This window comes from Gammaproteobacteria bacterium (genome assembly GCA_013214945.1).
Classification (GTDB): Bacteria; Pseudomonadota; Gammaproteobacteria; order Enterobacterales; family Psychrobiaceae; genus Psychrobium.
Genome location: JABSRT010000004.1, coordinates 1 through 57,671, shown reverse-complemented (window position 1 = coordinate 57,671; position 57,671 = coordinate 1). Strand labels below are relative to the sequence as shown.

The 57,671-nt window shown below is 42.4% G+C and carries 39 protein-coding genes (1 of these 39 running past the window's edge); 25 read left to right on the top strand and 14 right to left on the bottom strand.

Annotated elements, in window-relative coordinates; all coding sequences use genetic code 11:
• The 3 genes in view from HRU23_03445 to HRU23_03435 are tightly spaced (at most 12 nt apart) and all read right to left on the bottom strand, a layout consistent with a single transcriptional unit that may run on beyond the window.
• On the bottom strand, positions 1 to 793 hold the 5' portion of the coding sequence (locus tag HRU23_03445; protein ID NRA53176.1) for a FemAB family PEP-CTERM system-associated protein. It extends 248 nt beyond the left edge of the window; the window shows 793 of its 1,041 coding nt (coding positions 1-793); its start codon is at positions 791 to 793; its stop codon lies off the left edge, out of view.
• Between the two features lie 7 nt (positions 794 to 800).
• Complete coding sequence (locus tag HRU23_03440) at positions 801 to 1,679, bottom strand: DUF3473 domain-containing protein (GenBank protein NRA53175.1); 879 nt, start codon at positions 1,677 to 1,679, stop codon at positions 801 to 803.
• Positions 1,680 to 1,691: 12 nt separating this feature from the next.
• Positions 1,692 to 3,101 (bottom strand): TIGR03013 family PEP-CTERM/XrtA system glycosyltransferase, encoded by a 1,410-nt coding sequence (locus tag HRU23_03435; protein ID NRA53174.1) that lies wholly within the window; start codon positions 3,099 to 3,101, stop codon positions 1,692 to 1,694.
• Between the two features lie 445 nt (positions 3,102 to 3,546).
• Between HRU23_03435 and HRU23_03430 the strand changes: the two genes are divergently transcribed.
• The 7 genes from HRU23_03430 to prsR all read left to right on the top strand — a co-directional run bounded on the left by HRU23_03430 (position 3,547) and on the right by prsR (position 12,665).
• Positions 3,547 to 4,191 carry a polysaccharide biosynthesis/export family protein gene (locus HRU23_03430; protein ID NRA53173.1) on the top strand — a complete coding sequence of 215 codons (645 nt, stop codon included), beginning with the start codon at positions 3,547 to 3,549 and terminating at the stop codon, positions 4,189 to 4,191.
• 62 nt (positions 4,192 to 4,253) lie between these two features.
• Positions 4,254 to 5,849: a chain length determinant family protein gene (locus HRU23_03425; GenBank protein ID NRA53172.1), complete on the top strand. Its 1,596-nt coding sequence runs from the start codon at positions 4,254 to 4,256 to the stop codon at positions 5,847 to 5,849.
• Positions 5,846 to 6,679 carry an AAA family ATPase gene (locus HRU23_03420; protein ID NRA53171.1) on the top strand — a complete coding sequence of 278 codons (834 nt, stop codon included), beginning with the start codon at positions 5,846 to 5,848 and terminating at the stop codon, positions 6,677 to 6,679. Before HRU23_03425 ends, HRU23_03420 begins: the two co-directional genes overlap by 4 nt.
• Complete coding sequence (locus HRU23_03415) at positions 6,669 to 8,249, top strand: TIGR03016 family PEP-CTERM system-associated outer membrane protein (protein ID NRA53170.1); 1,581 nt, start codon at positions 6,669 to 6,671, stop codon at positions 8,247 to 8,249. Before HRU23_03420 ends, HRU23_03415 begins: the two co-directional genes overlap by 11 nt.
• A gap of 4 nt (positions 8,250 to 8,253) precedes the next feature.
• Positions 8,254 to 9,237, top strand: coding sequence for an AAA family ATPase (locus HRU23_03410; GenBank protein ID NRA53169.1), 984 nt, complete (start codon positions 8,254 to 8,256; stop codon positions 9,235 to 9,237).
• A 22-nt stretch (positions 9,238 to 9,259) separates the two neighbouring features.
• Entirely contained in the window at positions 9,260 to 11,284 is a 2,025-nt protein-coding gene (gene prsK, locus HRU23_03405; protein NRA53168.1) for a PEP-CTERM system histidine kinase PrsK, read from the top strand.
• A gap of 10 nt (positions 11,285 to 11,294) precedes the next feature.
• Positions 11,295 to 12,665, top strand: coding sequence for a PEP-CTERM-box response regulator transcription factor (gene prsR / locus HRU23_03400; protein ID NRA53167.1), 1,371 nt, complete (start codon positions 11,295 to 11,297; stop codon positions 12,663 to 12,665).
• 40 nt (positions 12,666 to 12,705) lie between these two features.
• Here prsR and HRU23_03395 read toward each other — a convergent pair whose 3' ends face one another.
• The gene (locus tag HRU23_03395) at positions 12,706 to 14,076 is read right to left on the bottom strand and encodes a phenylacetate--CoA ligase family protein (GenBank protein ID NRA53166.1); all 1,371 of its coding nucleotides are present in this window, start codon (positions 14,074 to 14,076) and stop codon (positions 12,706 to 12,708) included.
• A gap of 172 nt (positions 14,077 to 14,248) precedes the next feature.
• Between HRU23_03395 and rsmE the strand changes: the two genes are divergently transcribed.
• The 5 genes from rsmE (at position 14,249) to rsmC (ending at position 17,979) form a co-directional block, all read left to right on the top strand.
• Complete coding sequence (gene rsmE, locus HRU23_03390) at positions 14,249 to 14,980, top strand: 16S rRNA (uracil(1498)-N(3))-methyltransferase (protein ID NRA53165.1); 732 nt, start codon at positions 14,249 to 14,251, stop codon at positions 14,978 to 14,980.
• Between the two features lie 27 nt (positions 14,981 to 15,007).
• The gene (gene gshB / locus HRU23_03385) at positions 15,008 to 15,973 is read left to right on the top strand and encodes a glutathione synthase (GenBank protein NRA53164.1); all 966 of its coding nucleotides are present in this window, start codon (positions 15,008 to 15,010) and stop codon (positions 15,971 to 15,973) included.
• Positions 15,970 to 16,293, top strand: a complete 324-nt coding sequence (locus HRU23_03380) for a BolA family transcriptional regulator (protein NRA53163.1) — start codon at positions 15,970 to 15,972, stop codon at positions 16,291 to 16,293. Before gshB ends, HRU23_03380 begins: the two co-directional genes overlap by 4 nt.
• A 155-nt stretch (positions 16,294 to 16,448) precedes the next feature.
• Positions 16,449 to 16,778 (top strand): hypothetical protein, encoded by a 330-nt coding sequence (locus HRU23_03375; GenBank protein NRA53162.1) that lies wholly within the window; start codon positions 16,449 to 16,451, stop codon positions 16,776 to 16,778.
• A gap of 154 nt (positions 16,779 to 16,932) precedes the next feature.
• The gene (gene rsmC, locus HRU23_03370; protein NRA53161.1) at positions 16,933 to 17,979 is read left to right on the top strand and encodes a 16S rRNA (guanine(1207)-N(2))-methyltransferase RsmC; all 1,047 of its coding nucleotides are present in this window, start codon (positions 16,933 to 16,935) and stop codon (positions 17,977 to 17,979) included.
• On the opposite strand, the gene HRU23_03365 is transcribed toward rsmC, so the two are convergent.
• Complete coding sequence (locus HRU23_03365; GenBank protein ID NRA53160.1) at positions 17,976 to 18,383, bottom strand: DUF3293 domain-containing protein; 408 nt, start codon at positions 18,381 to 18,383, stop codon at positions 17,976 to 17,978. The two genes, rsmC and HRU23_03365, sit on opposite strands and share 4 nt — an antisense overlap.
• A 360-nt stretch (positions 18,384 to 18,743) precedes the next feature.
• Between HRU23_03365 and arcA the strand changes: the two genes are divergently transcribed.
• Positions 18,744 to 19,460 (top strand): two-component system response regulator ArcA, encoded by a 717-nt coding sequence (arcA, locus tag HRU23_03360; protein NRA53159.1) that lies wholly within the window; start codon positions 18,744 to 18,746, stop codon positions 19,458 to 19,460.
• 139 nt (positions 19,461 to 19,599) lie between these two features.
• Here arcA and HRU23_03355 read toward each other — a convergent pair whose 3' ends face one another.
• On the bottom strand, positions 19,600 to 19,971 hold the full coding sequence (locus HRU23_03355) for an Hpt domain-containing protein (protein NRA53158.1): 372 nt from the start codon (positions 19,969 to 19,971) through the stop codon (positions 19,600 to 19,602).
• A gap of 113 nt (positions 19,972 to 20,084) precedes the next feature.
• Entirely contained in the window at positions 20,085 to 21,881 is a 1,797-nt protein-coding gene (locus tag HRU23_03350) for a hypothetical protein (protein ID NRA53157.1), read from the bottom strand.
• Positions 21,882 to 22,194: 313 nt separating this feature from the next.
• Here HRU23_03350 and HRU23_03345 point away from each other — a divergent pair, with 313 nt between their 5' ends.
• From HRU23_03345 to HRU23_03290, 12 genes are all read left to right on the top strand, one after another.
• Positions 22,195 to 23,118 carry a GTP cyclohydrolase I FolE2 gene (locus HRU23_03345; GenBank protein ID NRA53156.1) on the top strand — a complete coding sequence of 308 codons (924 nt, stop codon included), beginning with the start codon at positions 22,195 to 22,197 and terminating at the stop codon, positions 23,116 to 23,118.
• 352 nt (positions 23,119 to 23,470) lie between these two features.
• The gene (gltB, locus tag HRU23_03340) at positions 23,471 to 27,925 is read left to right on the top strand and encodes a glutamate synthase large subunit (protein NRA53155.1); all 4,455 of its coding nucleotides are present in this window, start codon (positions 23,471 to 23,473) and stop codon (positions 27,923 to 27,925) included.
• Positions 27,926 to 27,932: 7 nt separating this feature from the next.
• Positions 27,933 to 29,372, top strand: a complete 1,440-nt coding sequence (locus HRU23_03335; GenBank protein ID NRA53154.1) for an FAD-dependent oxidoreductase — start codon at positions 27,933 to 27,935, stop codon at positions 29,370 to 29,372.
• Positions 29,373 to 29,449: 77 nt separating this feature from the next.
• Complete coding sequence (gene mtnN, locus HRU23_03330) at positions 29,450 to 30,169, top strand: 5'-methylthioadenosine/S-adenosylhomocysteine nucleosidase (protein ID NRA53153.1); 720 nt, start codon at positions 29,450 to 29,452, stop codon at positions 30,167 to 30,169.
• Positions 30,170 to 30,202: 33 nt separating this feature from the next.
• Entirely contained in the window at positions 30,203 to 31,186 is a 984-nt protein-coding gene (locus HRU23_03325; GenBank protein NRA53152.1) for a cobalamin biosynthesis protein, read from the top strand.
• A gap of 13 nt (positions 31,187 to 31,199) precedes the next feature.
• Positions 31,200 to 31,853 carry an alpha/beta fold hydrolase gene (locus HRU23_03320; protein NRA53151.1) on the top strand — a complete coding sequence of 218 codons (654 nt, stop codon included), beginning with the start codon at positions 31,200 to 31,202 and terminating at the stop codon, positions 31,851 to 31,853.
• 419 nt (positions 31,854 to 32,272) lie between these two features.
• Positions 32,273 to 39,715, top strand: a complete 7,443-nt coding sequence (locus tag HRU23_03315) for a retention module-containing protein (protein ID NRA53150.1) — start codon at positions 32,273 to 32,275, stop codon at positions 39,713 to 39,715.
• Between the two features lie 176 nt (positions 39,716 to 39,891).
• The gene (locus HRU23_03310; protein NRA53149.1) at positions 39,892 to 42,066 is read left to right on the top strand and encodes a type I secretion system permease/ATPase; all 2,175 of its coding nucleotides are present in this window, start codon (positions 39,892 to 39,894) and stop codon (positions 42,064 to 42,066) included.
• Positions 42,063 to 43,436 carry an HlyD family type I secretion periplasmic adaptor subunit gene (locus HRU23_03305; protein NRA53148.1) on the top strand — a complete coding sequence of 458 codons (1,374 nt, stop codon included), beginning with the start codon at positions 42,063 to 42,065 and terminating at the stop codon, positions 43,434 to 43,436. Before HRU23_03310 ends, HRU23_03305 begins: the two co-directional genes overlap by 4 nt.
• A 43-nt stretch (positions 43,437 to 43,479) precedes the next feature.
• Positions 43,480 to 44,868 carry a TolC family outer membrane protein gene (locus HRU23_03300; protein NRA53147.1) on the top strand — a complete coding sequence of 463 codons (1,389 nt, stop codon included), beginning with the start codon at positions 43,480 to 43,482 and terminating at the stop codon, positions 44,866 to 44,868.
• Entirely contained in the window at positions 44,865 to 45,488 is a 624-nt protein-coding gene (locus HRU23_03295; GenBank protein ID NRA53146.1) for an OmpA family protein, read from the top strand. The genes HRU23_03300 and HRU23_03295 overlap by 4 nt, the downstream gene beginning before the upstream one ends.
• A 146-nt stretch (positions 45,489 to 45,634) precedes the next feature.
• Positions 45,635 to 47,569 (top strand): EAL domain-containing protein, encoded by a 1,935-nt coding sequence (locus HRU23_03290; GenBank protein NRA53145.1) that lies wholly within the window; start codon positions 45,635 to 45,637, stop codon positions 47,567 to 47,569.
• Between the two features lie 29 nt (positions 47,570 to 47,598).
• On the opposite strand, the gene HRU23_03285 is transcribed toward HRU23_03290, so the two are convergent.
• The 7 genes from HRU23_03285 to HRU23_03255 all read right to left on the bottom strand — a co-directional run bounded on the left by HRU23_03285 (position 47,599) and on the right by HRU23_03255 (position 57,507).
• Positions 47,599 to 49,458 carry a diguanylate cyclase gene (locus HRU23_03285; GenBank protein NRA53144.1) on the bottom strand — a complete coding sequence of 620 codons (1,860 nt, stop codon included), beginning with the start codon at positions 49,456 to 49,458 and terminating at the stop codon, positions 47,599 to 47,601.
• Between the two features lie 211 nt (positions 49,459 to 49,669).
• On the bottom strand, positions 49,670 to 50,608 hold the full coding sequence (gene metA, locus HRU23_03280) for a homoserine O-succinyltransferase (protein ID NRA53143.1): 939 nt from the start codon (positions 50,606 to 50,608) through the stop codon (positions 49,670 to 49,672).
• Positions 50,609 to 50,779: 171 nt separating this feature from the next.
• On the bottom strand, positions 50,780 to 51,334 hold the full coding sequence (locus HRU23_03275) for a PepSY domain-containing protein (GenBank protein ID NRA53142.1): 555 nt from the start codon (positions 51,332 to 51,334) through the stop codon (positions 50,780 to 50,782).
• A 77-nt stretch (positions 51,335 to 51,411) separates the two neighbouring features.
• Positions 51,412 to 53,391 carry a TonB-dependent receptor gene (locus HRU23_03270; GenBank protein ID NRA53141.1) on the bottom strand — a complete coding sequence of 660 codons (1,980 nt, stop codon included), beginning with the start codon at positions 53,389 to 53,391 and terminating at the stop codon, positions 51,412 to 51,414.
• 134 nt (positions 53,392 to 53,525) lie between these two features.
• Entirely contained in the window at positions 53,526 to 54,866 is a 1,341-nt protein-coding gene (locus HRU23_03265) for a histidine kinase sensor domain-containing protein (GenBank protein ID NRA53140.1), read from the bottom strand.
• On the bottom strand, positions 54,863 to 55,549 hold the full coding sequence (locus HRU23_03260; protein ID NRA53139.1) for a response regulator transcription factor: 687 nt from the start codon (positions 55,547 to 55,549) through the stop codon (positions 54,863 to 54,865). The genes HRU23_03265 and HRU23_03260 overlap by 4 nt, the downstream gene beginning before the upstream one ends.
• Before the next feature lie 932 nt (positions 55,550 to 56,481).
• Complete coding sequence (locus HRU23_03255; GenBank protein ID NRA53138.1) at positions 56,482 to 57,507, bottom strand: IS110 family transposase; 1,026 nt, start codon at positions 57,505 to 57,507, stop codon at positions 56,482 to 56,484.
• Positions 57,508 to 57,671 lie beyond the last annotated feature (164 nt).

The following is a 57,671-nucleotide window of genomic DNA, read 5'->3' as shown; positions in this document are numbered from 1 at the left end:
GAGCGTGACACATTAATTGATAATACATAAAGTCGTTACTTTTTAACGCTCGGGCTTTAGCTACTCCACCACCATAATGTGGCAGCACCTGGCCTTTATAATAAAAACTCATTACGCTTGAAATCGCTTGTTCACCTTCAAATACCGTTAATATTTCACACCGTGAACCAAATATTTTTTTTAACTCAACAAATGCTTTTTTAGGGAAAACTGGGGTGCCTAAATTTCGAACGCTAGTCGAGTAGATATGATAAAGATTATTAACGTCAGATTCGATTTTGGTGGTTAAGCCATTATTGAGTGATTGGCGTATCACGGCACGTTGCTTCTTTTTTATTCCTGCCAAAATAGCTTCAGGGCTATGCCCAAGCATGCAACCAATCATGACATGCCCCTGCTGTTCGGGTTGCACCATATTCGCACTAATATCACTAGCAGCGGCACCGCGCAACTCCAAGTAATCAACAGCTAACTCATCGGCCAGCAACTTAGCGTAACAAACTAACTCTTGCGCAATATCCGACGAATCTGCAACAACACCACCGAGTACACAAATAGGAGTTGAAATTAAAGAGTGACCAAAGAGCAAACTTTTTTGTTCAACTAAAGGCAGTACCCCTTTTATTTGACCATTTTCAGACCATCTTAAGAAATAACATTGATGACGATATACTGATTCAATCAGCCGCTTCCAACCAGTTAAATGATAAAAGCTGCCTGCTTGATGTTGATCTATATATTGATCCCATTGCTCATAACCGTCAACGGTGAGCAAATCCACATTCCCTGTCATATCAATCCTAATTATTACTAATAAAATGTTGCTTATAAACGTCTTGCATTGTCGACCATTGAAAATCTACCAATAAGCGTTCAAGCCGGCCCTCAAGCCGAGACAAATTTAGATAATGTCTAAACCTAGCTTTGAGCGGAATATTACTCGGGCGAGGCTGCAACAAATCAATTTCCCATGGGTGCATATAAAAAATGCTTGGTTGCTGTTCTGTCGCCAAATAATTAGCCAAAGCCCAACGGCTGAACATGTAAGGATAAAGCCTAAAATAACCACCTCCTGATATTGGCCAGTTTTTATCACGCCAATTTAACGTAGACACAGGGATTTCGATTAAAGAATCAACAGCTTGGTATGGAAACCTCGGCCAGTCTGGCGAGCCGTAATGATCGTGATTAATCGGATAAGTACTGGAGCTGTAAACAAATCCAAGTTCTTTAATTATATCAAATGCCCATAAGCTGTCTTCATTGATCGAGAAGCTCGGCGCGCGATAGCCAATCACAGGCTGACCTGAAATGTCTTCTAATACCTGCTTGGCCGCCGATAAATCTTCGCGAAACTGTGCCGGAGTTTGCTCATGAACTTTTTGGTGCCAAAAACCATGACACGCCAGCTCATGACCCGAATCAACGATATCTTTGATCAGGTTTGGACACTTCTTTGCAACCCAACCAAGGGTAAAGAATGTCGCTTTCACCTGATGACGTTCAAAAAGTTCGAGCAAACGATAGGTATTGCGCTCAACCCGTAGTTCCTGAGCATCCCAACTGCTTAATGGAAACTGCTTAGAAAACGCCGCGACCTGAAAGTAATCTTCGACATCGACAGTTAAAGCATTAACCATTGTATTTTTAATCAAAAGGTTTCTCCCACTCTGTTCCATGTGTAGCTAGATTTACCTAGCACCACGAGTATATAAAACCGTCTCGGCTGTCTGTAATATGATAAAAAGATCAAATAAATAACTGCGATTCTTTATATAATATAAATCAAAAGTTAACTTTTCTAATGAATCTTTATCACTCGCGCCATAAGGATATTGAATTTGTGCCCAACCAGTAACACCTGGCTTAACATGCTGACGTTCATTATAAAATGGTATTGATTCTGATAACTTTTCAACAAACTCAGGCCGCTCAGGCCGCGGTCCAACGAATACCATCTCACCTTTTAAAATATTGTACAATTGTGGCAATTCGTCAAAGCGGTACTTACGAATAAACTGACCAACCCTGGTAACCCGAGAGTCATTTAATGTAGCCCATTGAGCGCCATTAACTTCGGCGTTAATCGTCATGCTACGTAATTTCAGAATATTAAATAACTTACCACCATTGCCAATTCGAGTCTGCGAGTAAAAAACCGGGGCGCGAATACCATCTTCAATCTTAATTGCGATAGCAGCTAACAATATTGCAGGGATAGCAGGAACGGATATAGCCACGGCCATCACACAATTAAATAACCACTGACAGCTTAAATTAAACTTATTACTGCCCGCAAATTTTTCAGAATATATAATCCAATCAGGATTAACCAAATCAATAGCAATTTGGCCAGTTTCATTTTCAATGAAGCTCACCACATCAATGACACTCACACCGCGGGCTTTACATTTTTGCAGGTCGATAAATGGTAAGTTATCACGCCGTTCATCGGTAGCCACAACAACCTGTTCGATATTATGCTGCTGTATATACTGCTCTAATGGCATATCAAGTACTAACACTTCATCACGCTTGATCATGTTAGGTTTATCTTTAGGATATTTGAGGTAGGCATGGATTATAAACTGACGACGGTCAACTTCACGACGCGTGCGATCCTCAATCGAAAAAGCACGTGACCCTGAGCCTAGGATCAAAACACGCCTTTTAATCGTATGTGATACAGTTAAGTTAAGTAACTGGAAGCGTAAATAGCATACAATCAATAGGGTTATTATGGCTGCGAAAGTAACTGGTAAAAATGCCTGCCAGTTATAAGCTGGTGGCTCTGTTAATAGAAAACTAATAACAATAGCAACCAAAAAGCTGACCAATATTCGATGGCGGATAGCGCCAAACTTTTCTCGTAGATTCTTACGGTACAAGCCAAGTGAAAAGGACACAACCAGAGCTGAAATGACAAAAGTAAATACCGCCTGCTGGACGTTATAATCAATTGGATACTCAAAACCTAACATTTTAAAGGTGGAAACAAATGTTTCTGAGAGCATCAGCATCAAGATCAAAATAAGGACAGTTTCAAAAAGCATTAATGCCCTACCATTTTTATTTAAATAACCTGGATCAACGTTTGACAAGCACCTTCTCCTAATTCCTTTTGATTTCATTCCCTGCTGGCATCAATACTAACAACAGATAGTTCCAGTTAAATCTAGTCGACAGTCACGATAAAACAAGCCAGTTCAAAAAATTTATATAAATATGCATCCGCCCATAACAAATCCTGCTCGGCGACTAACACCGAGATACTGGACTTAGTTCAGAGGGTCCGCTACCTTTGTTATTGCTGTTTGTTTTTTATACTGCCGCTACTATCTCATGTAACTACAATGGGCATCTAAAAAATCGTTCTTCATAAATTTTAGGCTGTGACAGAATTTTAAACACAAAATATATATTAGGGACTACTATTAAGAGAGTGTAGTTTCACTCTGCCACAATTTTTATAATTTGACACAGACAAGGGACTAATTTTGCGTCAACTAGGAGGCTTAATTAGTTTAAATAAATGGAGAGATTTTTATGATTTTAAAAAGAAAGGGAATTAACACACTAAGCGTTATTTTTGGCTTAAGTTTAGTGACACTTGCAGGATGCACATCCTCTCTTCAACAGCTTAAGCACGCCACCATTCAGCCTTCATTAACGACCTCGGTCGATAATTATAAATATTTAATCGGTGCAGGTGATTCGGTACAAATATTTGTTTGGCGCAATCCCGAAGTATCAGGCAGCTTTCAAGTTAGGCCCGACGGTAAAATTACGACCTCTTTAGTTGAGGATATTAGTGTGGCTGGTAAAACGCCCAGCATGCTAGCAAGAGAAATAGAACAAACACTAAGTAAATATATCCGAGACCCCATTGTCACTGTAACCGTTAGTAAATTTGTTGGTCCCTTTAGTGAGCAAATTAGAATTGTCGGCGAAGCATCAAATCCACGCGCAATCAGTTACCGAAAAAATATGACCCTATTGGATGTCATGGTAGTAGTAGGCGGCTTAACCGAGTTTGCTGACGGTAACAACGCCCGCTTAATTCGGGTCGTTCATGATAAAGAAGTAACGTTCCGGATTGCATTAGATGATTTATTAAAGTCTGGTGATATCACGGCTAATGCAGACATGCTGCCTGGCGATATCATTATCATTCCTGAGGCATGGTTTTAAATCAGTACTTAGAAAAGATTTTACGTAGTTTACCAATTAATTTGATTGAGAGAGTGTGATCAATGCAGGAATTATACGAGCAAATATGGACTGTTGCTCGCGGTATCTGGCTAAAAAAGAGATATATAGTTGTCTTCTCTTGGTTAGTCTGTATCAGCGGATGGATAGCTATCACAACATTGCCGGATCAATATAGCGCAAGCGCCAGAGTATATGTCAATACTCAATCCTTGCTAAAGCCGTTATTACGAGGCCTCACGATTAGCGCCAATCAGCAACAACAAGTACATTTAATGGTAAAAACGCTGCTAAGTAGACCCAATGTCGAAAAAATTCTTCGAATGGTCGATATGGATATTTTAGCCAGTAACCAAAAAGAATTTGAGCAGTTGGTTGATCGTTTGGCTAAAAACATAAAAATTACAGCGACCAGTCGAGAGAATCTCTACACCATTTCATATTCTGGTAATAATCCCGAACAAGCCACCAATGTCGTTAAAGCCGTACTTAAAGTCTTTATGGAGAATACGGTTGGTCAAACTCGTTCAGATACAGTCACCGCAAGAAATTTCCTTGACGATCAAATTAACGACTATGAGCAAAGACTAACCCACAGTGAGCAGCAATTGACTGAATTTAAACAACTTAATGGCCACTTAATAATCAGTAGTGGCGATGGTTATTATAAGACTCTCAAACAATATCAAGATAATTTTGAAACATCACAACTACTATTACAGGAAAAACTAACCCAACTGAAGCTAGCAAAATCACAACTGATTGGGGAAAGTCCAGCTTTTGGCATATTAAATCCAATTATTAATCGTAATTTTCCTAGCGAATATGATGCGCGGATATCCCAACTCGAACAAAATTTAGATCAGCTAGTATTACGTTATACCCAACTGCACCCAGACGTAAAAGAAGTGCAACAGCGCATTTATCAACTTAAACGATACCGCCGTAAAGAGCTTCGTGAATTGGCAAAAATAGCCCAAAGCAATGGTGCTAATGGCTCAGGAGGACTCAACCAAAATCCGGTATTCCAAGAAATGAAACTTAATGTCATTAACCTTGAAAATGATATCGCAGCTATTAATGTTAGAGTCGAAAATTATCAACAAAAAGTGACCAATTTAAAAAGCAAAATAAACCTAATCCCTGAAATAGAGGCGAAGTTAACTGCTCTCAATCGTGGCTATCAAATTACTAAACAAAAATACGAAGAAATGCTGCGCCGACGTGAGTCAGCATTACTGGCAGAAAAAGCGGATTTATCGGTTGATGATATTCAATTTAAAGTTATTGATCCTCCGCGGGCAAAAACAAAACCTGTAGGGCCCAATCGCGTCGTACTAAATACCTTAGTGTTATTTGTCGGCTTAGGCACTGGTATCAGTTTTGCCTTCATTTTAAGTCAATTCAATGCCGTTATTTTAACCCCTTTTCAGTTATCTCAAATATCAGGCTACCCGGTACTTGGCTCTGTCTCATTAAATGGTAATGCTGGATTGACACGCAAAAACAAACTGAAAAGTCTCCTCTTTGCATGCCTGCTCGTTATCCTAATATTAATGTACGGCGGATTGATCTTACTCGAAACTACAAACACCTTAACACCTCAAATTCGTAATGTGACCCAGGGAGTTATATCGTGAACACTATAGAAAGAGCACTGCAAAAGCAGAATAAAAATCTCGGCCAAGCCGCTAAAACAGTCGAAAGAACAGTGACCACCGAACAGTGTGAGCGTTTCATTAATATCGATATCAATATGCTGGCCGAGAATAACATGATCACTAACCGGTCAGAGCGCAGTCGAATCAATGAAGAGTATCGCTTTATCAAGCGAAAACTGTTACTTAATGCTTTCGGTAAGTCATCACACTTGCTAAAAAAACCTAATATAATTTTAGTCACTAGCACGGTACCGAACGAGGGGAAAACGTTTAACTCGATCAATTTAGCGCTAAGTATTGCACTAGAGCAAGACAAAACAGTGCTATTAGTTGATGCCGATGTCGTTAACCCAAGTATCGGCAAAGAACTGCGATATGAATCAACTAGCGGTTTACTAGATTTTTTACTCGGAAACATAGATGATATCGGAGAGGTCATATATAGTACTAATATTGATAAGCTAAAATTGTTACCGGCTGGTAGTCGTCATCACCTGACTCACGAGTTATTAAGCAGTGATAGAATGGAAGTGCTGGCTAATGAGTTAGCTTCTCGCTACCCAGATCGCATTATCATTCTTGATTCGCCACCACTGTTAGGGGTTAGTGAAACTCAAGTCTTAGCGAGCCTGAGCGGCCAAGCGGTAGTGGTTGTGGAAGAAGCTAGAACAAAAACTGCCAGTATTAATGAGGCAATCAAGTTACTGGATCCTGAACTAGCGATTGGATTTATTTTAAACAAGTCCAACGAACGCAAACGTCAGGGAAATGGATATAGTTACGGATATGGAAATTACTATGGGCTATAAAAAGGCATTGGTTATATTACCAGTTGTTTTAGTTAGTTGCTCGGTTACTGCAGGGAAGTGGAGCCTGACACCAAGTGTCAATATAACAGAGTCTTTCACAGATAATTTATTCCATACGCAGCAAGGCACCACGTCAACATTTATTACCGAACTTAACCCTAGCTTACAGCTAAAGACAACAGGTAAGCAGCTTGACGCCAGTTTATTATACAAACTGGCGAATGTGAGCTATCACTCCGACAGTGATTCGAATGATACAACTGATTATTTTTCAGGTAAATTGAATTTTAAGCTATTAGATGAGCAATGGCTTATTAATTTGTCCGCGGATAAAACACGTACCTTAAACAGCCTGTCTGATGGTATTAATAGTCAAGGGAACTTAGTTACTCCCTCACAAAGTTCGACGACCAATTACACTATTAGTACATCTTTAAATTCAGCTATTCCCGATATATTACTCTATAACATTGACTTAAAAGCCAATAAAATTAGCGGTCAAAGTCAGGACCAATTTAATAATAAAAAAGCTATTTCTAGCTCCATTGCATTAAATAACACCAGCGGGCACACCAAAAGTTATTGGAATGTATCGGCCAATAGAAATCAATTAGTTTCTGACGGCGACACCAATTTTGAACGGCAAATTTTTCACCAATATGCTGCGAGCATGGGCTGGAGTTTTCTTGAGGATTATTGGGTTTTTCTTCAGTATTCAGAGCAAGACAACGATCTGGGTAGTAGCTCAACCGCCAATATTGAATCATCAAGTTATGGGGCAGGACTGCGCTGGTTCCCAAGTAAGAACATTGACATAAAACTTTCTTATAACAAAAGTTTAGATGACATCAATAGTGACTTTTCTAGTATCGAATTGACGATAAAACCAAGTAAAAGAACCCAATTATACCTAACGACTGGCAAACGTTTTTACGGTGACTACTATGATGTGCAATTTAGTTACCGCCTCAAACGGTTTTCCGCGGTAATCAGTTACCACGAAGAAATACATAGTTACAATATCTCACAATTCCAGTCGAACTCGATAGGAAACTTAATCTGTCCCGCCCAAAGCGATTTCAATATTAACGACTGCTATTTCTCATCCTCATTAAGCCCGATCCTAGGGCCGGATCAACAGCTCTTTGAGATCGATATTGTTGGCGCCCAAGAGAGCCAACGCACCACTCTAGACAAGCGTTTAACCAGTACATTTACTTATACTAAGCGGCGAGTCAATTTGGTGACCACTTTTGTTCGCAGTATTAGATATGACTTAGACGCTCAAGGCGAAAGCCATGATAACTCAATCGTGATAAATGCCGGGTATCGTTTGAACAAGCGCTCGAACATTAGCCTAACGTTATCTTATCTAGATAGCACCACAGATAAGAACCAAGCTTCTCAAGCTAAAGCTATCGATAAAACGTTAGCGATTAACTACTCACGAAAACTAGCCAAAGATGCCATAGGGCTGGTTTCGATTTCTCGCTATCAAAGGCAAGCAACAGGAACACTGCAATCCTATGATGAAAATCGATTTTTAATCTCTTTTACTCAGGAATTTTAATACTATGTATGAAGCGTTTTATGGATTAAAACACAAACCCTTCCAGCTTAGCCCTGACCCTGCATTTTTTTATTCGAGTGATCATCATAAAAAAGCCATTAGTTATCTCAAGTATGGCTTATCGCAACGTGAAGGTTTTATTGTAATAACCGGCGCTATTGGCACAGGAAAAACAACGATAGCTCGCTCACTGCTAGAACAAGTGGACCGAGACAATATAGTGGCCGCTCAGTTAGTCACAACCATTTTAAACCCGACTGAGTTGCTCGAGATGATCGTATTATCCTTTGGCATAAGCTCAGACGCCAAAAATAAAACATCACTGTTACATGATTTAGAACAGTTTTTACTTTCCTTGCATCAACAAGGTAAACGCGCTGTTTTATTGGTTGATGAAGCACAAAACTTGCCCGCAGAATCGGTTGAAGAACTTAGAATGCTGTCAAATTTTCAAGTAGGCAAGCACCCGTTATTTCAAAGCTTTTTACTAGGCCAAGATGAATTAAGAATGATCATTCAATCGCCCGGTATGGAACAGTTTCGGCAACGGATTATTGCTTCGTGTCATTTGCAAGCCTTAACCCTTGAGGAAACTAGGAACTATATTCAACATCGATTAATCCAAGCCGGTTGGCAAGGCGAGTCATTAATCTCGTACAGTGCGTTTTCGATTATTCATGCAAAAACTCAGGGGATACCACGCATGATTAATTTATTTATGGATAGATTAATGTTATTTGGTTTCATTGAAGAGTTAGACTATTTTAATATTGAAGCTGTTGATTGTGTTATCGCCGAGATGTCTGGCGAACTGACCATGGCTCAATCCAAAGAGTTACCACCACAAGGCGCGGCTACTATTGTTCAACCGGCTCTGCAGAAAACTAACACCGATTATAGCAATACATTAGAGCAAAAATTAACGCAAGCTACCGAGCAGATGCTGCAATTAAATCAGAAATTAGAGCTGCTATTAAGCAAGCAATAGCCCCACCTAACGAGGAAGTCACATGGACGCGGTTGGGGTATACACTTACTTTATTGCCGGGGTGTTTTTTTCATTTTTATTATTTTTACTGATTACCACCGGGCTTAAAACGTTAAATTCTAAAATATTATTTGGCGCAATCGCGGCAAGTGTTTTTTGGAGCTTTCATGTCTTTATCAGCATAAAATATAATGTACCGACCTATTTTACTTTTTTGTCAGAGCTAGTTAAAAATACTTTTTGGGGCTTGCTATGCCTGAGTTTGCTCACTAAAAGTGACAACATATTTGAACTTTTCAAATTTAATCATCGATTGTCTTGGTATTATATAGTCCCGTTCACCGCCGCAGTAGTGGACATTGCGTTCATTTTAAAGCTCAATAACGATACGGTATGGCTGTTCTTTGCCCAACTAATCCAAGCTATCGCGCTGTTAATAATGGTCGAGTTTCTTTACCGTCAGGGCAGCTCTAGTTTCCGCTGGGGCTTTAAGCCAATTGCCGTGTTTATTGCCGCCATCGCCCTTATCGATATGATTTTATATTCAACAGCAGTTTTACTGCGTGGCATCGATTTTAATCTGTTTTATCTTAGGGCGACGCTACACCTGTTGCTTGCCCCTGTATTGTTGGTTGGGATTAAGCGATTTAAGTCATTAGGTGTTCGTATTTTTATTTCAAGAGAAGTGGTATTTCATTCAACTATTTTGCTTGGAATTTCGCTTTATCTGACATTAATGGCCGCAACAGGTTATTACCTTAACTTAGTCGGTGGCCAATGGAGTATTTATGCCCAGTTAACCTTTATCTGTTTAGCGCTAACCATCTTTGTCGCCCTTTTTATTAATGAACGGCTCAGGCGGAAAATAAAAGTATTTATTAGTAAACATTTTTTTGCTAACCGCTACGATTACCGCCAACAATGGATAACGTTAAACAAATGCCTAGCTAAACCGCCAAGCGATAATTTTTATCACACGGCTCTTTTTGCAATCATTCAGTTATTTGATATTGAGCAAGGTATTTTGATCAAGGCAAAAAATTCTCAACAGGCGCTGGCGAACATTAATTATCAGCAAGACCTTAGCCCGTGGCTCGAATTTATCACAAAATATCAACACCAAAATTCGAAATGGATTATTGACCTTGATGAATATGAACGTTTCCCTGACGTTTATCCTAGCCATTTACACGGTCTGGACCAACTCATTGGCCGACCACTAAAAATTATTGTACCGATCTATTCTAATCACATAATCTATGGTTACTTTATCTTAGCTCGACCAAGCCATAAAGAATTGTTAAATTATGAAGATCGGGATTTACTAATGACCGCCAGTCAGCAACTGGCCGGTTATCTCGCGCTAAACGAAGCAAGCATTAAAATCTCTGAAACAAAACAGTTCGACACATTTAACCAAATGTCGGCTTTCTTAGTCCATGATTTGAAAAATGTTGTTGGTCAGTTATCTCTCATATCGTCGAACTCAATCAAGCATAAAGACAACCCTGAATTTATCGCTGATACCTTTGATACTGTTGCCAATTCGGTCAACAAAATCAATAAAATGCTTAACCAACTGCGAAAGAAAAATGTTAATAATCACTCAGACAGCTCAGTTAACATCACCCAACTATTGATTGAAATAAGTCAGAGTTATTCACTAAAAATTAGCCATTTAACTATTATTCCAGACATAAAGTTGTTGATTGACAGTGATAAGCTGTCGAATGTTCTTTGCCACTTAATTCAAAATTCTTTAGAAGCGACAGGAAAAAATGACAAAGTTGAATTACACTTAAAACAGTATGATTCTAACTGCTCAGTTTCCGTTATTGATACTGGTTGCGGTATGAGTGATGAATTTATTAGAACGCGACTATTTAAGCCTTTTGATACGACTAAAGGCAATGCTGGTATGGGCATTGGTGCCTATGAAGCAAAGCATTTTATTGAAAGTATCGACGGCGAAATTGTTGTTAATAGTAGAATAAATCAAGGGACAAGTATTATCCTGACCATTCCAATGGTCTCGAACTATGGATGAAATCATGCAAATGCAAAAAGCATCGAAAAAAAAATTACTCCTGATTGATGACGACCCAGGCATTTTAAAACAATTAAAATGGAGCTTTACTGATTATGACGTCATCACGGCCGAGAATCGCGAGGCCGCATTAGCACAGGTAAAACTACACCAACCTAGTGTAATCACGCTAGATTTGGGCTTGCCACCCGATCCTACTAATGCCAGCGAAGGTTTGGCGACGTTAACTGCCATATTGAATTTTTGTCCTCATACCAAAGTGATCGTTATCACAGGCAACGACGATAGAAGTCATGCGGTAACAGCAATCGCTTTAGGTGCCAGTGATTTTTTTCAAAAACCAGTCGAACCAGAAATTCTAGGCCACGTCATCGACCGCGCCTTTAATATTCATCAGCTAGAGCTAGATAACCGCCGCTTAAACTTATTCCAATCGACTGACTCAACACTGATTGGTACGAGCGAACCGATGCAAAGAGTCATCAGAATGGTTGAACGCATAGCCAAGAATAATATATCGACCCTGCTACTTGGTGAAAGCGGTACAGGCAAAGAAGTATTAGCTAAATCAATTCATCATTTAAGTGATCGCCAAAACAAACCTTTTATTGCAATAAATTGCGCCTCAATTCCTGAAAACCTGTTAGAAAGTGAATTGTTTGGTTATGAAAAAGGCGCGTTTACTGGTGCCAACAAACTGACCAAAGGTAAAATTGAATGTGCAGAGGGCGGTACCCTATTTTTAGATGAAATAGGCGATATGCCGCTTAATCTCCAAGCCAAAATGCTGCGTTTTTTACAAGAGAGAAGCATTGAACGAGTCGGTGGACGCACAGAAATAACCATCGATGTGAGGGTTATTTGCGCGACTCATCGCAATTTGACCGCCATGATCGAGCAAGAATCTTTTAGAGAAGATTTGTATTACAGGATCAACGAAATATGCATCGAGATCCCTCCGTTGAGAAAACGTGATAGTGACATCATTTTGTTAGCTAAAGCCTTTCTTACACTTTATAGCAAAGAACTCAATTATCGCACCAAAGGGTTTACCGCAAATGCGATTCAAGCGTTAATGTCTCATTCGTGGCCTGGTAATATTCGAGAGTTGCAAAACAAAATTAAATCAGCCGTAATTATGGCAGATAACCCAATCATTGACGCCGACGAACTTGGGCTTGAACTATCTAATCAGCCACTGCAGGTCGCTACTCTTAGAGAAGTTAGAGCAAAGGCTGAAAGTAAGGCGATTATTGCGGCCTATGGCCTATGCAATCAAAATATGTCAAAAACAGCGGAACAGCTTGGCATAACCAGACCAACGCTTTATTCTTTGGTCGAAAAATATCAAATTAACGAACTAAGTCCAGCCGCGAATTAACGCCGAAACACTAGCTGAACAAACTCGCTGATAGCGATGATTAAATCACGCTATCAGTGACGGCATGGCTGACTAAAAAACGATATTTCCCTGATTTCTCAGCCGGAATTTCATCTCTTAGTTCAATTTCAATCGCGACATCCTGGCCTAACCTTTGCTGGAATTGAGTTCTAATTTCATCAACAATAGCAAGCGACAACTCACCTGATTTAGTCACCAGTAATACCTGAGTTAATTCTTTAGAATGCTGAATTATTTTATAATTAACAATATCTGCTAACTCTCTCATTGCATAAGTTAACGCGGCCCCGTGCATTAACCGACCGTCGAGCGCCACTACAAAGTCTGTCGTTCGGCCATGAATATCTTCAAGCATTGGCAAGCCACGACCACATGGACAAGATGAGCATGATATCTTTGCGACATCGCCCGTACGATAACGAATTAATGGGAAGTCACCGGCGCCTAGATGAGTGACTACGACTTGGCCGCTGTTACCATTTGCCACTGTATTACCATCAGGATCGACAATTTCTACCACAATATCTTCCGCCGAAATGTGCATGCCGCCCTCAGGGCACTGGTGAGCAATAAATCCCGAGTCACGACCGCCATATCCATTAGCAACCGGACAACCGAAGACTTGCTCAATTAATTGCCGTTGTTGAGGATACAACAACTCAGAAGTAACGAAAACGGCCTTTATCCCTAAATTGTCTAAAACCACACCGTGGGTGACCGCATACTTTGCTAACACTTCATAAACTGATGGATAACCAAACAGCATTTTAGGCCGATAAGATTGAATGCGTTCTAAAAATTGCTGTATTTTCTCTGGCGTCAAATCAAAAGCAGGCAACAGTTGGGTTCGAAACATAAGATCGCGAATTTGACGAATCCGATCTTGCGCGCCGAGTTCAATCGGCGACCCCCAGACAACTTGCTCTTTATCACCGATATCAACCCCCCACCACCTAGTCGCTCGCCACTTTTGTGCAACATCATGACTTACCCGATCCATACCCAGTAAAAACGATAACGGCGTGCCTGATGATCCAGCGGTACAGCCTTTGATCATTTTCCCGGCTTTAGTCGAGACTATTTGCTCAAAGTTTTCACTAATCAGTGGCTTGGTAATAAAGGGAAGTTTTGCTAAGTCAGCAACCGTTTGAATATCTTGCGGTTTTAGATTGAGTGAATCTAACATCGTCCGATAATAAGGTACATTGTGATAAACCTCATTAATGAAACGATGCAACCGACGGCTTTGCTCCGTTAATATTTCTTCTGTGGTTAACCACTGCGATTGCTCTAATGATTTTCGAATGGCGACACTGCGATGCGACTTTAATTGCTCATGTAATGGAAATAAATAACCACTGACGAATTTGGTATATAGTGAATTGCTCATAGCTTCCCTGTCATATTTTTTTATGCTTGTTATTAATAATAGAACCTAATGCGCAATAAAACTGTTTCATCGACTAAAAATTGAAGATATCGTGGCCAAATCTTCAATATTTATTGGTCAGTTGCGTATTTTGGTTATAATGCCTTTATTACATCATCGTCAAAGATTCACCATGAGAATTCCACGAATATATTACTCACAAGACTTGAGCGTTAATATCGAAATAGCACTTGAAGCAGATGCCGCTAATCATGTCGGGCGAGTTTTACGCCTGAGCACTGGTGCTGAAATTATTTTGTTTAATGGCCAAGGTGGTGAATATCGCGCCTGCCTAACAGAATCAAGCAAGAAAAATGTCAAAGCCCAAGTGAACTCATTTTCAGATATTGATCTTGAATCACCACTGGCCATTCATTTAGGCCAAGGAATATCTCGTGGCGATAAAATGGAAATGACGATTCAAAAAGCCGTTGAATTAGGTGTGACCGAAATAACGCCGTTATTTAGTGAGCGTTGTGGGGTCAAATTAACCGGCGAGCGATTGCAAAAAAAACTAAATCAGTGGCAAAAAATAATTATTTCAGCTTGCGAACAATGTGGCCGTAACACGATTGCGACCATTAATCCGCCTTTGCCATTAGATCAATGGCTAGCGCAGCCAAGCAATGAACTAAAACTAAATTTACACCCAAGAGCCAAGTACTCCATTAATACGCTGCCCGAACCAAGCCATGGTATTCGATTGTTAATAGGGCCTGAAGGCGGTTTGTCAGATCCAGAAATTGAACTGGCCGCGAGCCAGGGGTTTGACGAGGTATTGATCGGCCCGCGCGTTTTACGCACAGAAACTGCAGGTCTCACCATTATTAGTGCCCTGCAAACCCGCTTTGGTGATTTGGGTTAACTACACGATTATTAGATAGGAAAAGTTATGACAATTAAACTCGGCATATTGATGGATCCCATTGCAGACATCAATATCAAAAAAGACAGTAGTTTTGCAATGTTAATGGCAGCCCAAGCTCGCGGTTACGAACTTTATTATTTAGAGATGAATGACCTATATCTTGAAGGCGGTCATACCTATGCTCGAGTGCGTAACCTGAGTGTTAAACAAGACCCACAAGATTGGTACCAACTAAGTAATGAACAAGAAATCCGGTTAAGTGATTTGGACGTTCTATTGATGCGCAAAGATCCGCCATTTGATACTGAGTTTATTTACGCTACCTACCTACTTGAGCGCGCTGAAGATTATGGTTTGTTGGTGGTCAATAAACCGCAAAGCTTGCGCGACTGTAACGAAAAACTATACACAGCCTGGTTCGCTGACCTAACCCCAGCCACCTTAGTAACACGACGCAGTGATAAAATTCGTCAGTTCTATCAGCAGCACCAAGACATGATCCTAAAGCCGCTTGATGGCATGGGTGGCGCATCAATATTTAGAGTAAAAGCGGGCGATCCTAATGTTGGGGTGATTATAGAAACTCTCACTCAACACGAAACTGTCTATACGATGGCGCAAGCCTTTGTGCCAGATATTAGCAATGGTGACAAACGCATTCTGATTATTGATGGTAAGCCAATGCCGTATTGCTTGGCACGGATCCCTGCTAAAGGCGAAACCCGCGGTAATCTAGCCGCAGGAGGTCGTGGAGAAGCAAGGGCGTTAACAGAAACCGATTGGGAGATTGCCAATACCATCGGGCCTAAACTCAAAGAAAAAGGGTTAATCTTCGTTGGTCTTGATGTTATTGGCGACAAAGTCACCGAAATTAACGTCACAAGCCCAACTTGCATCAAAGAAATAGAAGCCGCTTTTGATATCGACATTACTGGCGCGTTAATGGATGCTATCGAAGTTCGCCTTGGCCACAAAAAGGAACAATCATGAGTCAAGCACAACCCGTTAAAGCGGCCATCGAGCGAAAACTAACCGAGCAACTGCAACCGCACTATTTATTGGTTGAAAACGAATCTCATATGCACTCAGTGCCACCAAATTCTGAAACCCATTTTAAGGTCACTATTGTGACATCAGCCTTTGACGAAGCTCGTATGGTCAAACGTCATCAAATGGTCTATCAGGTACTGAGCGAAGAGTTAGCAGGTCCTGTTCATGCATTGGCATTGCACACCCTTACTCCAGCGCAATGGCAAGCAAGCTCAAAAGAAATGCCACAATCGCCTAATTGCTTAGGCGGCGGAAAATAATCTGCGACATCGGCCCTAAGTGATATATTTAGGGCCTGACTTATTATACCAATTACATTGCTCTTTCTAGCAACAAGATAAGCCAACTATTTAATGGCATTGTTATCGTAATTAGCTACAATCTATATATATCATCACTCTGCGCAGGCTAGCGAATGAATAACATAATGAAGTTAGGCTATACCATAACCACCCTGCTTATGCTCGGTTTTAGCGTTAGCAGCATCGCACAATCTCACTCACCGGCTCAGCAATGTTTGCAATTACCCGAGCGACAAGACCCTTGCACTAACTTAATTTACAGCAGCTTTAATAACAACGGTGTCAACACCCAATTTTGCTTATGTAAAAGTGATAAAAGCAAGCTAATTACCTTGTTTGAACAAGGTAATACCGCTGATGATTTTAAACTTATTCGCCAGCTCGTCAGCCAATATCGCCTAACACAACCAGAACTGCTCACGTTACTGCAAAGTGTGTATTAAGCAGCACAGCCTCAGTTATATTTCGTTTCACTGCTAACATCTTGCTTGCTGTGCACCAGCGCAGCTATTGATGATAAAACTCCATTTGCCAGCCCTTTTATTCGCTTAATCAGTTATAATGCCTGCCATTAGCTATCATCCGATTTAGATACCCATGTCAAAATTATCAAACCCTAGTCAAGTGCTAGAACGAAATATAGAACTATTTAAAAACAAACGCGTATTAGTCGCAGGTTTTAACGATGATAGTTTTATCGACACCCTGGCTCAGTCCGGCGCCAGCCAAATAATGGCTTATGGTCATGACTATCATAATCACATTACGGTTGAACGCACATTAAACCGTGACAATGTTGAGCTGCAATTTGGCGCTTATTACGACAACAAAGATCACCAACCGTGGCAACAACTGATCCTTTACTGGCCAAAAGCCAAGCAGCGTGCGCTATATTTACTGGCCAATTTATTACCTCACCTAGAACAAGGGGCCGAAATTTATTTAGTCGGTGATAATAAAGGCGGCATTAAGTCTAGTGCAAAACTGCTAACTGACTATGTAAGCGGCGCTACAAAAATAGATTCAGCACGCCATTGTTCTTTGATCCGAGCCGAGTTTAACACCCAAGTCGCAAGCTTTGTTAAACAAGATTGGCTCAAGCAATACCAAATAGAATTAGATGGTATCACCATCAATATTCATTCGTTACCGGGCGTATTTAGCCATGGTGAACTAGACCTTGGCACTAAGTTATTACTTGAAAATCTTGGTCATCTTAAAATGAAACGAACGCTCGACTTTGGTTGTGGCTGTGGCGTAATAGGCAGTTACATCGGCTTAAAACGCCCAGGTATTCCGCTTGAACTGGTTGATATTGATGCCTTAGCCATTGAGTCGGCCACCTTAACGTTAGCCGCCAATGGCATTAGCGCTAAAGTTTATCCTTCTGACGGCTTTTCGGATACTCACGGTAAATTCGCCACTATCGTGTCTAATCCGCCGTTTCATACCGGGATCAAGACAGATTATAAAGTGCCTGAACAGTTTATGAGCCAGGCGCCAAGCCAATTAATGGATGGTGGCCAACTGCGAATCGTGGCAAATAACTTCTTGAAGTATGAGCCGATTATTGATCGTCATTTTGCCAAGCAAGAGCTCATCGCAACTAACACTAAATTTAAAATCATATCAGCAAGAACTTAACGTAAACGCTCGATAAAAGAACCCACCACTGTCTGCTCAACCCCGCTGAGCAGACAAGGTACTAAGCTGAGTTCATCACGCTCAATGCTAAAAATGGCATTTTGGTTAAACATCGTCGCTAAGCTAACGCCTTGCTTTAGTGAACAATTCACCACCAAGCTTTCTTCAGCATGACTAAAATCAAAATTACCCGCTAAAACCCGTAGATATGACAACCCCAGCTGCTTTAGTTTGGCTTGCAGCAACAGGTTTAACTCGATATTGCTCTGGCTCTCTAACAACGCGCCATGAGGATTGTTAGCCGTTATAATGACAAAGCTATCACCGAGCAGCTCGCGATTAACACCTTTGAAATAGGTGCCTTGATACAAATACCAAAGATGATGGCTCTGGTTTCTACCCATCACGCTAGCCGTAATCGCGCGTCTAGCAATAACGATACATTATTAGCTTTAATCATCGATTGACCCTCACAAATTAATTAATCATTAGTTTAACGCCACCGTGACGACTAAGAATGCATTAGAACCAATATATATCCAAGATGAATTAGCAATCTCAGCGGACAATTAGACACTTTACTTACTAATATTTAGTGTGAAGTTTCACGCAAAAACCACCCCTAAGTTAAGCTATAGCTGGCTATAATCAAACATTTAGACTACTATAGCTATTACAATCGTTATTCTTACATAAGATAAGCAATTACAACAACTTTGCTGTTATTGTTTGCTCTATTACTGCTAAATATTTAGGTGCCCAAAATGCAAAGCCCTCACATTCTAATCGTTGAAGATGAGTTAGTTACTAGAAACACATTAAGAAATATCTTCGAAGCTGAGGGGTACATTGTACATGAAGCAAACGACGGCGATGAAATGAACCGACTGCTTAATCAAGCACCGATTTCATTGATTATAATGGACATAAACCTACCGGGTAAAAATGGTTTATTGCTCGCCAGAGAGTTAAGAGAAAAAGATAATATCGCACTTATTTTCCTGACCGGACGCGATAACGAAGTAGACAAAATTTTAGGTCTTGAAATCGGCGCTGACGACTACATCACCAAGCCTTTTAATCCGCGCGAACTTACGATTCGTGCCCGTAACTTATTAGGTCGCACTCGTAACCCGGTTGAAGAAAAGCAGCCTTCAATGGTCGAACGTTACCGCTTTAATGACTGGGTGCTTGACGTAAATTCGCGTTCGCTAGTTAGCCCAACGCAAGAGAACTTCAAATTGCCACGCAGTGAATTTAGAGCCATGGTTGAATTTTTAGAAAACCCTGGCAAGATCTTAACGCGTAACGATTTATTGTTAAAAATGACCGGCCGCGAACTAAAACCTCATGATCGCACCGTCGATGTTACCATTCGCCGGATCAGAAAACATTTTGAGTCACACCCAAGCAGCAGTGAGATAATTACCACTATTCACGGTGAAGGTTATCGCTTTTGTGGCAAGTTAGAGGCTGAATAGTCCGTAAGCCAAGCACAAAAAAACCCGATTAAGCTCGGGTTTTTTTATGTCTGATCCTCACTCTATAATATCTGTGAGTTCTTTCTTAATAACGATGACAAATCCGACTATCAAGGCAATTGACCTCAACTAGTTCCAGTTAACTCGCGATTAAGTATTCGCGTAACTCAGCAACATCACCAGCATAATACTGCTTAATACTATCGATATAATCAGGGTAATTATCTAACCAATCAGCGGCCGAGTTATCTTGGATTTTTTGCGACAGTTGACACAAACGACGTAAACCAACCGAACCAGCTGCACCTTTCATTTTATGCGCTTCTTCGACCAGCAACTTATTATCACCAGCCTGATGATAAGCAATTAAGCTATCAATATATTGCGGGAAATGTAGTTCAAAAATATCAACACTGCCTAGTAAAGCCTGGCCACCAATGGCCTGAGTGTATTGAACTAATATATCTAGATCTAGCGCCGGAACCTGCGCCACGTTTACTAATGAAGCCATAAGGTAATTAAACTATTTATCGTAAAAAAACAATTTTATCACCTTGGTCAGTTTAATACCAATTTGCAGCAGTTTTTGATCAACGCCGCTATCACTATCATTAGCTCGCGCCACTATCTTTGTCGGGTAATATTTAACTCAAGCTGATCAAAAGAGCAGTATATTTTGTAAGTCCCATCCAACATTAAGCCACCAAAAACAACCGTGCTTTTCTGGTTTTTAGCCAAGACAATTTTGAATTGATGATTTTTACCCGCCCAGCCAAGCCATTGTTTTGGTCTAGTGATACAAGCTTGCTGCGTAAATTTAACGAAGTTGTCACTGCGAAATAAGCTCTCAAATTTAGCTACACCACCTTCAAACTGCAATGGAGATTTTTTCCAATTAGCATAACTAAAATTGATGCCTTGGTTTGAAATTTCCGCTTGATCCTGTGGGGTTAAATAATTCAAACCAATATTATTGAGCTCCATTGCTTGGTTGCTCGCCACGGTACCAGCATGATCAACGATTGTTACACCACCATTGCCGACAACTTTGAGTGACGTTGTCCCTTTATTCGTTCGCACCAATAAACCGGTTAGCTGATCTAGCCCAATCCCCAATTGATTGTTACTATCGAAGCTCACTTTAGCTAAACGACCAAAGTTACTTTCACGTGAAATCTTGCTATCAATAACTCCCAACTTAAACAAGCCAAGCCCACCAGCGGGATTATAACGCACTCGACGATTATCACTAACGCGGCATCGACTCGCTGTTTCACAGCCGGTATAAGTTGACGTCCCTTTAGTAAAGGCCATTTCACTATCACCATCAACCATCATTACCACGGGTTGCTCATTTTGATCTAGACCACCGGTCATCGCCAAGGTAGCGCCACCGATAGAGGCAACAAATAGTTTGTTATTTAACATCTTCGATTCAATCAACTGTAATGCTAAAGAAGGCTGCCCTTTGGCATTAACAAAAGTATTACGTAACAAAACAGCTGAGCTGCCGATAAAAACCACGGCATCAGCAGCCGTGATATCCTCGATCATTTTAAATGGTTGGTTGCAATATTCATTTTGCCGCTCAACTAAATCGGGATAAATTCGAGCCCGTTGATAATTATTACTGACATTATTACGGTACGAAGGCAGCTGATTACATCCAGTTTTTTCATCGAGTAACCTCGCTAACGCACTGTCTAATGGTAGCCAGCTCGCTTTAGCACCTAACTGATTAAACAAGGAAGTAAAGCTATCGACATTTTTAAAAGGATCGCGCTGGCCGGCTGTTATCAACAAAATATTCGGCTGTTTGCTTTTACCAACAGCTCTAGCTTGCTCAACAATGGTGCTGTATAACACCATCGCTGGCTTGTCGTATTTATCGGTTAAATTAACTTTTTCTTTAATTCGATTAGTAAAGCTATCAACTTGAGGCTTCTCGAAATGATCGAATAACATACTTAGTTCAGCAGTTGTCAGTTGGGAAAAGAGCGAGTAACCGCTTAAATGGCGCCCTTGACTGACCACCTTTATGGCGCGAAAAAGCGTCACTAACTGAAACTTAGATAAAGTGTCATTACTGGATGTTTTGGCTAACGCTAACAGCACTAAATTTAAATCATAACGAAATGCCTGACGCGAAAAGTGCCACAGTCGGCTCGCCATTAGTCGTTCAACTTGGACCGGTGATACCCGGTATAAAGTCGCTTGGCGACCGAATGAAAAAGCAAGTTCACTCAACTGTTGATTATTACATTGGGTTAGGTCACTACTGCGGCAAAATGCTAAATCACTGCCAATTAACATTAGCTGATAGGCACGTTCTTGGTCGTCACTCTCATTAACGTTATTCTTGGCCTCAACAGCAATACTAAGGAACAAAAATAACCAAACAACCATCCTTGATACAATCATTTATAATTTCCCTAGGCTAACTCGCTGATATACTTATTCAAGATACCAGAAAACCTCAGTGTCAGCCATTGCCGATAGTCAATAAAATCAAGTTAAATACCGATATTAATAACAAATAGCCATTATTTGTCATTTTCAAACTAATCATCTTATGGTCGGTGTTTTTATCATAAAAATTATCCAACGCAAACCATAGTTTTGCGCTGGGATAGCGTGATATAATCCGCGTTCAAAAAATCATACACCCGCTGTAACTATTAAGCTTACTTCTTAGATTATGGCTACTTAACATCAATTGTCGGAGCCATTATTAATGCCTCACCAAATGCCAGATATTGCGAACAATGTAAATGCTCAAACCGAAGGCAACTTAGAATGGGTTGGAATGGACCATATTGAAATGCCCATTATGGTTGAAGCACAAGATCAAGCACCGCAAGTTGTTGCCGCAAAAGTAGCAGCCTTTGTTAATTTAACCGTACCGCAGGCCAAAGGCATTCATATGTCTAGACTGTTTTTGCGAGTTGATCAATTAGCCAATGAACAAACGCTATCGCCACAAAATGTCTCTAGTGTATTAAACGATTTCATTGCCAGTCATGACGACTTAAGTGATCAGGCTAAACTTGAGTTTAGGTTCGATTATCACCTGCGCCGCCCGTCTTTATTAAGTAAAAAAATGGGCTGGAAAGCATACCCTATCGTACTGACCGGCCAGCATAAGGCGGGACAAGTCCAATTAGAGTTAAGCGTAGACATTCCTTACTCATCTACCTGTCCTTGCTCTGCAGCTTTATCACGTCAATTAATTCAACAAGCATTTATTGAACAGTTTTCGCAGCACCAACAACTAAGCCAAGATGAGGTTGTCGCATGGTTAGGTACCAGTGAAGGGATTATTGCGACCCCGCACAGTCAGCGTAGTATCGCCCAAATAAAAATTAAATTGCCCTTAGACATCGAACAATTTCCAATTAAGTCACTAATCGATTTAATTGAGCAAACGCTGAAAACACCAGTGCAAGCCGCCGTTAAGCGCGAAGATGAACAAGAGTTTGCCCGCTTAAACGCCGCTAATTTAATGTTTTGTGAAGACGCAGCTCGAAAAATAAAACATAGCCTCAATGGCACTGATTATCCAGATTACTGGGTCAGAATAAACCATTATGAATCGCTCCATGCCCATGATGCGGTATCTATCACGGTCAAAGGTGTCGAATCGGGCTACAGTGCGTAGTTGGTTCACCTAATAAGTTAAGCCAGCATCTACGCGCTGGCTTAACCAACACAATAAAGCAACAACAACCTAACATCCCCCTTTTAGCATCAAGTCAGCATCAACCTCTCCACCCGCTTAAGTCAAAACAGCAAACAAAAACAAACACTTAAAATACAACAAGATAGCAAAATAACACATCCCGAGATTCATTTATTTCAATTGTACATTAGACTAACCTCGATTTGACTTAGTTTATTATCCGCGATATTTTTAGTCACTCGTTTTTAACATTTGTAAGCTATAGCGCAGTTGTAGTAATCACTACCTTTTTGCATAGCATCTGCATCAATAGTTCCTTGGAGGTAGCGCAATGGCATTAACTAATCCAGCCTTTGAAAAAGACAATTGTGGTTTTGGTCTTATCACCCAAATGGATGGCCACCCCAGTCACCGTATCATTAGAACCGCAATCTATGGTCTAGACCGCATGCAACACCGAGGTGGCATTGCTGCCGACGGTATCACGGGAGATGGTTGTGGCTTATTAATGCAACGACCTGAAGAGCTATTTAAGAGCGTTGCCGCCGAAAATAACTGGTCGCTTAGCAAAAAATACGCTGTTGGCATGTGTTTCTTAAATACCGATCCCGTATTAGCCCAGCAAAGCCGCCAAATATTAGTCGAAGAGCTAGAAAAGGAAACCATGGCGGTGGTCGGTTGGCGTGAAGTGCCAATCAATAAAGCCGTGCTTGGACCAATCGCCTTGGCCGAATTGCCAGTGATTGAACAAGTCTTTATCAACGCCCCTGCAGGTTGGATTAGCCGAGATATCGAACGACGCCTATATATGGCGCGTCGCCGCGCGGAAAAACGTATTACCAATGATAGCGAGTTCTATATTGCGAGCCTTTCATCGATGGTAACAATCTATAAAGGACTGGTTAAACCGGCTGATTTAGCGGCTTTTTATCTCGATTTAGCCGATTTACGCACCAAAAGTTCAATTTGTTTATTCCACCAGCGATTTTCAACCAATACGTCACCAAAATGGCCGCTCGCTCAGCCTTTTCGGTTCTTAGCCCATAATGGTGAAATTAATACCATTTCAGGCAATCGTTTGTGGGCAAAAGCCCGCGCTTATAAATTTAAATCGCCGTTATTACCAGACTTGCAAGACGCAGCTCCCTTTGTAAGCGCCAGCGGTTCGGATTCATCATCGTTAGATAATATGTTAGAACTTTTACTGGTGGGCGGCATGGATTTATATCGCTCAATGCGCATGCTCATTCCACCAGCGTGGCAATCTAACCCGATTATGGATGATGATTTGCGCGCATTTTATGACTTTAACTCGATGCACATGGAACCATGGGATGGACCCGCAGGCATTGTCATGACCAACGGTCGTCATGTGGCCTGCGCTGTTGATCGCAATGGTTTACGCCCAGCACGTTACGTTGTGACCAAAGATCGCGTGCTGACTTTAGCTTCTGAAGTTGGCATTTGGGACTACCAACCCGATGAGGTGTTAGAGAAAGGCCGCGTTGGACCCGGTGAACTACTAGTCGTCGACACCTATACCGGTAAACTCACTTCAACCTTTGATATCGATAATGAATTAAAAAGCCGCCACCCGTATCAACAATGGATGGCGAACAACACCAAACGGCTGACCCCTTTTGAGCAACGCATCGAGTCAACCTCAGGCCAACGTAGCCTGACCGACGATGAGCTGGCTATTTATCACAAGCAATTTGGCTACAGTAAAGAAGAAATTCACGACGTGCTGAGCATTCTAGGCCGAGACGGCCAAGAAGTAACCGCTTCAATGGGCGATGATACGCCAATGGCCGTGTTATCAACCCAGCAACGATCGGTGTTTGATTACTTCCGTCAAAAATTCGCTCAAGTCACTAATCCGGCCATCGATCCGTTACGTGAAGCGCACACTATGTCACTCGTCACGTGTGTCGGTAATGAACAAAATCTGTTTAAAGAAACCTTAGGTCACGCCAACCGTATTTTGTTTGACTCACCAATTTTAGTCTACAGCGATTTAGAACAACTGCGTCAACTCGACGCTAAGCTATATCCAATGGCCGAGCATTCAATTAATTACAATCCTGACATCGGCCTCGAACAGGCCATTATTAATTTATGCGACCAAGCGCAATTAAGTGCCGAGCAAGGTGCGACCCTAATTTTATTATCCGATCGAGATATCAGTGCCAATACCATCCCGATCCCAGCGGCAATGGCGGTGGGCGCATTGCAACATCGCCTCGTCAACAACAACCTGCGTTGTGATTCCAACATCATTATTGAAACGGCGGCCGCCCGCGACCCGCATCAGTTCGCAGTCTTATTAGGCTTTGGTGTGACCGCTATTTATCCTTATATAGCCTATGAAACTCTGCTCGAGCTGGTTGAGCATGGAAAAATTGATAAGTCGCCAAAAGAAGCGGTTATCAATTACCGAAAAGGCATTAACAAAGGCTTGATGAAAATCATGTCAAAAATGGGCATTTCAACCATCGCGAGTTATCGGTGTTCGCAATTATTTGAAGCGATTGGCTTGGCCAATGAAGTGGTCGATTTATGTTTTAATGGCGTAACCAATCGCATTAAAGGCGCTGATTTTGACGACTTCTCTGCCGATCAATTAATTTTACGTCAAAAAGCCTACACCAAACGACGCAAAGTAGATCACGGCGGTTTATTAAAATATGACCATCGCGGTGAATACCATTGTTATAACCCCGATGTTGTGCAGTTATTACAAAAAGCGGTCAAAAGCGGCAGTTATCAAGACTATCAATCATTTGCCAAAGCGGTAAACAATCGCCCAATCGCGACGCTTCGCGATTTATTTGCCCTTAAGCCATCTGACCAACCAATATCGCTAGATAAAGTCGAAGCGGCCAGCAAATTGTTTCCACGATTTGACAGTGCGGCGATGTCGATTGGTGCACTAAGCCCCGAGGCCCATGAAGCACTAGCCGTGGCAATGAACCGGCTCGGTGGCCAATCAAATTCAGGGGAAGGCGGCGAAGATCCATTGCGCTTTAATAGCGAGCGTAACTCAAAAATAAAACAAGTCGCGTCTGGTCGATTTGGGGTCACCGCCCATTATTTAATGAACGCCGAAGTCATCCAAATTAAGGTCGCGCAAGGGGCTAAACCTGGTGAAGGTGGCCAATTACCCGGTGATAAAGTGTCGACCGAAATCGCCGCTTTGCGTTATGCAACGCCTGGCGTCACCCTAATATCACCACCTCCACACCATGATATCTACTCGATTGAAGATTTAGCCCAGCTAATTTTTGATTTAAAACAAATCAATCCTAAAGCGCTAATTTCAGTTAAATTAGTCTCAGAACCTGGCGTCGGCACCATCGCTACCGGGGTAGTAAAGGCCTATGCCGATCTAATCACCGTCTCAGGTTACGATGGTGGCACCGGTGCTAGCCCGTTAACCTCGGTTAAATATGCTGGCAGCCCGTGGGAACTAGGATTAGCCGAAGTTCAACAAGCCTTGGTTGAAAACGGTTTACGCCACAAGGTCAGACTGCAAGTTGATGGCGGCCTAAAAACCGGACTCGATGTCGTTAAAGCAGCTATTTTAGGCGCAGAAAGCTTCGGTTTCGGTACAGCTCCGATGGTCGCTTTAGGCTGTAAATACCTTAGAATTTGTCACCTTAATAACTGCGCTACCGGTGTTGCCACCCAAAACCCTCAATTACGTGCACAAAATTTTCACGGCCTACCAGAAATGGTCGCCAACTATTTTGAGGCGCTCGCACAAGATATCCGCGAGATCATGGCCTCGGTCGGGGTCGAAAAACTGACTGATTTGATTGGCCGTACCGAGTTACTTGAAGTCATCGCCGGGCAAACAGCTAAGCAGAGCAAACTCGACTTATCTGATATTTTATATCAGCCACAACCTAAACCAAACTGTGGGGTTTTTTGGCAAGAACATAATCCGGCCTATGACGAAGGCCAAATGAATAAGCTGCTCAGACTCAACTTAACGAGTGCGATCACCGCAAAGTCTGGTGGCCAATTTCATTTTGATATTCGCAATACCGACCGCTCGGTCGGCGCTTCCATCAGTGGCCTAGTGGCAACCCATCATGGCAATCAAGGCATGAGCGATGCGCCAATTGAGTTAAAATTTACTGGTACCGCCGGCCAAAGTTTTGGGGTGTGGAATACCGGTGGCCTGCATATGTCGATTGTTGGCGATGCCAATGATTATGTCGGCAAAGGCATGACGGGAGGTCAATTAGTTATTCACCCACCGCTGGGCACCGCTTTTAAATCGCATCAAGCCAGTATTATTGGCAATACTTGCTTATATGGCGCAACGGGTGGCAAGCTGTTCGCCGCCGGCCAAGCAGGCGAACGTTTTGGCGTTCGAAATTCAGGGGCCGTGGCTGTTATTGAAGGCATGGGTGATAATGGCTGTGAGTACATGACCGCTGGCGTCGTCGTGTGCTTGGGCACAACCGGCGTTAACTTTGCTGCCGGCATGACCGGCGGGTTTGCTTACCTTATTGACGAAGATGACAACATTAATCAGCGCATGAATCATGAATGTGCCGAAGCTATTCCATTGGCACACCCAGCCTATCAAAATCATCTCAAGGACCTAATCAAAGAGCATTACCAGTTAACGGGCAGTCAGCGCGCTTATGAAATATTAACCAACTTCAGCTATTGGCTACCTAAGTTTTTATTAGTAAAGCCAACCACAGCCAATATAACCACGATGTTGCCAACGGCCAACAAAGTGCTAACACTTGATGTAAAAGCGGGGTAACTAGGTCATGGCTAACAATGAAAAAACACCAGTCATAAAGGCGGGTAATGATTTCCAATTTATTGAGGTTGGACGCCAAGATCCGTCTAAAAAACCGATCAAGCAACGCACCGAACAATTTATCGAAATTTATAATCTGTTTGAACAACCAGAGGTAGAGCAACAAGCCGATCGCTGTCTCGATTGTGGCAACCCCTATTGCCAATGGAAATGTCCATTACATAACTACATTCCAGATTGGTTAGAACTGGCAAAAAATGGTCGAATTATTGAAGCGGCCGAATTATGTCACGAGACCAATACATTACCTGAAGTTTGTGGTCGTGTTTGCCCACAAGACCGATTATGCGAAGGCGCTTGCACCATCAATGACGACTTTGGCGCCGTCACCATCGGCAATGTCGAAAAATACGTGACTGATTTAGCGCTCGCTCAAGGCTGGCGTCCTGATTTGTCAGCGGTCGTCGCAACCGGAAAAAAAGTCGCCATTATCGGCGCTGGCCCCGCAGGGCTCGGTTGTGCTGACATTTTAATCCGGAACGGTGTCAGCCCGGTTGTGTTTGATAAAAATCCAGAAATTGGTGGCTTGCTCACCTTTGGCATTCCCTCGTTTAAACTTGAAAAATCGGTGATGATCCAGCGCCGTGAATATTTTGAGTCACTCGGCGTTGAGTTTAAGCTCAATATCAATGTCGGTACTGACATTAGTTTTGAACAGTTGCAACAAGACTATGATGCCGTATTTTTAGGCATGGGCACCTATTCGTATATTCGGGGTGGCTTTAGCAATGAGTCGGCACAAGGGGTTTACGACGCCCTGCCCTATCTCATAGGTAACACCAATAAGTTAATGGGTTATCAAGATCCCGAAAATCCATTTGTCGACTTAGCGGGTAAAAGTGTCGCGGTACTCGGTGGTGGTGATACTGCGATGGATTGTGTGCGAACCGCTATTCGCCAAGGAGCGCGCGAGGTTAAGTGTATTTATCGCCGTGATGAAGCCAACATGCCCGGCTCAAAGCGTGAAGTTCAAAATGCCAAAGAGGAAGGAGTCGAGTTTGTATATAATCGTCAACCGCTCGATGTCGTCGCTGACAATAGCAAGGTCACGGCAGTAACACTCGTCGCCACCCAAATGGGTCAGCCCGACGAAAATGGTCGTAGCCGCGCCGAGACAGTCGCAGATTCTCAATACGATTTAGCGGTTGATGTGGTTATTATGGCCTTTGGCTTTAAACCTAATCCACAACCCTGGTTTAGCGAGCACGGCATCGAAACCGATCAATGGGATCGCGTTGTCGCCAACCGCAGTGAACTGCCTTTTCAGACCACCAACGAAAAGGTCTTCGCGGGCGGTGATATGGTGCGCGGATCAGATCTCGTGGTCACCGCAATCGCCGAAGGTCGTGATGCGGCAGAGGGAATATTGCAATACCTCAAATTATAAAACTTTAACCGCCATATCCGCTAGCCGATCTTAACTAACTACGTTAAGATCGGTTTTTTATTATTAGGAATTACGCGATGAAAATTGGCATTATCGGCGCTATGGAACCAGAGGTTGCTGTTTTACGCAATCAAATCGACAACCTAACGACCGAAATTTACGCGGGCATCGAGTTTTACAGCGGCCAAATTAACGGCCATGACGTGGTAGTTAGCATGTCTGGCATTGGTAAAGTTGCCGCAGCGGTTTCGGCTACATTACTGATTGAGAAATATGCACCTGACTGCATCATCAATACTGGTTCAGCGGGCGGTTTCGATCCGAGCTTAAACGTTGGCGATGTCGTAATCGGTAGTGAAGTACGCCATCACGATGCTGACTTAACAGTGTTTGGTTACGAAATTGGACAACTGCCTAAAATGCCTGCTGCTTTCTTACCGCACCCAGAACTCGCACGCGTTGCAGCAGAAGCTGTCGCTAACTCACCAAGCAACGTTAAAGTTGTTACGGGTTTAATTGCAACAGGTGACACTTTCATGTCAGATCCTGCGAACGTTGCAAAAGCACGCGCTAATTTCCCAACCATGCAAGCGGCGGAAATGGAAGCGGCAGCTATCGCTCAAGTTTGTCACTTGTTTAACCTACCCTTTGTTGTCATCCGTTCTCTATCTGATATCGCGGGCAAGGAAAGCGGTCAAACGTTTGAAGAATATTTAGTAACAGCGGCTAAAAACTCAGCGGACATGATCGTTGCTATGCTGCCGCTATGTCAAAACGCTAACCTAAGCCAAGCTTAATTAAACGTTCGTTTTGACCATGGATAACGCGCATTGTTAACTGCATTTAACCTGTCAAATTTAGTGCTCGGCGATTTTACAATCCGAGCACTGCAACTGCTTGCCGTGCTGTTGCTTGACCGGTTTATCACGGTGCCATCGGCCTATCATCCTGGGGTTTTTTTTAAATATCTCGCTCAACAGTTAAGTCGCCGTGTCAACCAGCGTTCAAGCAGTCACCAACGACTCGCGGGCACAAGTTTATTACTGTTATTACTGGCATTGATTATCGGATTTACTTGGACCCTTATGTCCTTTGCTGCGGTGAGCTGGTTTTACGAAATAGTGATGTTATGGCTGCTGCTGTCAAGTCGGGCACAGTTTAAACAAACCCAGGGGGTTGCTCGCAGTATCAAACAAGGGCATAAAATATTAGCCCGTGAGCAGCTTCAATTATTATGCCTGCGTCAAACCTCGAATTTATCAACCGTCGGCATCGTAAAAGCCGCGATTGAAGCACTGCCACAACGTCTGGCAAGTGCTTATTTTAATCCATTGTTAATCTTTGCCTGCGGCGGTATTTATCCCGCGGTTGCAGCTGTCACCGTGACGAGCTTAGCGAACCATTGGAATCCTAAGTTAACCAATTATCGTTTCTTTGGCCGCAGCGCTAGTTATTTAAGTCAGATCATTAGTTTGCCTTGTCGCTGCTTAATCGCGCTTAATATTGTGATTTTGTTTGGCAACTTCTCGGCGATAAGTCAAAGTCTCGTCCAGGCAAAGCAATGGCATCGTTTCGGCAACGGCTTGCTGCTGTCGGTGGTAGCATTAGCCTTAAACTGTCAACTTGGCGGTGCAGTGATCTATCAAACAACTAAAATTAGACGCCCAGTCTTGGGTTATCAACCCCAGCCTACTATTAGCCATATTTCAGATGTTATCCGAATTTGTCAGCAAGTGCGCAATAGCTGGCTATTGATGTTAATTGTGGCATTGACCACATCGCTGGCGCTTGACCTAATAAGATTACCAGCCTAATTAAGAGAGCAACATGACGCTAATTTTTAATGGCCCAGAAAATGGTCCGCTATTTGTATTCGCCCACGGCGCTGGTGCTCCGGCCGATTCAACTTTTATGACCACAATCGCCCAAGGGCTAGCAGCCAGAGGAATTAGAGTCGCTCGTTTCAATTTTCCTTACATGCAACAACGGGTCGACAATGGTACTCGACGGCCGCCCGAGCGAGCGCCTAAATTAATTGCCCAATACAGCCAACTGCTTAAGCAACTTGATTGCCCAATGGTGATTGGTGGCAAATCGATGGGTGGACGAATGGCCACCTTATTACTGGCTGAGTTAGCGTCAGGCACGACTGAAAATTCAGACTTAAAGCTAAAACAGTCGATCAAAGGTGTTGCTTGTTTAGGGTATCCATTTCACCCCGCTGGCCAGCCTGAAAAATTGCGGACCGAGCACCTGCCGCTCATTAAGTCGAAACTGCTGATCATTCAAGGCGATCGAGACAAATTGGGTAATCAAACCGAAGTAGAAGAATATAAATTACCTAGCGACATCCAATGGTTATGGCTAGCCGACGGCGATCATGATCTAAAACCGCGGGTAAAAAGTGGCTATAATCAGCCACAGCACTTAGAGCAAGCAATTGATACTTTAGAACTATTTATCAGAAAAAAATTACAATAACCCACGGTTAAAAATTAATAAATTAGACGACGTTAAGTAATGTTGGGCGAAATCAAGCCCAATATCTTCAAAATATCAGCCATTATCATTACTAAAAAATTATCCCATTAAAATATTTTCTAGCGATTTACTCAGCTCTCATGAACTGTATAATCAATCAATAGAGGAAATTTCAACCAAACATCTACAGCGCAGTAGCACCATAAAAAACGATAAAAATTAAGCGCACCATGTTCGTTAATTTTAGATTAATTCTTCTTGTTATATTGTTAGTCATTACCATTTGATAACCGACTCGGGTTATCAGCCAGCGACCAAATGATTTGCGTCGTTTCAACACAATTTTCGTCACATTATTAGGGAATCTTATCAATTAATCATCTTGGATTAATTGATATAATAAATAAGGTACGTTACTCATGAAGACTTTCATTGCCTCGCAAAATGCGCAGATCATTACTTTGGTTGGCCAAGCTAATCTTATCAATGCAACTGGCCCAAGCCTCAATCTAGGCGATCAAATAAGGCAAGGCGCCACCGTGGTGATAGCCGATGACGCCCAAATTACCCTAGCTTTAGCAGATGGCACGCAGCAGGTTATTTCTGGCATCGCGCTAGAACAAATGACCGAACAGTCAATGGATGAAGCAAGTCCGAATCCAAATTCAACTCAAGAGCCTTCCAATGATTTACTTGCTGAAATAGCTGATATTCAGGCATTGATCGAATCTGGCGATGACGTGGTTGATTTACCGGATACTGCAGCGGGCAATGAAGCGGGCAATGAAGGGCTAGGATTTATTACCATCAACCGGACCGGAGCAGAAACGTTAGCCGAAGCTCGTTATGATACTGTTGGGCCAGTCGGGGCCAATACGCTAGCTTTTGATCAGCAAGGATCTACTACTAGCAGTACTCTGGCAGCATCTGGCAATATCGCGCCAACAACCAATTCAACGTCAGCGACCGGGCTTGAAGATGCTAATTCAATCATCATCTCCTTAACGGGTAGCGACAGCGACGGCGCAGTAACGAGCTTTCAATTAACGAACTTACCCATCAACGGTCTACTTTATACTGACGCATCACTTGAAACCTTAGTCGTTGTTGGCAGTAACTACGATGCAACAGATCAAGCGCTTGATTTTTATTTTGTACCCGACAGTAATTGGAATGGCACGACCTCTTTCGAATATCGGGCCCAAGATAACAACGGCCAAATAGATAACAGTTCAGCCACTGCCACTATTACCGTCACGGCGGTTGATGAACCCAGACCAACGCTTAACGTCAGCGACCTTAATATTACAGAGGCCGGCGACAACACAATTAGTGAAAATGCCACAGCCCCTGTCGAGGGCACTTTTACGATCGACGCCCAAGCTGGTTTAGTGCAAGTCACTATCGCTAATACCAGCATCACTGTGGCTGAACTTGAGGCGTTAACCACCAGTCCGGTCACTATTATTACCGATGAAAACGGCATTTTAATCATTACTAGTTATGACGCCAGCACCGGTGTCGTAACTTATAGCTACCAAGTGACCGACGCTAAAGATCACAGCAATGGCGAGGTTATCGACCACATTAATATTATTGTTAGTGATACCCAAGGCACCAGCACTAATGACAGCCTTGATATTCTGATAACAGACACGGCTCCTATCGGCCAAAACGAAGCTCATAACTTAACCGAGGACGCTGCAAACAGCTCAACAGGCTTACAGCAAGCATTAAGCAATGACAGCGCATTTGATGGCCCCGTCCAGTTTGATAACTGGACCAGCACAACGGCCCAATACGGCACGTTTACCGCCAATGCCGACGGCACTTATCAGTATGTACTTGATAATAAAAATGCATCGGTAAATGCCTTAAACGACAACTCTTCTCCTTTAACTGAAACCTTTAGTTATCAGATAAATGATAGCGATGGTGATACCACCACCGCCCAAGTTGTCATTACCATTAACGGTCATACCGACACGCCACCAAGTATCATTGTGGATGATAGTAATGGCAGCGCCGCGGGTGATCGCAGCATTAGCGAAGATGCCTCTGCTGCCATCTCTGGTAGCTTTACTATCAGCGCGGACGCAGGACTGGCTAGCATTACCCTTGATGGCACCACTATTACCCTTGTTCAGTTAACCGATTTAAGCGCCAACCCCGTGACAATCACCACCAGCGAAGAAAACGGTACGCTCATTATTAATGGCTACAACGCCAATACGGGCATGGTGAGTTACAGGTATCAGGTCAGTGGCGCTAAAGATCACAGCAATGGTGATGTGATTGACAATATATCGCTTAGCGTCACCGATGTATTAGGGCTTAGCAGCAGTGACTATCTGAGTATTTTAATAGCTGACACGACTCCAATCGGCCAAAACGAAGCACATAGCTTAACTGAAAACGGTACTGCCTCAACCGGCTTACAGCAAGCATTGAGCAATGACAGCGCATTCGATGGCCCCGTCCAGTTTAGTAACTGGACCAGTACGACCGCTCAATATGGCACGTTTACCGCCAATGCTGATGGCACGTATCAGTATGTAGTTGATAATAACAATGCATCTGTGAACGCTTTAAACGACAACTCATCGCCATTAACTGAGACCTTTAGTTATCAGATAAAAGACAGTGATGGCGATATCACCACCGCGCAAGTCATCATTACCATTAACGGTCATACCGACGCGCCACCAATTATCAATGTAAATGATAACAATGGCAGCGCCGCGGGTGATCGCAGCATTAGCGAAGATGCATCAGCGACCATATCAGGTAGTTTTTCCATCAACGCTGATGCGGGCCTAGCTAGCATTACTCTTGATGGCACCACTATTACGCTTGCTCAGTTAAACGATTTAAGCGCTAACCCGGTTACTGTCGCCACCAGCGATGAAAACGGCAGCCTGATTATTAATGACTATGATGCCAATACGGGCATCGTGAGTTACAGCTATCAGGTCAGTGGCGCTAAAGATCACAGCAATGGCGATGTCATAGATAATATAACGCTTAACGTCACCGATGTTTTAGGGCTTAGCAGCAGTGACTATCTTAGTATTTTGATTGCAGACACGACTCCTGTCGGCCAAAACGAAACTCACAGCTTAACCGAAGACGGTACGGCCTCGACAGGCTTACAGCAAGCATTGAGCAATGACAGCGCATTCGATGGCCCCGTCCAGTTTAGTAACTGGACCAGTACGACCGCTCAATATGGCACGTTTACCGCCAATGCTGATGGCACGTATCAGTATGTAGTTGATAATAACAATGCATCTGTGAACGCTTTAAACGACAACTCATCGCCATTAACTGAGACCTTTAGTTATCAGATAAAAGACAGTGATGGCGATATCACCACCGCGCAAGTCATCATTACCATTAACGGTCATACCGACGCGCCACCAATTATCAATGTAAATGATAACAATGGCAGCGCCGCGGGTGATCGCAGCATTAGCGAAGATGCATCAGCGACCATATCAGGTAGTTTTTCCATCAACGCTGATGCGGGCCTAGCTAGCATTACTCTTGATGGCACCACTATTACGCTTGCTCAGTTAAACGATTTAAGCGCTAACCCGGTTACTGTCGCCACCAGCGATGAAAACGGCAGCCTGATTATTAATGACTATGATGCCAATACGGGCATCGTGAGTTACAGCTATCAGGTCAGTGGCGCTAAAGATCACAGCAATGGCGATGTCATAGATAATATAACGCTTAACGTCACCGACGTTTTAGGGCTTAGCAGCAGTGACTATCTTAGTGTTTTAACCACTGATACGGCGCCACAAGCCATCGCCGATGCCCGTACCGTTAATGAAAATGAAACCAATATCACCGGCAATGTCATTGATGGCACCAATGCGACCCAAGATCAATTAGGAGTCGATATCACGCAGCTTATCGGCGTTAGCACTGGTACCACCAATAGTGCTATCACCGCCGGGGTTAATACCGCAATAAACGGTACCTACGGCACCCTAACGATCGACGGCAATGGTAATTACAACTATGTCTTAACCCAAGCGGCCCAGCAGTTAAGTGCCGGCGATCAGCCAACCGACATCTTCAGCTATACCTTGCAAGACAGTGATGGCGATCAGTCAACCACCCAATTAACATTTACGGTCAATGGCAGTGATGATGCCCCGTTAACCAATAGTACCTCCCAAATAGGTGAAATGAATACTACCGTAGCGATAAACTTAACTGGGGAAGATATTGATGGCACAGTGATCAGTTTCACGCTGAGCAGCCTGCCAGCTAATGGCACTTTATACACAGATACCAGCCTTACCACATTAGTTAGGCTAACCGATGACAGTAACGCTCCCATATATTACCCTGCGACCAATCAAAGCCTAACCTTCTATTTTATCCCTGACAATAATTGGAACGGCGATACCAACTTTCAATATAGCGCGCGAGACAACAGTGGCTTAATCGATCAAAGTCCAGCCACTGCCAGTATTACCATAAATCCAGAACAAAGCGCTTATGAAGCAGGATTAATTAATGGCACTTTAGCTAGCGACGCTGCGCACAATACCAGCGTCAGTGGCGTATTATTTAGTGGTATAAATTCAGTAACTGCCATCGAGTCAATAAACGGGATTAGCCCAGTAAACGGTGTGCTTACAGTCACCACATTGCAAGGTAATACCCTTACCGTCAATGCTGATGTTAACTCAGCCAACTTTGGCCACTACACCTACACCCTTAATAACCCGGTCAATCATTCGATTGCTAATGGTCAAGATGTGTTTAACGAAACATTTAGCTATCAGCTCAGCCATAACGACAACTCTATTACTAGCGCAAATTTGACCGTTAAAGTCATTGATGACAGTCCTGTGATCGGCGAAGATCAAACGGTAACGATAGAAATTGACACAATCAGCTCCAACTTAACCTTTATTCTTGACGCATCAGGCAGCATGTCCGATGCAGACATGACAGCGTCGGTCGACGCAGTTAAGGCGCTAATTACTCAATATCAAGAGTTTAGTGATGTGAACATAAATATTGTAATATTTAGGCACCCAAACAGCAGTAGAGATACGACAACCACCGGCTGGATTTCGGATTATCCTGAAAACTTAGATATTAGCCGCGGTGGTTCGACCGACATTGCGCTAGGCCTCAACACAGTAATGGGCGAAGTCTATGGCACCAATAGCGGTTATCAACCGGCGACCCAAGATGCAATTTATTACTTTGGTGATGGTGGCGAGAACGTTAACGCCAGTAACTACACCAACACCCTGACCCACTGGCAAAGTTTTCTTGAGAGCGGCCCAGTCGATGCGCTATTTACTTATAGCATTAACAATTCGAATATTTCTTATCAAGAAAGTATTGCCAGAGTGACAGATGGCGCCCTTAATGCTCAAGGTGACCAAGGCCAGGTATATCGCCCTTTGGTTCATGTTGAGGACTTTGTTGATTTAACCGATGCGGTATTAGATGATATTTTAACCACAACTGGCGGTAACCTTTTAATTGATGATAACGCCGATAGCTTAGTCGATTTTGGCGCCGATGGAGGCCATGTCGATACTATTACCATAAATGGTGTCAGTTATGCCTACGATCAAGACAACCCAACTCAAGAGTTCGCTGGTTTAGATGGTATCTACAGCGTTAACTTTGATACAGGAACTTATACTTACCGAGTAGAAACTAATGATTCGACCCGCGTCGATCACTCCGACCAGCTGCAAGTGGTCATTGTTGACCGTGATGGCGATAAATCAACCCCGTTGCAATTAACCTTTACCATCGAGTTTTCGCTAAATGAGTTGGCCCAGCAAGTGACAACTATTAGCGATGCTGCCACCGGTAATGGCGGTGAATTAATTTTTGATATTACAATGAATGGGATCGCTGCCACCGCACAAACCTACAATATCGACATAACCAACCTGCAAACCACGGCAGCTGATTACGCCCAATTTACTTTTAGTGACGGGGTTACCCTCAATAACAACGGCACTATTACCGTGCCAGCAGGCATCTCAAGTTTTACCGCTCATCTAGCCATAACAGATGACAACGATCAAAACATTGAAGCATTAACCCTTACTATTGGCGGTATTACAGCCACAGGTACCATAGATATCAGCCAAACGTGGAGTGAACAACGAGACCTTAAAAACGAATCATTTATCTCTGGTGGCGCAGACGACACCGTTGAGGTAATTGGTAATTATGATATTGAAGGTACCGCCGTCGTTGAAACTGGCGCTGGCAATGACACTATTACGGTCGGAAAATCAATAAAAGGTGACGCCCAAGTTGATACAGGCGCTGGCAACGACAGTATTTCCCTAGGCGGCCTAATCAGCGGCGATATCAAAATAAATACTGGCAGTGGTAATGACAGCATTAATATTGCCACCCATATAACCAACAAAGCTCAGATCCAAATGGGTACTGGTGATGATACGGTCAACGTTGGCACCTCGATCGGTTCCAAGGTCAAGCTTGATACTGGCGCTGGCAACGATCAACTTATCGCGCATGAAATAAGAAGCCATGCAATTATCAAGATGGGAGCTGGCGATGATACTTTGATAATAGACCGACTAAACCTCACTACGAGCAGTACTACCGCTGGTGAAATCGACATGGGCACCGGAGACGATACCCTTACTATTGATGGTCAATTTGCCAAAGCAACAAAAGCTATCAACCTCGGAGATGGTCAAGACACCTTAATACTTTCACAAATGTCATCGACTGATTTTGATTTTGGTTTAGGTGGCAGTTCAATTGTCACTGTTGCTAATGGCATTCAAAGCATTCACTTAACTCACCTAACAGCTACCGCAACGAATAATGTTGATCTAAAAATAACCAGTGCCGAAAAAATAATTTTTGGCGGTGACAATACCACTTACCTCTACGATTGGGCCGCACAAAAATACCTCTTAACCACTGGCGGCACCACCAGTACAGCAACCGTTATCGATGGGATAATTGCCGGGCTTGAATATACCACCTCATCGGGCATTAGCGGCCTAACCACAGCGCAAGGCGGCTTTGAATTTAACGCGGGTGACATCGTTAGCTTTAACATTGGCAAAGTCGAACTAGGTGATGTCGACATGGCTAAAATTAACGATAGTCAGGTGTTTTTACAAGACATTGCCCAAATAAACCGCCAAGACATGACTGATCAATATGTAGAAAATATGGCAGTGCTGTTGCAATCATTAGATGATAATAACGACGCTTACGATGGCATCGTGATAACCCAAGGCATGCATAACGCTTTTTCAGATACCAATTTCGACCTAGCAACGATTAGCGAGCAAGAGTTAGCGGCGATTATCTTTGACCAAACGGGCCGACAAGCGATTGATGAAAACGACGCAATGACTCATGTGGGCGACATGTTAGCCGAATATGCCGACATAAAAATTGATCAATCCCCTGCAAGCAGCAACAATGCAGAAATATTCAAATGGTTAGGTGAGACCAGTTCAACGACGAGCCCAACCACCGCCTATATCAGCGACTTTGATGCCTCACAAGGTGATAAACTCGACTTAAGCGACGTATTATCGGTTAATAATGACGGGAGCTTAACCCTATATTTAGCGATAAATTTTGACAACGGTGATACCACGCTCGCAATCCATGCTGGTGATGAAAGCTCACCAATCGCCCAAGTGATGGTATTAGAAGACGTTGATTTAAGCCAATATGCTAGCGACGGTTCCAGCTTAATTAACGGTTTACTCAATCATTCAGATGGGCCTTTAATCATCAGCTCCGCGGCCGACGACCGATTGATTGGCCTTGATGACGATCTTAGCAATGGCTTTATCGACTAAGGATAAGGATTTTCGCAGTGGCAAATACTAGCTAGCCACTGCGATAATCACCGCAACGTAACAAAGTTATCTCTGCGCGCAATAAAAGAATTTATTACTTAGCTCAATAAATATGCTAGTTTGGTTGCTATTCTCTTGTGCCAACGTCATGATTATATAAAGGAACTATATTTTCAGTGCTTACTTCATCTGCAAAATTAGATCAGTGGACAATTAATCCTGCCCAACAGGTTAGTGATGATCCATTGCTTGATAGCATCGTGTTATTAAGTGAGCATTTTGGTAACCCCTGCTCCGCTCAAGCGCTCGCCGCTGGCTTGCCCTTTAATGGCAATATTTTATCGCCCGAGCTATTACCCCAAGCTGCAGCAAGAGCAGGACTAAGCGCAAAATTAACCCGTAAAGGGCTCAATGAATTTCCCGCAATGTTATTGCCCTGCATTTTATTACTAAAGGGTCAAAAAGCCTGCATCCTTCACCAAATCAACAATAAAACCAATCAAGCGACGGTATCTTTACCAGAAACTGGCGGCCAAGAGCTATTAACCCTTGCTCAGCTAGAATCTAGCTATGCTGGTTATGCCTTCTTGATCAAACAGCAATATCGTGGTGATCTAGATTTTGATGTTCATGTCAACGATGCTTCTGAGCATTGGTTATTGCAACACATTAAGCAATCAGCCTCTATTTACCGCGATGTAATTATTGCTTCAATTTTGATTAATATTTTTGCCTTGGTTTCACCGTTATTTGTAATGAATATTTACGACAAGGTAGTGCCTAATCTCGCATTTGAGTCATTGTGGGTGCTCGCTATCGGAGCCGGTATTGCCTATCTTTTTGATTTTATTTTAAAACAACTTAGAGGTTACCTGATTGATGTCGCTGGAAAAAAAGTGGATATTCAGGTGTCAGCAAAGCTATTTTCAAAAGTAATTGGCATTCCTCTGGAAAAACGCGCCCCGAGTATTGGCGGAATGGCGCGCCAATTAAGTGAATTTGATAGCGTCCGTGACTTTTTGTCTTCCGCGACTATTACCGCCTTGGTCGATTTACCCTTTGCCGCCTTATTTATGTTCATTATTTATCTCGTCGCCGGCGATTTAGTGCTGTTCCCTATTGTCGCCACGGTGATCATTCTTGGTTACACTTTTTTAATGCAACCTAAGTTGCGGGCAGCGATTGAAGAAACCAATAAATTTTCTGGCTTGCGCCATGGCCATTTAATTGAGTGCTTAAGCTCGCTTGAATCGATCAAAGCCAACGGCGCCGAAGGTGTGATTCAAAACGCCTGGCAGCAAATGATCGGCCATACTTCAAATTGGCAACTCAAGTCGAAAGTAATTACTAACTCAGTCACTAACGTTGCCAGCTTTATTGTGCAAGTCACGGTAATTGGGGTTGTCGTTATGGGGGTATATCGCGTCTCTGAAAATCTGATCTCGATGGGCGGTATTATTGCCGCAGTTATGCTGTCGAGCCGAGCGATTTCGCCGATGGCAAAACTAGCCTCATTACTGACTCGTTCAAATCAAACAATTAGCGCGCTCAGACAACTTAATAGTTTAATGGATCAACAAGGTGAGTTTGAAAACAAAGCGCATTTAGTCGGCCGCAGCAAACTAGCAGGGCGAATAGATGCCGAACATTTAGGCTTTACCTATCCTGAGTGTGAAAAACCAGCATTGTATCCGATGTCTATCGCAATCAAGCCTGGCGAAAAAATTGCGATCATCGGCCGTAATGGCTCAGGAAAAACGACGCTAGCCAAGGTATTACTGGGACTTTATCAACCTACCGCAGGCAATTTACGCTTTGATGGCCTCAACCACCAGCAAATACATCCAAGTAACTTACGCCAAAATTTTGGTTATTTACCGCAAGATATCACCTTATTTCACGGCTCTATTCGCGATAATATATTATTCGGTACCCGCCAAGTCACCGAGTATCAACTGATCCGTGCGGTGCAATTGTCAGGTGTCAGTTTATTTACCGATCAGGACAGCCAAGGGTTAGATCAACAAGTGGGTGAAGGCGGCAATGCATTATCTCGTGGTCAACGTCAATCAATTGCTTTGGCCCGCGCGACTCTGAATGACCCCGCTATTTTATTGTTAGACGAGCCAACCGCAAGTCTAGACGCCCGCGCTGAAAAACTATTTATCAACTCAATTTCAGCCACGGTCAAAGATCGCACCATGATATTAATTACCCATAAAATGCACCTACTGAGCTTAGTCGACCGGGTTATTGTGTTAGACCGGGGACGAATAATTGCTGATGGCTCAAAAGATGCGGTATTACAGCAGTTGAAAAATGGCCAGCTCAATACCGAGGTGGCTTCATGAAAGTAACCCAACAAGATATCTCCATGGCCGACGATGTCTACGGCGCTTTACTGACCGAAGTACCGAGCTTGCATCGCTTAACCATTTGGACGCTAGCTGCGCTTATTTTAAGTTTTATAACTTGGTCTTATTTTTCGTCGCTGGAACAGGTAACAACCGGACAGGGTAAAATAATTCCCTCCTCTCAAATTCAAATTATTCAAAGTTTAGACGGCGGGGTTTTACAAAAATTATTTGTTAAAGAAGGCATGCAGGTCAAACAAGGGCAACCCTTAGCTCGCATTGACGACACCCGTTTCCGATCTGATTTTGCCCAACAAAAACAAGAAGTAGATAGTTTAAGAGCGAACATAATTCGACTACGAGCTGAGCTTTCAAGCATTCTCGTTGGCGAGGCAAGTGATTGGCAGTTACAGATAGCCATTACCAAGAAAACATTGGTCTATCCTGAAGATCTCAACCTAAAATCTCCAGCGTTGGTCAAGCGTCAACAGAACGAATACGATGGCCGGCTAGATAGCATAATTAATCAAGTTGCGATTCAAGAAAGACAAATCTTACAAAGAATTCAAGAAGTAACCGAATTATCGTCTAAAATAAGAACCTTGAAAACCAGCTACAATTTAGCTTCAAAAGAATTAGCATTAACTCGGCCGCTGGCTAAAAAAAATATTGTCCCTAAAATTGAATTACTTAAACTCGAACGCAGTGTTAATGATATTAGAGGGGAATTAAGCGCAGTGCGTTTGTTAAAGCCTAAACTGCAAGCATCCGTCGAAGAAAGTATCTTGCAACGCCGTGACACCGTTTTAGTCTACCGTACCGAAGCCAGAGCTCAACTTAATGAGTTGCAAAGTAGTTTATCTAAGATCACTGAAGCACAGGTCGGGGTCAAAGACAAAGTAACCAAAGCATTAATTACTTCACCAGTCATCGGAACCATCAAAACAATCCACATTAATACCTTAGGTGGTGTTATTCAGCCAGGGCAAACGATCATTGAAATAGTACCGACCGATGATATGTTATTAGTTGAAGCAAAAATAAAACCACGGGATATCGGATTTATTTATCCAGGATTACCAGCAGTGGTAAAAATAACCGCTTATGACTTTGCCCGGTATGGCGGCCTGACAGGCGAGGTTGAGCACATCAGTGCCGACACCACCCAAGACGATGATGGGACTAGTTATTATATAATTCGGGTCAGAACAGATGCCTCGAGCATTAAAAATAAAGCCAATGAAGACATGAGCATTATACCGGGCATGATGACCAGTGTTGATGTAATCACCGGTAAACGAACTATTTTAGAATACATCTTAAACCCAATATTACGCGCGAAACAAGCCGCACTACGCGAACGATAAAACGCCATAAATTTGAATAAACAGTAAGACAGATGGAGCGATCATGGACGATAGAATATTTTTAAAGCCGAGTAAATTATCAGTGGGTCTTTGGTGCTTAAGCACCCTATTGACCACCAATGTCGCGGCACAAAGCCTAGAGCAAGTGGTCGCGCTGGCATTAGATACCCACCCTGATATTCGGCAATCTTTCGCTAAATTCAAAAGTTTCGAACAACAAGTAGATATCGCCTCAGCGGCCTATTTACCCACGATCGATCTCAACGCTGGTTATGGTTATGAATATACCAATACCCCGAGCAGTCGTCGTAGCGCCTCAGGAGCCGGTGACGATACCACCGACTTAATGCGTGGTGAATTTGGCTTGAGCTTACGACAAGTATTATTTGATGGCATGCGGACCAGTAACGATGTTGAGCGCACGATGTTCGAGGCATATGCCGAGCAATTAACGCTGCTAAGTACCGCTGAAGATTTAGCATTGTCGGTTGCTAAATCTTATCTAAATTATTTAAAGACCGAGCAGTTATTAAGTCTGTCAGACAAAAACGTCTCGGATCACCGTGCTATTTATGAGCAAATAAAAGAACGTACTGATTCGGGTTTTGGCAGCGTCGCTGACTTATCTCAAGTGTCAGGTCGCTTAGCCCGCGCTCAGTCTAATAATGTTGCAGCCCGTAATAATTTTAACGATGCCGGCAGCCAGTTTAAACGCCTAACTAATACCGCGGCCGATGACTTAATCATTCCGGTTCCAGATGCCGATATGTTGCCAACCAGTTTAGATGCCGGCCTTATCCAAGCACAGGAAAACCACCTAGTCATTAGATCAGCTGCGCAAGATATTAACGCCGCACAGTCGTATAAAAAGGTAATTAACGCCGATTATTACCCACAACTTAGCTTTGAGTTGAGCGCCAATACAAATAATGATACCCGTGGTGAAGATGGCTCAGGGGTTGGCGGCCATGACAATGACTTCACCGCTATGATAAGGCTTAATTATAACCTCTACGCTGGCGGTAAAACTCGCGCGCAAGAACGCGACGCCGCCTATAAAATAACCCAAGCTAATGAAATTAATATTCGAGCGCATCGTCAAGTAACCGAAGGCTTTGAACTGGCTTGGAATGCTTATGAAATGTTGGGCTCACAGCTCAATTTCATTAAGCAACATGTGATCTCAGCCAAGGAGACTCAGCGCTATTACGAACAACAATTTAATCTCGGCCAACGCAGCCTGCTTGATTTACTCGATACCGAAAATGAATTATTTCAAGCACGTCAAGATTACTTAGCAAGCCAGTTTAGTGAGCTCGATGCCAGATATCGCTTGCTCAACGCCACAGGAGTCTTGCTCGATTCATTTCGGATTACTCGATCCAGCACTTGGCAAGGAGAGCATAATTACCACCGAGGAAATGTCCAATGAATCAGTTTTCACAACAGGTCCAAGCATTAATCATTGGCGCAACAGTGCTAGTGACCTCAGCCTGTGCCGATCTAAAATTAGCGAATATGGATAACATCGAGCAACTACAAGAACTCAGTGATCTTGACCACGATGGTGTGATTGGAGCTCGTGACAAATGCATTGAAACAATGCTTGGTGCCCAGATTAATAATCTTGGTTGTAGCAATAGTCAAGCAACTAACCAGCGTTTAACCCTAGATATAAAGTTTGCTAATCACTCCGCCATTATTCCCAGCGATGATTACCAACAAATAGAGCAAGTTGCCAAGTTCTTAACCGACGATCCCGATAACAAAGTGTTAATCGAAGCACATACTAGCAAAGTCGGCTTGGCGGCAGAAAATAAGCGGCTGTCACAGCAACGTGCACAAGCACTGGCAACGGTCTTAATTAATGACTTTGATATTGAACCGCTGCAAATATCAACCATAGGTTATGGCTTTGAGCGCCTCAAAGCTTACGGAGATACCGATAAAGATCACCGGATTAATCGACGTATTGTCGCGCAACTGAGCAAAACAGCGCAGGTTGACCAAATGATTTGGACAATTTATTCCGTTGACCAAATAGAGTATTAATAACCGCGGCGTACTCATATTCGACTCAAGTTCCATCAGATAAAAGGTAGTTATTACAATGGTTAATTCCGCCAGTATAGATCAATACCCAATGGTGCTGCTAATGTTCACAAATTCGCACCAGCAAGAACTGGAGCACTAGCCCCATGACCTTATTTAAACAAATTTATTCCTTGCTGCTTGGCTTGATGTTATTAGTGATGCTCTGCTTAGTCTTTTTTCAATTTAGCCAAACCCGTGATTTTATGAATAACCAGATGACACTGGATCTCAACAATACCAGTGTATCATTAGGCCTAATTTTACAACCTCATTTAGAAACAGGAGATCAAGTCGGTGCGACAAAATTAATTAAAGTGATTTCCGAAGGGGGCTTTTATCGCCAAGTGACCTTGACTTGGCTGACCGATAATCAGCAACAAATCTGGCGCAACTCAGTAACTATACACGGTGTGCCGCAATGGTTCAGTGCGCTTGAATTATTTGGTGATCTGACGAAAACAATAACGATAAGCTCGGGACAAGTTCAACTGGCAACGCTAAAAGTTGAGGCCCACCCAGCCTTAGCTTATCAAGAGCTATGGCGTATTATGAGCATGGCCTTAGTCGTACTCGCGATATTACTGGTGCTGGTGATAGTGATATTACATGTCAGATTAAAACAAATATTAATGCCGCTATATCGTATTAGTGAATACGCCAAAGCAATCGCTAAGCAAAAATTTACCCAACAATTAATCATGCCAAAAACCACGGAGCTAAAAGAGGTCGTCACGGCAATTAATACCATATCAGATCAACTCAAAAACGTGTTTGTTACCTTAGACGATGAAGTTAATAAATTGAAACTGATCAATTTAACCGACAGGGTTTCTGGGTTGCCAAACAGACAGCACCTTTCAGGCCAAATAACCAGTTGGTTAGCAGATCCTGGGGATGGCGGACTGATCCTCGCTAAATTTGATTGGCTAGATGAAATTCATAGTAAATATGGCTATCAGGTGCGCGATGAAACGATTAAAGTATTATCAAAACGGCTGCAAAGCGAATTGCTAGTGCAAGCCGATTGTGTCATTGCTCGAATTGCCAATACCGAGTTTGCTTTCTTAGTCACCAAAGGCGATCGCCATCAACTAGAGACTTATCTGCAGTCACTAATACGTCTAATTAATCAAGAAATGTCAAAAGCGGGCTGCGAACCCAATCAGGGATTTGCACTGGGGGTTAGCGAACGAGCGCTTGGCACAACCTTGACTGATATTTTATCTCAATCAGACAACGCACTGCAGCAAGCAATTCAAGAACACCGAATTAGCCATTGGTTCGATGCGCAGCACCAGCAACAAAAATATAGCAAAGAACAATGGCGAGAAATATTGGTCACCGCTATTAGTCAAAAACAATTTTTATTACAATGGCAACCTATTTCCCATATCGACTCTAACGAAGTCATTCAACGTGAAATATACTGCCACTTAAATATCGATGGTGAACGCATAAGTGCTAGCCAATTTGTGCCCTATATTGAATTGTTTTCGTTAGGTCATAACCTAGATCAGTGTTTATTAGAAATAATAGTGCAACAAGACGTGGTGAAAATGTGCTACGAACCTTTAGCCATTAATTTAACCCATGACAGTATTAACAGCCCACAGTTTCATCAATGGCTCGCTAAATTTTTAAGAAAGTTGCCTCAAGCACATGCTCTTCATTTTGAGTTACCAGAATCGGCAGTCAACAGTAGCTTGGATCAATGTCAAATTTTATGTGAAGTGATTAGAGATAACGGCGCTAAATTTGGCATCGACCATTGTGGCCGGCAAATGGACTCACTGACTTATCTGCAACAATTAAAACCACATTACGTAAAATTGGATCAAGCTTTTGCTTTCTACGAAAGATCTGAGCATAACAATGAACTGTGTCGCGCGTTAATCAATGTGCTAAAAGGGTTAAATATTGAAGTCATTGCAACAGCAATCGAAGACAGCGACCAACTGATTAATTTTCAAAGCTTGCGGGTTGATGGCATTCAAGGTTTTATTGCACCACCGCAAGACATTAGCACGATAGCGGTATAAGTGACCAACTAGGGTCTGAAGCCTTAGGGCTAAAAACTATCACTAATACGGCGTATATTAAGTTCAGTAAAAGGCTCATTCGATTTCGCTGGCTGATAACGCAGCCATTGATTTCGGCCACTAAATTTGGCTTGCTCAAGCGCCTCAGTAGCGTGGTCGATTAACAGGGATAACTCTTGATCGACATTTGAATACTGCTCGCCGTGCTCCAATGTCCAACCAATCGAGCAACTGACAATAATCTTTTGTCGATCGATCATTATGCCATCGAGGCATTGATGAATTTTTATAATCAAGTCGGTCAGTTGTTCAGTATCTAAGCTACGGGTACAGGCAATAAAAGAGTCACCGCTATGGCGAATAACAATGCCGTCATCACTGACTAAACATTTAATTTTACTGGCAAATGCTTGCAATAAAATATCACCAAAGTCATGACTAAAGCTGTTGTTAACCGCGCTCATGAAATCTATATTAATGCACACAACCCCAAAAGGTAGCTCGCTACTCTCACTATTTTCAAGCATAGTTTTAGCTAAACTAAAGCCGTAATCAGCATTATACAGTTGAGTCAACTCATCAAAATTGCTGCGCTCGACCGTTGTCATCGTTTTACTTCGTCGATAAAAAGTAAAGCAATAAAATGATATTGATAAAACGAGTAATGCACAAACGACGATTAAAATATTGGTTAGCCCCTCAATTTTGATCATCAGCTTAATATTATTATGCTCAATTTGATTAATAACTTTAGATTGCTGACTGATTTTATTGTCAAAACGCATTTGTAAGTAAGCTTGATTAAGCTTGCTGCTGTTACCATTCACATCCGATGCTGCGGCTAAGAATTTTTTAAAATAGACCATCGCTTGTGGCCAATCCCCTGAGTGTTCAAACAACATCGCTTTCAGTCGATAACCTAACATCAACTCACTCAGCACATTTAATTGCTCTACGTCACTAAAGACGTTAGTCATAATTTTGCCGGCATTAACAAAGTCATTATCTAATATATAGGATTCAACTAATAACAAACTAGCGAAGTTAATACTCAATTTAAAATGCTGCTGCTGATACAGTGTAATGGCCTGCGTCAGTAGCTGTCGCTGCTGAGTATAATCCTGGTGCTCTCGATACCAATAAGACAGATTGACATAAGAATTAGCTAAGGCTGTTGGCTCTTTAGCATCAGTACAAAACTCGATAGATTGCGACGCATAACTCTTGGCTTTATCGTATTCTTTAGAGTTTATATAAATGTTGGTTATTGAACGTAATGCATAACACATCATCTGAGCAGAGCTCCCCTGGCGAGCAATAGACAAAGCCCGACGAGCGAAATCTAAAGCCAGAGCATATGCATTTGCTTTACTATATAAATTAGTAGCGAGGGTCAATGTTTTAAACTGTTGATGACGGGAAATTGCCAGTCGCGGATATTGATCCAAACGATGTAAATATGAAAAGGCTTGACCATAATTTTCTAATATATCAGCAATGTGCGCCCGAAAATAGGTGGCCCTAATCATGGTGGTAGTATTGGGTTGCTGCCGCATCAGCTGCTCGAGAATGGCATCGGCTTGTTCAAATTCAGTTTCTAAAATCAGTTGATTAGCTTGCAACAGCATTAAACGATGACGCTGCAATTGATCAAGTGGCTTAGCCATATTTGAAATGACAGTTAATAGCTTTTCCATTTCGACCATGTTGGTATTGATGCTCAATTCTGCCTGATCGAGCATTTGGTCAATCGATCGGGTTTGTTGAACCCGAGACTTTGATGTCAGTTCTGCTTGTTCACCTTGGCTAAAGGTAAATGAAGAAAATGTAAAAGTTAGCACTAAGGATCCGATGATCTTTAGCAGATAAATAATTTTCGATATTGCCATTAAACCCTAGCCATTATGCTACATCCGAATTTTTGATTAACGCAGGAGATACCAATTATGATTGGTGTTGGTTTGAGAGCCCACCGTTAAACCATAGGCTTGATTGACATCAAATTAATACAACGGCTATGGTAACGTAGCCGCCACAAAAAGGATAGTATTGGCGACAAAACAAACGCCAATTATGGGCCACAACATTTAAGATAGGCTGCTATTTTTCCCATGGCGTCATGGTATTTAGATCGGACAAGTCATATGGTGTTATTTGGTATACATAATAATTTAACCAGTTATTGATCATCAGATTGGCGTGGCCACTCCAGCGCCCCAACGGTGTATTGTTCGGGTTATCATCCGGATAATAACCCTTTGGCACCTCGGGCTTAATTCCGGCAATAATATCACGCTGGTATTCGTCATTTAACGTCGTTACGCTATATTCTGGGTGTCCTAACACAAACAAATTTCGTCGGTCTTTACTTACCACGATATAAGCGCCGGCGTCGCTTGAGTCAGCCAGTATTTCGAGATCAGGATGCGCAGCTAATTGCTCAACATCCATTTGGGCAAAGCGAGAATGTGGCACCCAAAATTCATCATCAAAGCCTCGCAACAACGGATCATGAATCTTGCGTCGATGATGAAGAAAGACCCCGGCTATTTTTTCTTTTCTGACAAAACGCTTAAGCCCATATAAATGATAAAATGCAGCATGAGCTGCCCAACATAAAAATAAAGTTGATGTTACATGCTGCTGCGACCAATCGAAAATTTGTTTAACTTGCTGCCAATAGTTAACCTGATCAAAATCTATTTTTCCCAGCGGTGCGCCGGTAATAATTAAGCCATCAAAATTGGTGTTTTTTATTTGTTCAAAATTTCGGTAAAAAGAGTCCATGTGATCTTGCGGAGTATTTTTTGATTCTTTGTTATGGATCCTAAGAAACTCGACATCAACCTGCAATGGGTTATTTGACAGCAAACGTAATATTTGCGTTTCAGTCTCAATTTTATTGGGCATTAAATTAAGTAAAAGCACTTTCATTGGACGTATTTGTTGAGTATTGGCGCGGCTTTCGCTCATCACAAAAATATTTTCGCCACGCAAGATCTCAACCGCAGGCAATCTATCAGGCAGGTTAATCGGCATAATATTCTACTTAAGATTCAAAAATAATGATTACAACTTACAACAAAGACATCTAGACGTCTACAATAATCTATTTAATCATCATTATTACTAGAATCATTCAACGCGCGACTGTTGAGCGTTACGCTAAATATTTTACCCGATAAACGTTTTAAGCTCGTCTGTTACATTTTATTGAAAAAACAAACTTGTTAACACCAACGTCCCCATCGAGATCGCAATAACAGATGGCTTTTTAAACTGCGGTAATTGCAAGGTAATTACCACGCCACTAATCACACTAAAAGCCAAACTAAAACCAAACATTATCGAAAACAGCTTAAACAGATTGCCAGCATAACCCTTATGAATAATCAGTAACTGTTTTAAAAAATCATGTTCGTTAACAATAAGTTTTGCGATCTTTTTATCATCCGTAGGTACCAAATTAACCTCTTGCTCATGACCATACCAATCGTGAGTACCTTTATATAAATAATAATCACTTGGTAATTGAGCATGGTTTTTATCGGCTAAGCTGACCAATACAATTTCTTTAGCCGCCAGATCTGTCTCTGGCCAACCCTGTGCTAATGGTACCAAATATTCAAATTCGGCAGTATTTTCGCCTTCAATATCAAAAAAATATAACATACCAGTGATGATATAAAGTAGCGTGATTGGCAGAAAAAAACAGGCAAAATAGGCGTGTAATTTCATCCATAATAATCGTTGTTTCGCTTTCATGGTTATTTTTCACTTAAAACAAAAAAAGTGGCTACTGCACCCAATGCAGTAGTCACTTTAATTTAAGGACAATGGCGTTAGAATTTATAACTAAGCGATAAACGAACGTCTCGCCCGGCTTCGTAGACTCCGGAAACCGTCGCAAATACCTCGCTGTAATCACCGACACTCGAATGATCAAGATATTGCTCGTCAAACAGGTTTTTCACCGTCAAGTTAACCGTTAATGTATCGTTGCTTAGTGGTAACCATTGCACGTAAACATCATGAACTTGGTAACCATCTTTATCGAGCATCAAGGTTGCGTCGGTCCAGCCTAACTCAATAGCACGCTGTAATACTTCAAGATTGTTTAAATCTTCAACGTAGCTAAAGTGCCAACCAAACTCGATATCGTTAGACAAAGCATAGTTAACATTAAGGCCCCAGGTATCACCACGGGCATTACCTAAACCAACGTGCTCATAACCTTCCACATCATCGCCATTGAGTTTGATATCATTGTGACTAAAGCTAGCGCCAAGCTCTAAACCTTGATACCAATAGTTTGCCTTTAACTCAAAGCCCTTGGTTTTCAAGGTACCGACATTTTCATAATAAGTGCCTTGACCATTTTGATCCAAGATCACGTTATCAATATCACTTTGATAAACCGCGGCCGATACCTGCCAATTGTCCTGTTGATAAATTAAACCAATTTCCGTATTTTCAACTTCTTCAGCGGCTAATTCAGGATCAATCACGGCGCCATTAAGGGTGAAAGCGTCGCCAACTTCTTTGCCACGCATTGCTTGTGCATAACTTAAGTTTATTTGCCAATTATTATTAATATCGTAATTAAGGCCAACATTAGGACTAAAACCATCGCTATCAATGGTGCTGCCGGTATTTTGTTGCTCTAAATCGTATTGATCATAACGTAGCCCAAAACTCAAAAGTAAGTCATCATGCAGCTGCCAGTGGTCTTGAATATAAAGGCCAGCGACTGTGCCTGTTTCTTGTGCTTCTTCACCGCCACCAGGTTCAAGCGAGCCTGAATCGACGGTATCTTTGCGGTATTCGAGCCCATAAGTTAATGAATGAGCGGCTAAGTGACTGGTATTGCGAATATCGAAACCATGAGATTTAACTTGCCCTTCAAAAAGCCCCCACCTGCCATCTTGGGTAACAGACGATTGAGTATGGTAAATGCTTGTTTCTAAGTTGACTAATTCACTGGCTAACCACTGATGATTAAAGACCAACGTATCACGCTCGCCAGTGATCGGATATAAAGTAGCACCCTCTAAAATGACCCAGTTAGGTTTACTGCTAAGCTCACCTTCTTCAACACGATTTTCATAACTGAGGCTAATGGTCTGGTTGTCGCTAAGCTCACCGTTAATTTTTACAAAGCCCATGCTTTGCTCTGCGGCTGTGCCAAATATCTCGTTGCCCTTGCCATCTTCGATGTTATCGCTATCGACTTTGACGTAAGAGCCTAACAAGCCCCAGTTATCATTTAATTTACCATACAGCGTACCGCTGGTTTTAAGACCATCATTGCTAAAGTAACCAGCTTTAATCATGCCGCCAAATTGCTTGTCATCCTCAAGCAAGTCATCGACATTTTTTGTTTTAAAACGAATCGAGCCACCAATAGCGCCCGCGCCACTGGTGGCTTCACCAGCCCCGGCTTGCACTTCAACTGCTTGTAATAACTCAGGCTCAATCGAAACACGACCAACATGGTGAAATAAGCTACTGGTTTGAGGCGCACCATCAACGGTGACATTTAATTGGGTATCTTCTAAACCACGCACAAAGATCTTTTGTGCAATACCAGTACCACCGACAGTGACCGCAGGATCCTGACGAAATATTTCAGATAAATTATTCGCTTGATATTTTTCCAAATCTTCCGCTGTTATCTCGGTGTTGGTTGCTTGGCCAACCACTACCAGAGCTTCAATTTGTTCTTTATCACTTTGTTTCATTTCTTGTGCTATCGACGTTGCTGGGGTCAGCGCTAAAGAAACGGCGATTGCCAGTGGTGTTAAACGCTTATTCAAATACATTGGTTTCATAACCTGCCTTTATGTAAAAATTCACATCAACTAACTTATTGAGTGCGAATTATTACCATTTACAGCAAAATTGAAAGCGCTTTTACAATTGTTACATTTGAAACCACTGTTATGCAGGTATATAACTAGGCCTTAGGCACCTTAATCGTCATTAGCAGACCCCCAGTGGCGACATTGCTCGCGATGACTTGTGCTCTAATTGCCGCTAATTGACGTCTTGCTAACGCCAAGCCTAAGCCGAAACTATTGCCCTGCGCCGCTCTAGACTTATCAACGCGAAAGAAAGGTTTAAAGATAGTGGCTAAATATTTATCGGGCACCCCTGGGCCTTGATCAATAATCTTGATATAAACGTCATTATCATTTTCAGACACCTTAATCGTGACTGTTTTACCGCTTGGGGTATAACGTAACGCATTGCGCAGAATGTTTTCTATACCCTGCCCTGCGGCACGATGACTGCTATTTTCCACCACCGCACTATCAAGAAAATCACACACGATCTGTCGATCAGGAAACTCAAATCTAGCGTCTTCCACTAACACATCAAGCAAATCAATTAACTCAAGCGACTCTTGCTGTAATTCGGGTTGTTCATTTTCAAGCCAAGCGAGATTGAGGGTGTCTTCCACCAATTTTCGAATATGTTTAGATTCACGATCGATCCGATCGATATTATCAGCGACATCAGCAGTCGATTTTACCGCCTCTAATGCAATATCTAAACGGGTCAATGGCGTTCGTAATTCATGAGACAAATCAGCAATAAGTTGGCGCTGGCTAATAATCTGTTCACCAATTCGGATTGCCATTTGATCAAATGCACTGGCCAAATCTGAGAAATCATCATTGCGATCGCCTACTAGCTCTTGAGCGCGGGTCTGGAAATCTCCTTTACTGAAATGTTTTGTCGCGATTTGTAATTGCGATAATGGTTTTAAAATGTGCCGATAAAGCATGAAAGTGAGCAACGCCAATAGAATGGTCGGTAAAATAATTTGAAACGCAACTTTGGTGTGCCGCCAATAAACGCCAGGCCTCATTCGATCGGGTAAACGGATCAAAAAACTCGCCTCTTTAGCTTTGAATGGCACTTCCATCACAGGATTAGCAGTAAAATATAAATGTATTTTCCACTCGACATTACGCCCCATATTGTAACCATCATGCAGCCTTTCCATCGCTTTTGATCCTGCCAAGTGGGTGATTTTATGACTTGCAATAACGACCGAGGTTTCTTCTTGTTCTGCTAATGCATTAGCCCAGCTATCAAGCGCCTGTTGGTCACCATTAAGGTATAAACGTTCTGCTTGCGCGCCCCACTCGTTTAACTTTTGTCGGTCGTCGAGTGCTAAATAACTCATACCGTCTTCTGTTTGAGAGGTCAGCAAACTGATGACATAAAATAGCGCTACCACTGCGGTTGCAATAACTAAGCACAACTTCCAATATAAGCGACGGTTCATATTAAACAATACCCCTTACCATGACTTGTTTGCAGCCGATCACCTTGCCACTTGGCGTCATTTAATTTGCGCCTCACTCGGCTTAAATGCATATCGAGACTGCGATCATAAGCGGCCATATTTCTATTCAAAACACGTTGATATAAATAGGCTTTACTGAGAACCTCATCGCGATTAAGCACTAATTCCCACAACAGTTTAAATTGAATAGGGGTAAACTCTAAGGTCTTTTTATTAACAACCACGCTTTGCTGACGATGGTTAATCGTCAGGCCATCAAGCTGTATTTCAATCTTTGACAATTCACTTTGCACATATTGACTGCGCCGTAATAATGCTTCAATTCGCAGCAGCAACTCTACGGTACTAAAAGGTTTAGCCACATAATCATCAGCCCCATGACTAAACCCTTGAATTTTCTCTTGTTCGGCACCTTTTGCGGTCACCATGATGACCGGTGTTTGACAGGACTTGCGTAATATTTTTAATAATGAAAAACCATCGCGCTCGGGTAACATCACGTCAAGTAAAATAAGGTGATGCTGGCGCGAAGCAGCGCGCAACAAGCCTTGCTCACCGTCAAAACATTGCTCGACTTCATAACCTTTCGACCTTAACAACTCAGCCAGCTGTTCGTTGAGAATAGCGTCATCCTCAATCACTAAAATGTTCTGCACATTCATCACCTTACTTCTAAGAACAAAGTGTAAGATATTAATCAATTGAGATTTTAGTATCAACACATATCGAAGTGATAATGATATCTACTCACATTATCATTAGGGTGGTGGTTAAGTTAATTAAGCACAGTTGTACCCTCCAAATGCTAGATGCGCAAAAGGCTGCGTTCGTTAGAGTGGAGCCTTTTACAAAATAGGCGATTGGTAATGCCGTCTACGTTAACCATGTTTCACTGACTAGCTCGCCGACATGGATGTCGGTAGTAGAGCAATGCATTAGCCCAAGGATGGGCGTAATTAGGATAATACAGGAGCAATTACCGAGGCGCTTTAAGCCTGTGGCATCATACCTGTCATTGCAATTAACCAAATCTAGATGCGCAAAAGGCTCCGTTCGTTAGAGCGGAGCCTTTTACTAAATAGCTAATTGGCAATGATGTGCAAGCGACTGCATGGATGCAAGAGGTAGAGCAATGCATGGAGCACATTGCCGAGATGCACGAGTGCCGCGAGCACAGGATGTGCAAGAGCGGTGGCTAAGTCGTTCTTTGCGTGGCTACGAGCAATATCTCGCACTGACTCCGTCAGCGACGAACACCCGTTAGTATTCTTTATAGACTTAAAACGAAAAAAGCCCCAGTCTTTCGACTGAGGCTCTATTCTAATACCATATATGGACCCTCTCCTATTGCAAGACAATTTAGATCTTTGAAATAGAGTACATTGCAGCCATATATCCGGCTTTTTATGAGGCAATATTATTGCCTCTAGCCCTGATGGATTTCCGCCCCTATCACCTCATCAATTCTCGCGGCTTATTTACAGCCCTTGGTATTATAAGGTTTCCTATAGGGCAGTGCTGAACTGTATCCCATCAATCTCTATTATCGAGCAAATAAAAAGGTAAATCTTACTACTAGGTCCTTACGTTCTGCTTACTTCTGAGTGTTGCTAAATTTGTAGTTTTCTTGGTGATGTAACATCGCCCAAGCCATTCTTGCCATTTTATTGGCCAGTGCTACCGTCGCGTTATTGAAACTACTTCGCCCTTTTATGGCTTTAGCCCATAAACTGACCCTATCTGTTTTATTATCACAGTGTCGTAACGCGGAGCGTGCACCATTAATTAACTGCGTTCGTAAATAGGTATTTCCACGCTTGCTAATTCCCATCAAATTGGCTTTACCACCAGTTGAATGTTGCCGAGGGACAAGGCCAAGCCAAGCGGAAAGATGACGACCGCTATTAAAATCTTTACCATCGCCGATACCTGCATATAAGGCTGTCGCGTTAATTGGGCCTATGCCATTCATCGTACTAAGCTGCTTACAAATATCATACTTATTGCATATGCTTAATATTTCTTTATCAACGACTTTTATCTCTTGCTCTAGTTTGTTTAATTCTTCATATAAATCATTAAAATAACGTCTGGCGTTAACGCTTAATTCATTGTCAGCTGCTTCAATCAATCCTGGTAATTGAGATTTCAGATGATGAACACCTTTTGGAATAACCAACCCGTATTCTGCTAACAGCCCCCGTATCTGATTACTCAGCGCCGTTCTGTTTTTCATTAACCGCTCTCTGACTCGGTGCACCATTTGAATATCTTGCTGCTCTAAAGATTTAAGTGGCACAAAACGCATGTTCTTTCGCTGTGAAGCTTCTGCTATTGCTTCGGCATCGTTATAGTCATTTTTATTGCCTTTTCGATATGGTGTAACAAACTGTGGCGCGATAGCTTTCACCACATGCCCACAACGAATAAGTACTCTTGTCCAATAGTGAGTACTGCCACAAGCTTCCATAACGACAATACCAGGCGCTAAGTTAACAAAGTAATCAGCGACTTTTTTCCTAGTCAGCTGTTTTCTTTTAAGCAACTTGCCGTTTTTGTCCATCTGAACCAAATGAAAAGTAGATTTGGCGATATCTAAACCAATTGTTATATTGTTCATGTGACCCTCTCTTCTTTTATATAGATGCTCAACACCTATATTGGCTCTTTTGAAGCTGAAAGTGGAGCGGAGAGGGTCCATACCATTAATTCCGTTAATTTTGTGATCTAATGCGGCTTATGTAAAGGGAGCGTATATGACTCAAACTATTTCACAATTAATTG

Coding starts and splice junctions, on each gene's coding strand:
- HRU23_03440 (NRA53175.1), bottom strand. CDS start 1,679: ATGGAACAGAGTGGGAGAAACCTTTTGATTAAAAATACAATGGTTAAT.
- HRU23_03430 (NRA53173.1), top strand. CDS start 3,547: ATGATTTTAAAAAGAAAGGGAATTAACACACTAAGCGTTATTTTTGGC.
- HRU23_03425 (NRA53172.1), top strand. CDS start 4,254: ATGCAGGAATTATACGAGCAAATATGGACTGTTGCTCGCGGTATCTGG.
- HRU23_03415 (NRA53170.1), top strand. CDS start 6,669: ATGGGCTATAAAAAGGCATTGGTTATATTACCAGTTGTTTTAGTTAGT.
- HRU23_03410 (NRA53169.1), top strand. CDS start 8,254: ATGTATGAAGCGTTTTATGGATTAAAACACAAACCCTTCCAGCTTAGC.
- prsK (NRA53168.1), top strand. CDS start 9,260: ATGGACGCGGTTGGGGTATACACTTACTTTATTGCCGGGGTGTTTTTT.
- prsR (NRA53167.1), top strand. CDS start 11,295: ATGCAAAAAGCATCGAAAAAAAAATTACTCCTGATTGATGACGACCCA.
- HRU23_03395 (NRA53166.1), bottom strand. CDS start 14,076: ATGAGCAATTCACTATATACCAAATTCGTCAGTGGTTATTTATTTCCA.
- rsmE (NRA53165.1), top strand. CDS start 14,249: ATGAGAATTCCACGAATATATTACTCACAAGACTTGAGCGTTAATATC.
- gshB (NRA53164.1), top strand. CDS start 15,008: ATGACAATTAAACTCGGCATATTGATGGATCCCATTGCAGACATCAAT.
- HRU23_03380 (NRA53163.1), top strand. CDS start 15,970: ATGAGTCAAGCACAACCCGTTAAAGCGGCCATCGAGCGAAAACTAACC.
- HRU23_03375 (NRA53162.1), top strand. CDS start 16,449: ATGAATAACATAATGAAGTTAGGCTATACCATAACCACCCTGCTTATG.
- rsmC (NRA53161.1), top strand. CDS start 16,933: ATGTCAAAATTATCAAACCCTAGTCAAGTGCTAGAACGAAATATAGAA.
- HRU23_03365 (NRA53160.1), bottom strand. CDS start 18,383: ATGGGTAGAAACCAGAGCCATCATCTTTGGTATTTGTATCAAGGCACC.
- arcA (NRA53159.1), top strand. CDS start 18,744: ATGCAAAGCCCTCACATTCTAATCGTTGAAGATGAGTTAGTTACTAGA.
- HRU23_03355 (NRA53158.1), bottom strand. CDS start 19,971: ATGGCTTCATTAGTAAACGTGGCGCAGGTTCCGGCGCTAGATCTAGAT.
- HRU23_03350 (NRA53157.1), bottom strand. CDS start 21,881: ATGATTGTATCAAGGATGGTTGTTTGGTTATTTTTGTTCCTTAGTATT.
- HRU23_03345 (NRA53156.1), top strand. CDS start 22,195: ATGCCTCACCAAATGCCAGATATTGCGAACAATGTAAATGCTCAAACC.
- gltB (NRA53155.1), top strand. CDS start 23,471: ATGGCATTAACTAATCCAGCCTTTGAAAAAGACAATTGTGGTTTTGGT.
- HRU23_03335 (NRA53154.1), top strand. CDS start 27,933: ATGGCTAACAATGAAAAAACACCAGTCATAAAGGCGGGTAATGATTTC.
- mtnN (NRA53153.1), top strand. CDS start 29,450: ATGAAAATTGGCATTATCGGCGCTATGGAACCAGAGGTTGCTGTTTTA.
- HRU23_03320 (NRA53151.1), top strand. CDS start 31,200: ATGACGCTAATTTTTAATGGCCCAGAAAATGGTCCGCTATTTGTATTC.
- HRU23_03315 (NRA53150.1), top strand. CDS start 32,273: ATGAAGACTTTCATTGCCTCGCAAAATGCGCAGATCATTACTTTGGTT.
- HRU23_03305 (NRA53148.1), top strand. CDS start 42,063: ATGAAAGTAACCCAACAAGATATCTCCATGGCCGACGATGTCTACGGC.
- HRU23_03300 (NRA53147.1), top strand. CDS start 43,480: ATGGACGATAGAATATTTTTAAAGCCGAGTAAATTATCAGTGGGTCTT.
- HRU23_03295 (NRA53146.1), top strand. CDS start 44,865: ATGAATCAGTTTTCACAACAGGTCCAAGCATTAATCATTGGCGCAACA.
- HRU23_03290 (NRA53145.1), top strand. CDS start 45,635: ATGACCTTATTTAAACAAATTTATTCCTTGCTGCTTGGCTTGATGTTA.
- HRU23_03285 (NRA53144.1), bottom strand. CDS start 49,458: ATGGCAATATCGAAAATTATTTATCTGCTAAAGATCATCGGATCCTTA.
- metA (NRA53143.1), bottom strand. CDS start 50,608: ATGCCGATTAACCTGCCTGATAGATTGCCTGCGGTTGAGATCTTGCGT.
- HRU23_03275 (NRA53142.1), bottom strand. CDS start 51,334: ATGAAAGCGAAACAACGATTATTATGGATGAAATTACACGCCTATTTT.
- HRU23_03270 (NRA53141.1), bottom strand. CDS start 53,391: ATGTATTTGAATAAGCGTTTAACACCACTGGCAATCGCCGTTTCTTTA.
- HRU23_03265 (NRA53140.1), bottom strand. CDS start 54,866: ATGAACCGTCGCTTATATTGGAAGTTGTGCTTAGTTATTGCAACCGCA.
- HRU23_03260 (NRA53139.1), bottom strand. CDS start 55,549: ATGAATGTGCAGAACATTTTAGTGATTGAGGATGACGCTATTCTCAAC.
- HRU23_03255 (NRA53138.1), bottom strand. CDS start 57,507: ATGAACAATATAACAATTGGTTTAGATATCGCCAAATCTACTTTTCAT.